The organism is Paenibacillus sp. GYB004, from assembly GCF_036577605.1.
In the GTDB taxonomy this organism is placed as follows: domain Bacteria; phylum Bacillota; class Bacilli; order Paenibacillales; family NBRC-103111; genus Paenibacillus_AB; species Paenibacillus_AB oceani.
On sequence record NZ_JARBDB010000047.1, the window covers coordinates 519043 to 565399 of the forward strand.

Here is a 46357-nt window from a genome sequence, read left to right on the forward strand (position 1 = left end):
TGGGTGGGCCGGCATGGAAGATTACGCGACGCATGTGCGGCATACCGCTCCGACAGACGCTGAAGCAAGCGCTCCCCCTGATCCGGATCAGCGATACCCTGGAGCTGCAGGATGTCGTCCGGGTCCGCTCCGAACACTTCACTAGGTTCCCAGCCGCAGCTTTCGGCCCGGCGTACGATTTGATGGCAGGCATACGACAGGTGAGAGCGCCAAGCATCGGAGGACGTTCCCGACATTTTGCCGCGCCACCAGGAAAGCGCCGTCTCCACAGAATCGGGACCCGGAGCGTCCCCTGCCGATATTCCCTTCATTCGCTCCTTGTTGGCGCCGGCTTGCGGGCCGCTGAGGGAAAGCTGTCGGCGCGGTTGATTGTCGCCGTCGTCGCTGCCGCTGTCGAAGCCGCCGTTCCTGCTGCTGCCGCGAACGGCAGGAGCTGCCCTTTTGGCCGAATGATGCGGTACATTCGGAACGTTCAGCAACAACTCGATCCGGGCGAATCCCTCCTCTTCCGGCGCTTCTTCCAGAAAAAGCCGTACAGCTCCGTTCGGACGGTCGTAACGCCATCCGCGAACAAGATTGGACTTCAGCCGCCGAGTCTGTTCGGTGCAGGGATTGCCGTCCACCGTCACCGCCACAGGTTTCGCGTTCAAGTGTACGATCAACTCGTAATTACGGTCGGCCGGCATGCCGTCGTACGATCCGTCACGTCTGGCTATTTGCAGAACGACCCGTTCCGGCGTTGCTTCGCATTCGATGCGGGTAACGGCGACCTGACCGTTCTCATAACCGAAGGACAATCCGTCGTCTTCATACATACAAAAAGAGCTGTTCCGGTGCGGGTACACCTCCAACGCGACGGTCGTCACAGGAGCTTGCCCGACGTAGTCCAGCACCGGCCACATCGGAATAATCGCTCCCGCCCGGACGAACAATAAACCGCCCGCCCGTTCGGGCGGATCGCATTCGAGCCATTGCGGTCCGCTGTATCGTTTCCCGGTCCAATAATCGATCCATTCGTCATCGGGCAAGTAGACTCGATTGCCGAACGCGACGACGAGCAAATATTCCCCAAGCATATACTGCTGCCGCAGGTTTCTGCACATCGGATCTTCGCCATAAGCGAGCGGCATCGCCCGCATGATCGGCATACCGGTGCGGTTGGCGACATGCGCGGCGGAATACAGATAAGGGATGAGCCTGTACCGCAGCCGCGCATAGATCTGCAACATGTCGAGCAGGTCGGGTTCCAGATAACTCGGATGCAGGAAATATTGGGAGCTGTGAATTCTTGCCCATGGCAGCAAAAATCCGGAGTGGATGCCTTCCTTCGAGATAAGTCTCATATTGGTCGTCGTGTTGGCATGTCCGGATAGGCCGTAATTCATCATATCGGTCATCGCGTGCGGGAGATTGTAGTACGTTCCCGACGATGTCGCGATATATTGCTGCATGCCGATGTAACCCCGCTCGACATGAATCATCGGCCGCTGCCCGGTATGCTCGCGAAATCCGCGGTACATCTGCTTGCCTGCCAACACGGCGTACAAATTGTGCAGTTGCGCGGAGTTCATTCCGTTCGCCCACTGACGGTCCGGATAGGCAGCGGCCGGACTGCAGACCGACAAGACGAATGCGGCGACGCCGTCGTCCACGAACGGTTTCAGGTGGTCGTACCACACCGGAAAATCTGCGGCCGGAATCGGAGCCGGCTCTGCTGCATTCCCGGCCGTGCGCCGTTCCTCCTCGGCCGTCACATCGTAAGTACACCTGAGGAACAGCGAGAATTTGAACCCCTTTCTGCGGAGTACGCCGAGAAACGTAACCCCGCGCACAAGATCGTGGGAGCTCATCGGAAACCGTTCCGCATGCCAGCGCTTGTGGAGGATGTGGTTGCCTTTGGATTCTACGGAATCCTCGCTTAAGCCGATCAAGTCGCAAGGGATGTTCAACTGGCGGAACTTCATCGCTTCATTTACCACTTCTTGCGCGTTCGACAGCTTCCGGCCGCTGTAGTTCAAGCCGTAAGCCCACATAGGCAGCAGCAAGGGCTTGCCGGCAACGCCGGTATACCGGTGAAGCAGCTCGGCCAGGCAACTGCCCGCAAACAGAAACAGATCCAATCCGGTTCCTTCACCCGAAATACGGAAGCGGTCTTCATCCGTGCAGCCGATATCGAACGAATGTCTCCGCGTCGTATTCATGAGCAGCGCCCATCCCCGCGTACTCATCAGGAACGGAATCGGAGCGCTCGATACAAGATGATCGTCTGCCCAGATGTCGCCCTTCCAGCCTCGGCGGTCGATCGTCCCGGAATCGATGTTGCCTAACCCGTAGCAAGATTCGCCTTCAACCAAAGCGAAGATAAGGTCGAACCTTTGTGTATTGCTGTCCAACGGCTGCTGCTGCGTGCGGAGCAGCTCCCGTCCGTTTGCCGCAACGAGGCGGAACTGTCCGTCTTCACCGTCGATGTGCAGCTCGGCCGAATCAGACGTTACGACGACCCGGCGGGAAGCGGCGGCGGGCACGGACCCCTGTTGGGGGCAGCGGATAATGTCGTAACGCACAAGGTCCGGTTCCGCAAACGTGCCATCTAGGTCGAACCGGACACGGAACGTATCCGGAGCGATCGTGTCAATCCGCATAGATCCGCCCGTCCCAAGCGTCATCTGTACCCCCGCATGTTCGTTCATCCCGTTTCCCCCTCTATTAGGACTGTTTGTATCGTGTCTAGGTAATTCCATAATGTTATCGTATCACATGAAAACTTCGTACATGGAACAAATGTTAGGAAAGAACATGAATTTGTTAGGAGGCGCCATGTTTTATTCCATGCATGTCATCTATACTGAGCTTGCAGTCCTATCCGCACACACGCTAAATGATCTGAAGGAGGAACGCCAAATGTCAACAAACAGGAAGCTCGCATCAAGCGCGCTATCCGTCGGCCTGGTATTTGCTATGTTGTTAACCGCATGTACAGGAGGAGGGGACCGGACAGACATGCCGGCAGGCGACACCGCCGGTCAAGGCGGTGAAGGGACCGGGCAGACGGCTTCCGATAAGCCGGCAGAAATCGTTTTCTATTCCTCGAACAACAATTCGAAGGAAAGTTTCGATGCGACTTACGGCGACGCTTTGCGCAAAAAGTTTCCCCACTACACGATTTCCTACATCTGGAGCGGAGCGCCCGGTAACAAGCTTCCGGAGCTGCTGGCGTCCAACACCCGCTTCGACGTGTTCATGCAGGCACCCGGCCATTATGAAGCGCAAGCATTTCCCGTCGATATCCAGTATGACATGACCGAGCTCGTGAAGAGGCATCAGGTTGACCTGAACCGGCTCGATGATACTTCGGTGGATTACGTGAAGACTAGCTCCAAAGGACAATTGTACTTTTTGCCGATCCAGCTTGACGCGATGGTGCTTTACTACAACAAATCGTTGTTCGATAAGTTCGGCGTCGAATATCCGACGGACGGGATGACCTGGGAGCAGATGATGGACAAAGCGCGTAAGCTGACGCGTACGGAAGGAGGCATACAATATTACGGATTCTCGACCGATGCGAGCACGATTCAGGGAATGAACCCGCTATCGCTTCCGCTCGCGGATCTGGCAACCGATACGCCGACGATTAACAAAGATGATCGGTGGAAACGCTTTTTTGAGCGATTTTACGATGAGCCTAGGAAGATGCCCGGTTATCTGGAAGCGATCAAGCAGGCGAAGGGAATACCGACGCTGCAACATTTCGTCAATAATCAGAATGTCGCGATGTTCGCTTATCAGTCGGGTCTGATGAACGTATGGACGGAACAATTGAAAGCGTTGAATTGGGACATCGTCTCCTTGCCGACGTTCCCTGAGCAGAGCAATACGGGCAGCATGGCCACGCCGCAATTGTTCGGGATCACGAAAATGGCCAAAGACAAAGATGCCGCGATGAACGCTCTCCATTATTTGCTCTCGGACGAGTTTCAGGCGGAGCTGGCGCGCAAGGGAATCGTGCCGGTGCTCAAAAACGGGGCGATCAAGGATCAGCTTGGCAAGCAGTCCGTATACGCGGACCGCAACTGGAAGGCGTTGTTCGTCAACAAGTTCGCTCCGCTTGCCGGCCGACCTGCCTATTACTCGCAGCTCAATTCCATCTATATCAAATACTTCAAACAAGCGGCCCTGGACGAAACCGATCTCAACAGCGCGCTGCGCCTGGCGGAGGAAGAAGCGGTCAAGGCGATTGCCGCCTTCAAAGCAGGAACCCAATAGTAAAGATGCCAACCGATCAGGAGTGACCGGATGGAAAAGAAAAGGTGTCACCGCGTTCACTTTCTTGTCGCGTTATCACCCGTCATTTGCAGCTAGTCTGGAATGAAACGAAAAGGAGCTTACCATGACGATTTCCCAGCTGGAAAACTTGCATTTCCCGTTCTACGACGTCAAAGACCAACTGAAGCGGGTTGTCTACGAGCAGTCCCGGCAAGCGTTCGCTGCCGGCGATAGGGCGCGGGACGGCATTCTTACGAAGGATCAGCTGGTTCGGCGTCAGCAGGATGTCCGCGAGACGTTTGCCGCCTCGATTGGCGGCATTCCTCATACAGACGCACCGCTGCATGCAACGAGCACAGGAATCGAGACCGAGGACTGCTATTCGATCGATAAAATCGTGTTTCAATCGCGTCCTCACGTGTATGTCACGGGGAACTTGTACGTTCCGCACAGCGTCGCCGATTCGCATGCGGCAACCGGCTCGACACATGCAGCGGTCTTATTTCTCAGCGGTCATAATCCCGAAGCGAAGCACTCGAAACGTTATCATACCGTCTGCCAATATCTTGTGCGCGCAGGGCTAATCGTGTTCGCGATGGACCCGCTTGGTCAAGGGGAACGTTTCCAGTACCGCACGGGCGAGCGCAGGCTCCTTACCGAAAGCTACGAGCACGAACATCCTGGAACCCAGTGCTGGCCGCTGGGCGAAAGCTTGGCCCGGTATTTCGTGCATGACGCGATGCGGGCAGTGGATTACATGTGCATGCGCCCCGAGATCGACCCGGAGCGCATCGGAGTGACAGGCAGCTCGGGCGGCGGAACGCAGACCGCGATGCTGATGATGGCCGATCCGCGTATCGCCGCGGCAGCGCCGGGGACGTATATAACGAGCCGCGAATCGTATCTGTATGCGGGTCAGCCGCAGGATGCGGAGCAAATATGGCCGGGCTTCTCAGCCGCCGGACTGGATCACGAAGATATGCTGCTCGCGATGGCTCCGCGCCCGGTAGCGATTTTGGCGGTCAATTACGATATTTTCCCGATCGAAGGCACACGACGCACGGTAGCTCGGACGAAACGGTTCTGGGACATGTACGGGTGTGCGGATCGGCTGGAGCTGATCGAAGACCCGCATGTGCATATGTATACCGACAAGCTGGCGCAAAGCGCCGCGCGATTTTTCACCAGTCACCTGATGCAGCGGTCTGGCGATCCCGAAGTTTCCTGTATTCGCGCGGTCCCGGCCTCGCGGCTGCTCTGCACGCCGGCCGGGCAGGTCATGCACTCGTATCCCGATGCGCGCTTCATCCACGACGAACTCGTCGCTCGATCTCAGGAGCTGGCTCGGCAGCGTGGGCGGCAGAACGACGAGGAACGCAAGGCGTCAACCCGCGAATGGCTGCTGGAGCAAATCGTGCGCGGCAGGCGGTTCTGCGACCCAAACACGCGCCACTTGTCTCATTTCCAGTTGGATGAGATGCGAGTGTTCCAACTGCTCTGGTGGTCGCAGGAGGGTATCATGAACCATGGATATTTGTTTCGCCGGCACGACCGGATGAGAGATACGCTCCCCGCAACGGTTGCGGTGTGGAGCGGCGGCACGACGGCGCTGCGTCCGCATCTCGATTGGATACGCAGCGCATGCGCGGCAGGAAGAGCCGTTTTCCTTGTCGACATGTCCGGCGTCGGACTGCTGGAACCGTACCCGTTTTATGCGGATGACGCCCGGCTGCCCTACGGAACATTATCCAAGCTGACGACTGATCTGCTCTTTTTGGGCGACAGCCTGGCCGCGATGCGGCTGCATGATTTGCGCCGGGCGATCGATGTGCTGTGCGAACTGCCGTCGATTGACGCAACCGATTTGCATCTGTACAGCTATGGCCGCTACAACGTTTATACCGAGCTAATCGGCTGGCTCGACGACCGTGTCCGGCAGATCCGGATGGACAACCCGCTTCATTCGTTGTCGCAGTTCGTGGAATCGGAATATTACGACCAGTACGATGCGATGGGGCTGCTGCTGCCCGGTTTGCTCCGTCACGCGGATTTGCCCGATATCCGCCGATGGGCGAATGTTTCATATAATTTTTCGGGACAAGAATAGGTTCGTTGTAATGGATCAAGCAAAATGAAGCCCATCACGAAAAGTGAAGGGCTCGTTTTGCCTTATCTGATTTCCACAATCCGATTGATATCCGTTCCTTCCGTATCTTTGCCCAGCAGTCTGCGGAACAAAAATTTCACCATCTTGAACTTGTTGCCGGAATCCCAATACTCGGCGGTTTCGGCTTTGACCTTGATCAGCACCAGATTCGGATCGTCATAGGTGGTTTCCAGTAATTCCTCATAGGCCGGGCTCCAAAATTGTTTGACCTTCTCGGAGCTTTCCACGAGTTCGGCTTCGCCGCGAATGGAGACGAACGATTGTCCCGCATACGCCACATTGACTTGCCGGTTCCGAAGCAATTCATGGAATTTGCCCGTATCTTTTTTGGTCAGAAACCAGAGGTCTCCGTCGAATTCGACTTCCTGGGTTTTCATAGGACGGGAAACGAGCCCCTCATCCGATACGGTCGTCAGCATCGCCGTGTCGATGCCTTTGATCAATTCCTTAACGGTTTCGATTGCTTCCTGGTTATCTGTGGCCGAATTCATCGTTTTGTTCCCCTTTCAATCCTTTTTCAGTTTTAGTATGCACACGTTACGCTTTGACAATCCTTGGGATTTTCGTAATATCGCTGCTGTACAAGTCGAGGCTGCCCAGTTAGATTTCCCTTATAATGAAGAACACGCCCCCAAAGGCCGGGAGCGCATAGCAAGCTTGCTCGTATTAAGTGACTTCGAAATTCAACTCCACCATATGCTCTCGTTCGTTATGCGGCTGGAAGCCGCTGTTCGGATACGGCGCTGTGACCGACTTCCAGAACGACTGTGCAGATATGTTATTGTCGCACGTTTGGATCGTCCAGCTGCCTTTGAACATCGTGAAAATATGGGCAGCCAATTTCTGGCCGATGCCTTGCCGTCTGTATTTCTTCAATATGCAATATTCGCCGATCGAATAGATGTTGCTGTTGTCGGACCGCCTGTCGTATACGCGTACCAAAGCGAATCCGGCCAGCTTGCCGGAAACCCGGACGAGAAACGGATAACGGTCCGAATCCGTCCAGTAGTGATCCATATATTTATATCCGTATAAGCCGTGCTCATCGACATCATACCCGTCATATTCACTGTAATCGTATTGAGCCAGCTCCATTAAATTACGCAGGATGGACTTTTCCTCATAAGTAGCCGGCTTGATTTCAATCTCCATTCACGATCCGCCCCCTCGCTTGTACTGATATCCGTATTGTAGCACGATAACAACCGCTTCTCTTATGAATCTATCGTTAAAACGGTTCTTTCCACATGAGATCCTCGCAAAGATCATCCGGTTCTCGTCACTTATGGATTGCTCTAATTTGGTGTTTATGGATGTTATCTTTCACTCCAATGACTGCTAGACTTACATCATAGTCGAATCCACTAGGAGGGATACCCATGAATGGCGTACGTTACAAGATCAGAGAAGTGTTGGACAAGGACAAGATTGAGACGTTTTTGCAGCAGGCTCGAATCGGGAATCTAGGTTTGGTTGATGGTCACCGGCCGTATGTGGTTCCACTCAATTTTGTATGGACGAACGGGAAGCTTTATTTCCATGGAGCAACCGGAGGTAGACGAAATCAGGTTATGGCAGCGAATCCGGAGGTCTGTTTCACGGTTTGCGAAGAATACGGAACGATTACCGATCCGGTGCCGGCCAAGACTGATACCGCCTACATGAGTGTGATGATTTTTGGTCAAGCCGAGCCTGTCGCCGATCTGGACGAAGCTACTCACATGCTGCAAGAAATGATTCACAAGTATGTACCCGGTTACTACAAGCGGCCGTTGCCCCAGCAGCACGTAGACAAATACCGGTCGGCCGTTTTCGGCGGTCCGGTCCAAGTATACCGGATTGATCCGTATCACATCACCGCCAAAGAAAATCCGATTGAAGCGGACAAGATGTTCGAACCGGGAAAAACCGTTTAGCGGTTCTGAAGTGCGGTTCCGACCGGCTTGTTGAAGGAGCCGGTACGGGACCCTATACAAGCGGAACAGAAGGGGGCGGGAGACATGAGCCATCTGGTGGAAGCGAATCTCCGAACCGTCAGGCGGCAGATGGAATTGGCATGCCAAGCTTCAGGGCGCCAGATCGAAGACGTGCAATTGCTGCTCGCGACCAAAACCGTACCGCTGGAAAAGTTGCAAATGGCGATCCAAGCGGGTGAGACTTTGTTTGGGGAAAACAAAGCGCAAGAACTCCGGGACAAATTTCCGCTGATGCAGCAGTATGATCAGGTGGAATGGCATTTTATCGGACATCTGCAGACAAATAAAGTGAAGGACGTTGTCAAATATGTAACGCTCATTCACTCGGTGGACCGTTTGAAACTAGGGCAGGCGCTGCACCACCAACTGGTGAAAGCGAATAAAACGATGGATATTTTGGTGCAAATCAATACGTCCTATGAAGAAAGCAAATTTGGTGCTCCTCCGGAAGCGGTACTGGAGCTGGTGGAGCAGCTGTCGCAATTCGAAACGTTAAACGTGAAAGGTTTAATGACCATCGGCAAACTGAACGCCACCAACGACGAGACCAGGCACTGCTTCCGGTTGTTGAAATCGATTCAAACTCAGATTCGCGAGAAACAGTTTCCGCGTGTAGAAATGAGCGTCCTCTCGATGGGCATGTCCGGCGATTTCCAGGTGGCCATCGAAGAAGGAGCTACGCTCATCCGCGTAGGGACAAGCGTATTCGGCCCGCGTTACTTGCCGGACAGCTATTACTGGAACGAAAACATGCGTCAGGACGAGTAGAACAAACAAGCACGGCAGGCGACTTTGCACAATCGGGAGTTCTCCGGCTGCAAGAAAGAGCAAGCCCGGGCGGGACGCTTGGCTTATCCGAGCATCCCGGCCAGCCGATAAATCCCTTCCTCGATCGCTGTCTCATCGACTTTTGCAAACCCCAATACCCAACCTTTCCGGTCGCTTTCCAAACAATACTTGCTAAGCGGATATACCCGGATTCCTTGTTCGAGCGCCAAGTTCGTCACAGCTTCTTCGTTTATCGCCTCATTTGCCTCCAGAAGCATATGCAAGCCCGTTTCTACGCCGCTTAGGGTAAAGCGTTCACTCAAACCTGTCGCGACGATGGCCTTCGTCATGGCTTCGTGTCTGCGCCGGTATACGTTTCGAACCCGTCTCATATGGCGCATGAAATGACCGTGCTCGATAAAGTGGGCCAGCGTGACTTGCTCCATAATCGGAAGATGCCGGTAGGTCAATTCCTGGACACGGGCCAGCTGACGAACGGCGTCCTGGGGACCTACTATAGTCGATATCCGGATACCGGGAGCAATCATTTTGGAAAAACTCATCATATACAACGTATTTTGCGGCCGCTGGCTGAACAAAGTGGGAAGCGGGTCGCCGCGATAGCGGAATTCGCTGTCGTAATCGTCCTCAATGATCCAGAACCGCTGCCCGGCAGCCCGGTGCAGCAATTGCTGCTTGCGAGGTTCCGCCATCACGACTCCAACCGCACACTGATGCGAGGGTGTCACATATACAAGTTTGGACTGAGGGGGGATACGGTCTACGCACAGCCCGTATCCGTCGACCGGTACGGCGGCCACATGCATACGCCGGTACTTCATCGCCATCCAGGCGGCGGGGAATCCGGGATCTTCCACCGAAACCGTGTCTCCTTCCTGCAAAAGGGCTTGAGCGATCAAATCAAGACTATGCTGCGCGCCTGAAGTTAACAGGATTTGATCGACACTCACATGAACGCCCCGTTCCAGCGACAAATAACGCTGGATCTGTTCCCGAAGCGGCAGAAATCCATAAGGGTTGCCGTAAGACCAACTGTCCAGGTCTGTTGCTGCGGAGGCTTGGATGAAGGAATGTCTCCAATTTTTTTGAAAAGGCTCGTCCAAATAAGGCTCATGCGGGCTGAAATCGATATCTATGCATTGCTTCCCTTTATCTCCGAACCAGCTGTGCAAATGGCCTACTGCAGCGTCTAATAATGGCAAATCGGGCGGATGGGGGCCTGGGGGAGCAGCCTCCTCCGCAGGACGAGCCGAATAAGTCCATTCGCTGACTCGGGTCCCGCCTCGACGAGAGGTTACGGTATATCCGCGGCTGAATAATTCCTCGTACACAATCTGTATAGTTGAACGGGAAACGCCGATTAATAGAGCAAGCTCGCGGGAGGGGAGCAGCAATTCGCCCGGCGGCCATTTTCCGGTTGTAATGTTATGGATCGCCTGGTCGAGAAGCTGCTGCCAGATGGGGCGTTCGTCGTCCCGGTTTACTTGTAACATCGTTCCGCCTCCAATGTTTATGCTGGACCTATGGATTGCACTTAACAGTGATTATAGAAGTTTAATAACAATCCATTGATCCATATCCTATCACGGCAATCGTTGCTTGGCAAAGGCGCGAGCGGCGTCCCTCGTTAATTCCCCTTAATTCTGTTCAGAAGACGAAATCGTCACGGCTTCCTAAAATGTAAAAAGTCCCAAATCTCTATTGTTAGCCCCTCACTTGTTGAGTCAGCTAGTGTTACACGCTGCTTATCGCGGCTGTTCGGCTCTTCGCACTGATGCTGGCTGGAGAAATGATGCAGGAGAACGAGGTATAGATGGCTAAAGGTACAAGAGACAACGGGCGGAGGAACCACCGAAGGATGAAAAATCCAGCAGGGTGGTTCTATGTTTCTTCCGTTTTCTGTGCCATCATTATAGCGGGGGGCGATACAGGATGTTCCAGGATTTCAAGCTCGCCGGCGGCCGTCCCGCGGCGATCCAAGTGAAAGAATACGTCAAACGTTTAATTATAAAAGGATCGCTCCAGTCCTCTCAGAAGCTGCCCTCCACGCGGGAAATGGGCGTGTTGCTCAAAGTAAGCCGCAATACGGTCATTGCGGCCTATGAAGGTCTGGAGGATGACGGATTTACGTATGCGATTGCCGGCAAAGGCAGTTACGTGGCTGAAATGGGGGGCTCACTCGCTCCGGATCAAGGAGGAGCTGACGAGTCCGCCGCCTGGCAGATCGACTGGAAAGCTAAAATGAACGAGTATGCGGTATCGGCGGTCGAGCTGGATCTGATGAAGATGGGCATTCGCGCAGGAAAGGGAACGATCTCGTTCACAAGCATCGCTCCGGATGAGCAGCTGTTCGATCTGGGAGATGTCAAGCGGGCTTTTATGGACCGGATGGCCATCGAAGGGCAGGTGCTGCTCAATTACGGGTATGCCAAGGGTTACAAGCCCTTGATCGAATATCTGATCCGTTATATGGAGAATAAGGGCGTCGATAGTAGCGGCAAGGATATGCTGATCACAAGCGGGTTTACCGAAGGTTTTGACTTGGCGCTGTCGGCGCTTCGTCCTACGGGACGCAGAGGGGCGGCCATTTGTGAAAATCCGACTCATCATACGGCGATCAAAAATTTGAAGCTGCACGGGTTCGAGATTACCGGCATTCCGATGGAGCGCGACGGTATCGATGTTGAACAGCTGGAGGCGGTCTTGCAAAAGTCAACCCGCTTCGACCTGGCTTATTTGACCCCTTCTTATCATAATCCGACAGGAATTGTCATGTCGCCCGAGAAGCGCATCGCCGTTATGAAAGTATTGACGCGTTATCGGATTCCGGTCATCGAGGACGGATTCAACGAGGAGCTGCGTTATTCGGGAGCGCATGTTGCGCCGTTACTGGCGACAGCAGGGCGAGGGAACGGAGTCGTCTATATCGGCAGCTTCTCCAAGGTGCTGTTCCCGGGCTTGCGGGTCGGCTGGGTGCTTGGAGACCGGGCGTTGATCGACCATTTGGAGAGTATGAAGCGCGCGCGCACCATTCATACCTCTACCATCGATCAATCGATCCTATATCAATATTTGCTCAATGGCAATTTCGATAAATATGTAAAAAAAGCGCGTATGGAGTATAAGCGCAAATACGAGCTGACGAAGACATGCTGCGCGGCATATCTCCCTGAAGCGCAATGCTCCGGGGACGGGGGGTTGCATTTGTTTCTCACCTTCCCACCGCACGTGGATACACGCCAGCTGCTGGAGGCTTGCACGGAACAGGGTGTCATTTTTACGCCGGGAGACAAGTTTTTTATCCGGGAAGGCGAAGGGACGAATACGTTGCGGTTAGGTTTCTCGCGGGTAACGGACGAACAGATCGAACGGGGGATTCAAATTATCGGCGAACAGGCGCAGAGATTTCTCCGGACATAGCGGTAAGAAACGAGCTGCAGTGTCGGGCAAGGTTTATGGAGAAGCCATTAGGAACAGGAACAGGAACAGGAACAGGAATGGGGAGGGTGCATCATGTTTAGCGAGACAGGTACAGGACCTTTTTTATCTTCGCGCGTACGGGAGATTCGGCCGTCGGGAATTCGCGCTTTTTTTGATCTGAATGCAGCAGGAGGGGATACGATCTCCCTTGGAGTCGGCGAGCCGGATTTCGTTACACCGGAGCAGGTTCGCGAAGCGTGCATCCGGGCATTGCGCGAAGGGCAGACGAAATATACTTCGAATGCCGGCTTGATGGAGCTGCGGGAGGAGATTTCGGCCTATTTGGCCGGCAGCTTCGCCATTTCTTACGACCCGGTACAGGAAATCATCGTGACGATGGGGAGCAGCGAAGCCGTCGACCTGGCATTGCGGGCCGTGATCGACCCGGGTGATGAGGTGCTGATCCCGGCGCCAAGTTATATTGCCTATGAACCGATCGCTCATCTGCATGGCGGCACCATCGTGGAGTTGGCGGCTTCGGCAGAGCAGCAGTTCAAGCTGACTCTGCAAGCGCTGCAAGCGGCGATCACGCCTCGATCCAAAGTGCTGATGATCAATTATCCGTGTAATCCGACCGGAACCGTGATGACCGAGCAGGACTGGCTCCCGATCGTAAAGCTCATCATTCAACATAATCTGGTTGTCATTTCGGATGAAGTGTATGCCGAACTGACTTACGGGAGAAAACACGTCAGCATCGCCGCCTTGCCGGGCATGAAGGAGCGTACGATTGTCATCAGCGGTTTCTCCAAAGCGTTCGCGATGACAGGCTGGCGGATCGGTTACGCTTGCGGGCCGCGCGAGCTGATCGCCGGCATGCTGAAAATTCACCAGTACACGGCCATGTGCGCGCCTACTCTGGCCCAGATTGCCGCACTGGAATCGCTCCGTCACGGATTGGCCGCCAAAGATGAGATGATGGCGAGCTATAATACGCGCCGCAAGCTGTTTGTAGCCGGATTGAATGCAATCGGGCTGACTTGTCACGAGCCTGAGGGAGCTTTTTATGCGTTCCCCTCCATCAGGTCTACGGGGATGTCATCCGAGCAGTTCGCTCTTCGGCTGCTGAAGGAAGCGAAGGTGGCGGTCGTGCCGGGACATGTGTTCGGAACGGGCGGAGAAGGCTTTGTCCGCTGCTCTTACGCCACCTCGCTCGATGATTTGGAGAAGGCGCTGGAGCGGATGGGGACCTTTTTGGAGGTGATGCAGCCGGTCGGATGAGCGGATAAAGATAACAGACTTCCAGACTGGGAAGATCCGGAGAACATACCGGAGACAACCTCACAAGCGGCGCACCTAAACCGATCGTGTATAAAGCAAAAAGCACCTGAAAAGGTGCTTTTTGCTTGACCATATCAGAGTGTTTGAGTCTTCGCTGCTATAGCGGAGAAGTCGTCATCTCCTTGTCGAGTAGGTAATTGGTAAGTACCGCGGGTCGTTCATCGCAGGTGGCGGTCGGATCTACATGCCAAGATTGAAGCAGGGCGGGTAGAGGAGTAGCGAATAAGAGCCGATTTGTACCTGTTATATTGACCAAAACCCGCTCGGATGGGGCCGGACGGTTTTACTCGATCATCTGCTTTTACGGGACCGCTGCTTTCGCAGCTTGGGCCATCGATGCGGCGGGACGTGCTGCAGCATCGCGAGAAACAGCTCCCCCCACTGCTGCACGCTCAAGTAACAGACGGGCCGGCTCCGGTCGACCTTTAACGTTCTCGTCAATCGCGTCAATTGCGGAGCAGTGAATACGCCGGACAGCGACTCCTCCAACAGTAAACCCGGATAACGAAGACTATAAGCGGCCAAGGCGAGAAACCGTTCCTGGTGGTGCGGAGGTACGACCGGCTCCGCAATTCTGCTGATGGTTACAACGGCTGAATCCACACGAGGCGGCGGGGAAAAGTGGTTGGGCGATACGGTTCGTACAAGCCGGATCTCGTACCACATTCTCCAGGCGAGTATACGCGGGTCGGCAATCGGAGTGGCCGTGAACCGTTTGGCCGCTCCTTTCTCCATGAGCAGCACAGCCCGCTTCAGCTTGACCGTCCTCGGCTCGCCGAGCAGCTTGGCTACGATCGGAGTAGTGATGGAATATGGAATATTAGCGACAACGCAGAACGTTTCTTTCGGGAGCGCCATTTCCAAAAAATCCATTTGATTGATTCGGACATTCGGATAATCGTTCAGTTTGCTCTTCAGCTGATCTGCGTACAGCGGATCATTCTCAACGGCCAGTACATAGGCCGCTTTCGCCGCCAGCGGGAAAGTAATCGCTCCGCGTCCCGCGCCAATCTCCAGAACGGTATCGCTGCGGGTAAGGTTAGCCAGATCGATCATCTGGCGGATAAGCGGTTGATGAATCAGCAAGTGCTGAGCGGAAAAATTGGACACCAAAAACACCCCATTCATTCGGATTGGTGAATGAAAAAGGCACAGTTCAAATAAGCCCGATCCTTTCGTTCAAAAAGTAAAGGAAAGGCTATATTTGGTCTGTACCTGTCATCTCCATATGCGAATGAATGCGATGCAAAACACGGTCAAAACCTCCTTGGTTGATCTGATCGAGAATGTATCTGTCAGAGTCACCCTGCCATTATATCAGCCTCGTCGCCTCAAGACTAAGCCAACCTTGACTAAAATCATTCTTTCCAATAATGAGCTTCTCCCGGATCGTGGAGGCAATGTGGTACACTAATCTTACGAGTCGGGCGTTACGATACATGGTATCCATTCGGCCAAAAGGGAGGAAGGTTAACCAATGAACCTGGAAATGGTGATGCAAGAGCTGGAGGCACTCGGCAAGGAACGAACGAAAAAAATCTATATGTCCAACGGCGCGCACGAACCGCTTTTCGGCGTAGCTACGGGCGAGATGAAACCGATCGCCAAAAAAATCAAAATCAATCAGCCTTTGGCTGAACAGTTATACAGCACGGGCAACTATGACGCCATGTACTTTGCCGGTGTTACTGCCGACCCCAAAGCGATGACCGAAGCGGATTATGATCGCTGGATGGACACGGCTTATTTTTATATGCTGTCCGATTATGTAGTGGCCGTCACCTTGGCGGAATCAGACATCGCCCAAGACGTTTCCGACAAATGGATCGCAAGCGGCGAGGAGCTGAGGATGTCGGGAGGCTGGAGCTGCTACTGCTGGCTGCTGGGGAATCGGCCGGACCGCGAGTTTGACGAAAGCAAGCTTGCGAACATGCTGGAACTGGTCCAAAAAACGATCCACGATGCGCCGGAACGAACGAAATACGCCATGAACAATTTCCTCTACACCGTAGCGGTATCGTACCAGCCGCTTCATGACAAGGCGGTCGAATCCGCAATGGCGGTAGGGCCGGTCGAAGTGAACAAGGATAAGAAACAAAGCAAGCTGCTGAACGCTTCTGTTAACATCCAAAAAGCTGTAGATAAAGGGCAGATTGGGTTCAAGCGCAAATACGTAAGATGTTAGGGAATTCCGATCATTGCTGCCCGTAGACGATCGCCAACTGAAACGTCTGCTAGTGGACAAGCACAAACACAAGCCCTGCAAGCGCGGAATGCCGCCTGGCAGGGCTTGTTCGTTGTACCGGGTATCCGGCTTTCAATGTGATCGGCTTCGGGCCGGCAGAACGGATTATCCGGATCGTCTCCGTGCGGCTCTCTCCTCATACATATGCATCGATTGCTTAACCAGCCAAGCTTAAAGGAAGACACCCCCCGCTGAACATGCAGCCACATAGCCGATTTTCACTTTCTTGCGCAAGGACCAGCCGTATGAAGAAAAATATATAAAACTTGATGGATTCCTGTATGTATCTATTCAAACGGGGATGATACCATGAAAATTAAGACAAGAGAATACGAAAGCGGCAAAGCCGGGAGCAGATCAAATCCGGTGCGCCCGGCGGTATTCGGAAGGGGTGATACCCATCTTTTGCGAGAACACTCTGCTGAAATAAAAGCCGTTGCTGTAACCGCACGCGGCTGCGATTTTATCGATTGTCCACACGGTTTCCTGCAGCAGCGTCCGGGCCCGGTCAAGCCGAAGCTCACTTAAATACTCGCTCGGATTGACGCCGAACATGCTGCGGAAACGGCGGCTGAACTGCACGGTGCTAAGTCCCATCTCGGACGAGAGCTGACTGAGGCTGACCGATTTGAAAGCGTTTTCTTTAATGTAGGCTTCCGCCTCTTCCATCAGCGGGTCGTCTGGAATCACTCTCGTTTCATGGAGATGCGTCTCCCATTCCCAGTCGAATTGTTCCCAGAGATCCGCAAGCAGGAAGTTTCTGCGACCGACTCCGAGCGGGTCCAGGCGTCGGGAAAGCATGGCGAGATAGCCGTAAGTGGAAGCGAAACGCTGCTTGTCCCGGATCGGATGCTTGCCGGCCGGATTTGGAAACAGCCGATTTTCGGTGCGTATTTCCTCGGCGGCGGCGAACCAGGAAAAGTTCAGCACGAGAAAAGTGGCAGGGCGCAGCATTTCCCGTTTAAGAGCGATATCCGGCGGACAGAGCAGAAGGTCTCCTTTCTCCGCGACTCCTGCAAGCTCGCCGATCTCGAAACGGAAGCTGCCGCCGTCCACGACGAACAGCACCCATTGCGGGCTGGTGTCTTCGTCTTTTTCAAACCGCTTTTTATGGTTCCATACTGTAATAAAATCGACGCGAGCCGCAAGTTCTCGGGGACGATACGTTTGCATGCACGATCACCGCCTGATTGTGAGTATGTACTTACGATAACGGAATATGCAACGAAACGAAAGTGAAGATTTTTTTCAAAACGGCTCCGTTCACCGGAACGAGATGGTCGGATTTCAGGATAGGGGAGAGATTGAAGTGAAGAACAACAAGCAGACAGACAGGCAAAAAATAACTACACAGCTGTTCGTGGCGGGAGGTGGGATGGCCGGTGTAGCGGCGGCTGTCGCTGCCGCCCGAAACGGAATGCGCACAGTTCTTTGTCAAGATCGCCCGGTGCTGGGTGGCAACGCCTCGTCGGAAGTGCGAATGAACGTGAGCGGCGCTTCCGTTCGGGGCGCCGCGCTTGAGACCGAGTCGCGGGAAAGCGGCATCGTTGAGGAAATAATGCTGGAATGCGCCGTGCGCAACCCGCAGCGCTGCGCCAATATGCTCGATTTGATTTTATACGAAACGTGTCGCGCGGAACCGAATTTGACGCTGATGCTTAATTCATGCGTGGTCGGAGTCCGCATGGACGGCGACCGGATCGCGGCGGCTTACGTCAATCGGGAAAGCACGGAACATTACTTCGAGATCGAAGCGGAGCTGTTCGCCGATTGTACCGGGGACGGCCGGCTCGGAAGCGAAGCGGAAGCGCGGTACACGACCGGGCGGGAGTCGTCTGCCGAATACGGAGAATCGTTTGCAAGGGACGATCGGGACGCGTACCGGCTTGGCTCATCTTTACTGTTCACTTCCCGGGACATGGGGCGCCCGATGCCGTTCGTCCCGCCCAAGTGGGCCCGGACTTTTTCCGAGGAGGATTTGCGGTTCCGCTCGCATCCAACATGGGAATACGGATATTGGTGGGTCGAATACGGCGGAATGCGCGATACGATCAAGGACAACGAGGAAATCCGCGACGAGCTTTTGGCCATCATGCTCGGCGTATGGGACCATATCAAGAACAGCGGACATCATCCGGAATCGGCGAACTGGGCGTTGGACTGGTTCGGTTTCCTTCCCGGGAAGCGGGAATCGCGGCGGTTCGTCGGACAGCATGTACTGACCCAGCACGATTTGGAGCAGTCGGTGGATTTCGACGACACGATCGCTTACGGGGGATGGTCGATGGACATCCATCATCCCGGCGGCATCGAGGCGGCGGACGAGAAGCCGAATATTCATCCGTACACGCCCTATATGTACGGCATTCCGCTTCGCTCGCTCGTCAGTGCCAATATCGTCAACCTATTGTTCGCAGGGCGCAATATATCGGCGACGCACGTCGCTTTCTCCAGCACGCGGGTCATGGCGACATGCGCCTTGATGGGAGAAGGGCTGGGCACGTATGCCGCCTTCGCGGTTCGAAGCGGCAAACCGCACGAAGCCTGGCGCGACCCGGAGCTTGTCCGGGAATCTCAGCAGCAACTGTTGCGGCAAGGGGCTTTCTTGCCCGGCAAGCTGCTGGAGGACCGGAATCTTGCGGCAGAAGCAGCCATCGTGGCCTCGTCGGAGCAAGCAGGCGGCGCCGCGTCCCAAGTTGCAGACAGACATACCCGCTCCGTGCATGGCAAGCGGGGCGTCAGACCGGACTTAGCCGTGCCCGGGACGCACCGCTGGATGTCCGACCCGGCGGATACAGCGCCGTGGCTGGAGCTTCGCTGGGAACGCCCGGTTCAAGTATCGCGCATCACGGTTGTGCTGGACACCGGGCTTCATCGCCATCTCGCCTTGACGCACTCGGACGGGCATCATAGCCGAATGGAGTGGGGGCCGCAGCCGGAAACGTTAAAAGACTTCCATGTTCTGGCCGGAATCGGGGGCCGTTTCGAAGAGGTTGCCCGTGTGAGGGGCAACTACCAGCGGCAGCTGCAATTCGATGTGCAGCTTGGCGAAGTCGACTGCTTGAGATGGGAGGTGATCGCGACAAACGGGCTCGACCATGCGCGGATTGTAGAAATTCGCTGCGAGTAGCGGATAGGATTGGCGGCAGGCGCGGCACGGACGGTAGTACGTAATCGATTGCTTGAACCATTCCATCGGGGGGATCGACATGAAACGAAATTATCGGTTAGTTGGCGGAGCCGCATTGATGCTGCTTGCCGCTGTCTTGGCCGCAGGATGCGGCAAGACGAAGGAACCGGACAGCCCGGCAGCGGACGGAGGAGAGGCCGGGGGGCCGCCGAAAGTGAGCGATGCGCCGGTAACGCTCAACGCCGCCGTAGACGCGGTTATTGTGGACAGCGCTCTGGAAGCTGCCATTCAGGACGGATTGAAGAAGAAGCATCCGAACATCAAGCTGAACATCATTCAATCGGGCACAGGAACAACGCTGACCGATCAGATCGCTTCCGGCAGTGCGCCCGACATCGTCTTTACGTTTAACGGCCGATTGGCGACGTATCAGGACAAAGGCATTTTATACGATATGACATCGCTGCTGCGAACGCATCAATTCGACCTGAATCGCTTCGACCCGCAGATGATTACGGACGCCAAGGTCAGTTCGACGAACGGCGAGCTGTACGGCATTCCGTACAGTCGAAATTTCCATGCCTTCTACTATAACAAGGATATTTTCGATAAGTTTGGCGTGCCGTATCCACAGGACGGGCTAACCTGGGAGCAGACGCTCGAACTTGCCAAAAAACTGACCCGTATGGAGGGCGGCACCCAGTACAGGGGCATTGACCCGGGAGCCGGTATCTCTTGGATTTACCAGCCTCTCGGCATTCAGGCAGACGATGTCACGACCGGCAAAGCGTCCGTCAACAACGAACAGTGGAAGAAGATATTCGAGCTTGTCAAAGCGATGTTCACGATCCCGGGCAACGAGCCGAACGGAACGCCGATCGATAACTTCCTGAAACAAAAAAACTTGGCGATGATCGCGTACACCAACATGTTCTCCCAGCTGGAGGAGCCGACTAAGCAAGGCTTTAACTGGGATCTCGCCCAATATCCGAGCTACCCGGAGCGGCCGAACACCTACGGCAACGCCAGCGTCAACATGATGGCGATTACGCAATCGAGCAAATACAAGGAGCAGGCGCTGCAGGTTATCGAGGTAGCCACCTCCGACGAAGTGCAGCTGGAGATCGCACGTCAGGGAATCATCTCGCCGCTAAAGAATACGGCGATCCAAGCCGAATTCGGTAAAAATCTGAACGTCCTGAAAGGTAAACGGATCGAGAGTATTTTCAAGAGCAAGCCGGTTCCGTACCCGAAAGCTTCTCCGTACCGGTCGAAGTCCGAAGGGATCGCCGTGAAATATTTCAACGAATACAAAAATGGCACGATAGACGTCAACACCGCATTAAGCAAAGCGGAGGAAGAGATCAACAAAATGCTGGAGGCGGAAAAAGCGAAGTAATAACACGACATCGAGCAGACGGCAACCCGGTTCCCGCACCCGCAGACAACACTACTGCTTGCTTCGCGAATAGCCGTATCGTCCCTATTCCGGCGATACGGCTCATGCGAATAATAATAATCAAGGAGGGACTTTACATGCAAAACTTGACGAGAAGGAAGCTGTTGGCTGCAATCGGCACGACAGGAGCGGCAGCCGTTCTTTTCAAAGCTACTGCCGGCGCGACAAACGGAATGGAACCATCTGTTTTGGGGGCGGTTTATCCTGATGGCAAACTCAAATCGAAGTTGACGAGAACGGATTTGTGCATTTCAACGTCAGTAAGCGAACTGAGAGCGGAGACAGATCCGGTGGAAGGTTTTGCGTATTATGTAACGGATGCCGGTATGGAGGGATTTTTTCAGTATGAACCGGGAGATACCTCTTCGCCCGACAATACGGGAACGATTCTCGTCTCTACATCGGGCGCACGATTTAAACGGATTATCGATCAATCGTTTGTGAATGTAAGATGGTTTGGCGCTGCGGGAGATGGGGCGACCGACGACACGGCGGCGATCAATGCGGCCATCGGCGACGGCAACAGAACGGTTTACATTCCGGAAGGAACGTACATGATCCGGGCTGACGCCACAAGCATTGGCCAATTGAGTGCGGGTATTCAGGCGAAAAACAATACGAAAATTGTCATATGCCCGCAAGCGACTTTGAAAGCGCTACCGTCTGCAACGCCCAGATATACGATCATCAACATTTTTGGCAAATCGAACGTCACGATCGAAGGCGGCGGCAAAATTATCGGGGAACGGAACGAACATCAAGGGACGACGGGGGAATGGGGTTACGGCATTTGCATCGGTGGATCGGATCGGGTACTGGTGCAGGACTTGTATATTGCGGATTGTTGGGGAGATGCATCCGTTGTCGGATACTATCTGGATAAAAGCAACGCTGCTCGCAACATCACATTCCGGAATGTGTACTGCGACAACAATCGGAGACAAGGGATCAGCGTAACCTGCGCCGAAGATGTGCGGATCGAGAGCTGCACATTTGCCAATACAAACGGAACAGCTCCTGAATATGGAGTCGATCTTGAACCGGATAGCGGTACTTCTGTCCGCCGCGTGACCATTACCAATTGTATGTTCCGTAACAATGCCGGCGGCGGTTTTACAATGAACGGTACGAATGGAACAGTCGAATATGTCCATTTTATCGGCAACACACTTGTTGGTCCCAGATCCCATATCAATGGCTTGTTGACACAAAACGTAGTGATTAAAGGCAACATCATTACCGACTCTGCCATCAGAAGCTTGTGGCTCCGGTTGTCGAGTAATTTTCTCGTAGAAGGGAACCTCATTCAAAATTGTAACAGTATCGGGATTTGGCTGGAAGAAGCAAGCTCGATCAACATTACGAATAACCATCTCTATAACGTAAAGGCAAACAGCATTCGGCTCACTGAAAATTCCAAATACTGTATAGTGGCCAACAATTTGATAGAAGAATGCGGAGAATCGTCGGCAAGCACGAATATTATGATTACAACCGGCGCAAGCTTCAACACCATTCAGAACAACGTGATTCAAAATCGGTTCAAGCACGCCGGACAGGCGAAAGGCGGAACAAGCGGTACGATCGTACTTGATGACGACGCTTCCGCGGCAAGCGGCGAGTACAACAGTATGACGATCTACATGGTCGGCGGGACTGGTGCGGGACAAAAAAGAAAAATTACGTCGTATGACGGCGCGACCAAAACTGCTGTGTGTGCGCCGGCTTGGACAGTTGCCCCGGACGCTACGTCCGAATTCGAGATTCGATATGGCTCCATAAACGGTATACGCGTACAGTATCCGCAGGAGAAATACAACATCATTCACAACAACCAGCTTCTGTTTGCTGCAACACTCTACAATTCCAACGGCATAGACGATCAGGGAACGGGCACATCAGTGGCCAATAATGTTTCATTTGAAGAAGCGATATAAAACGAATAGAATTGCAGGCCAAAGCCGTCATCGTGCGGAACTGCGGCTCTAGCCCGTTATATGCCTATAGCAGCAGGCATCCGTCTCGCTGCTGCCCTGCAGAAACCCAAAAAAGTTGGACGGAAAACGCGCCGGTTTTCCGCCCAACTTTTTTTGTGACTTACGTGACTATCTTTTCGATACGTTCAGGAATTGACCAAGATGTCCGTCTCATGCGGACGATATACGGCCAGCAGCTTGCCGCTGCGATCGGATGCAAACATGACGGTGCGCTCGCTTTCCAGCGCAAACGAATACGTAACTCCGGTAGCGGGATTCGTTACGCGGACCGCAGCGTCCTCGGCGAATTCCGATACGAAAATAAATAATTCGCCGTCGTTAAAGCTCAGCTTGCGGCCGTAAATGCCTGGCAGTTCGCCGCCTTGTTTCCAGATCAGCTCGGGAGCGACGCCTGCTTCCCGGATCGCATGCCGGTACAAGTCGGCGACCGCTTCGGGCCGGTCGTTCATCTCAACCGGCAAGCCGCACCAGAGAAGCCGACCTTTTCCGAGTTTCACGGTACGCAGCGCAGAACCCGTTTCCGCCGCCGGCTTCAGGACCGCTTCTTTCGCCAGCATGGCGATTTTGCGGCTTCCATAGGAGAGCGGTACGGATTTGCCATCGAGCATGAATCGTTCCTCGCGCCGCACGTTGCCGAGCTTGCGGGCTCCGAGCAAGTCGTCCAGACGGCTGCTTGGGTGCCAGTATTCGTCCAGCCCAGCCGGCCCGGTAAACAGAAGCGTAGTATCATGGTCAGCGACATGGTCGAGCAGCTGCTGCAGCGCCGTATCGCTGAAATTATGCGGACTCGGCACGATAATCAATCGGGCCGGCTGATCGTTCAGCGCCTCCAGCTGATACTCGCCCATCGCGCGGAACGGAGCATTGAGGTCGTAGGCAAGCACCCGCGTTGCGCGGCTTGTCGCTTCGACGGCAAAGGAACGGTTCGATAAATCGTTCGAATAAGGGAAGATCATCACGATGTCTTCCAATTGGCGCCCTGTGAATAAATCGCGGATCTGCTCCATAAACCGGCCGAAATCGTAGGAGACGTCCGCTTCCGGTTTTTCCGTGCCGTCCGCACGCAGCGCCCCGATATTCGATTCGTTGACATTGTTCATGAAGTAATTCGTATTCCACAACCATTGAACGGCGCCCGCGCTTCCGGTAGAAAACGAGTAGGCGTATTTGCGCTCCAAAATGTTGCGCAGCTCTTCCTCGCTTCGTTTAGCCCTTCCGTCCGGGGTTTCCACATACATAATGCCCGTTTCCTGGATCATATTCGGCTTGTATGGCGTTTTCGCGAAGATGCCGTCCCACACGAGCTGGTCCAGCAGCCACCAGGAATGATTCGTCGTATAATCCGCCGCTTGTTCGTAGAAAAACGGGGAGGGGCGCTGTGCGTTCAAGCCTTCGTCTTGTCCGATCGTAATGAGCTGACCCGGAGCAACAGAGCGAATCGCTTCATTTAACTCACACGCCCAGCGGTTCAGCATGTCCATGGAAAACAGCGAGTAATCCAGCCAGCGCGTTCCTTTTTTGCCGGAGTGCATATCCTGAATGTCTGCGTTAATATCGCTTGGTTCCGGCGGCGTAACGGATTCGAAATCCGGAAGAGCGTTCGGCGACATCCCCCAGCGTTCCTGAAGCACCCGGATCGAGCCGTGGCGCTGCTTCAGCCATTCCCGGTATGCCGCTTGTTCGTAAGGGTCGCGCGAGCTGCGCGGGCCTCTGGAGAAAATCTGCTTCGGATCAAACATCGACGGCTCGTTGATCAAATCCCAATGGACGTTCGACGTATGCCGGTGGCGCGAGACGATCGATACGATATACCGCTTCTGCGCTTCGACGCTCCGCGAATCGAGATAAGGATTCAGCCCTTCCCACAGCTCAGGCGTGAACGCAAAGAAGTTAAACGTGAGCTCCAGGTCGTGTTTCTTCGCCGTCATCACGAAAGCGTCGATCGCCCGCAGCACTTCCTCCGAAGGATGGCCGTCCAGCAGCATAATATTCCGGTAACCGGTCCAAATGCCGGTGCGGATATAGTTGATGCCCGCTTTTTTCATAGCAGCCATATCCCGGTCCCATACGGAGACGTTCGGCAAAAAGACGAAGTTGCGCGCCACGTCGCTGGTCATGTACGTCATACCGACGATCGGCAGCGGACGGCCGTTTTTGCGGAAATAATCGCGGTCGCACGTCAGCGGCTCGCCTTCTTGCAGCATCCGTTCATCCCTGCACCAGAAGCCTTGGCGTAATGTTCTGCGTTCCCCGGTATTGGCAACGAGGTCGGCACGCATCGTATATTGTCCTTCGCTCAGCTCGAGCGGCACGTTGATCGTGATCGATTGCAGGTTCGGGGAGGCGGTCAAGCTGTACGTTTGCGTCCACTCGGAAAGCGGCTCCCCGCCCGAATCTTTGCCGAAGGCGAGCTGCAGTGTCCATTCTTGGTTGGCGGATTCGCCGCGTTGAGCCGCATGACGTCCGAGCGTCTGCCATTGAAATATCAATTTCGCCCGGTCGCCCGGATCATAGCTGGCATAGCCGGTCTTCAGCCACATCTCGGTAACGCCGCGGGAGCAGTAGTCCGCCCAAGCCCATATCGCTTCTTCGCCTCCGGCTTCCCAGAACGACGTCCGCAGCGGCTGATTGACGAACATCCACCGGCTTCCGGCATAAACGCCGCGCACATTTTCAAGAAGCACGACCGGAGCTCCGATTTCGCGGCCGTCTTTGGAGACGGCTTTGACCAGCGGCTGAATATGAGCGTTCATCGGACCCAAAGAACCCATTTCATGCGGCAATGACGTCTCTTTGGTCACGTGCAGCACGAGGCTGTAAGTCGGTTCGAGCGTTAACCCGCTAAGATAAGGCGCGCATACGGGAAGATTAGCCGCCGCCTCCAGTCGATCGAACTTGTCGGCCTGGACCGGCATCGCTTCATGGATATGGAACAGCTGGTGGTAGGCGGCTTGCTCCACTTCGCACTTCCATTGTCCGTCCTCGCGGTATACCGGAATACGGAACGGTGCGCCGCCGATACTAAGCAGCGAGCCTCCGCGCTCCGCATAACCGGTGATGTGCCGCCAGCTGTCTTTTGGAAAGTACGGAGCGTGTAGATTGATGAAGCATCCGCCCTCCAGCCGATCGAGCGCTTGAGCGAGCGCTTCTGCCCCGACAAGCTCGGCCCGTTCTGCTAATTTCCGAACGGTTGCTTCACTTAGGCGGTCGCCGTGATAAGGAAAGGCGGGATCGTAAAAAATAACAAGGGATGTCATAACAGGTTGGCTCCTTTCGGCCGATCTTCATCTAGTCCAACACTATCATGCTCCGAAAACGAAAAATATAAAAAATACTATGGAAATGTCCAATAATCTATAGAGAAGGAATGCCGGTTCCTCTGATTGGCAACGCTGTTTTGCTTTGCAGCCATGTATGCTATATTCTGTTTCGTAAACCATGAAGAAGTTGCTGGAGGAAGACGCCATTCGTTTTCGGAAAGGAAGGAGTGCGACGATGCGGCGCGAAGGCAAGAAGCGTTTTATAAGCCTGCAATACAAAATTTTGTTTTTTACGGTCATTCTGGTGCTGATTCCGCTGCTGGCGGTCGGCATTTTGTCTTATGTCAAGTCTTCGGAAATCATTCGTCAAAAGGTCAGCGTCTCCGATTTGAACACCGTGACGCAAATCGGGCAAAATATCGAGTTCATGTTCGAATATTTCCACGATACGTCGCTGTTCGTCATGCAATCGGGCGAGGTCAGGCAATTTCTGCGAATGAACACCCAGGCCGATCCGAGCGCATATAACGGGCAAAAGGTAATAACCGAGCAGTTGCTGACGAATTTGCCGAATATGAAGGCGTTCGTGCAGTCGATTCAGCTTCAAGGCATTAACGGCAGCCGGCTGAACGTGCGCGGAGCGGTTCGTCCGCTGCAGCCGGAGCAGATCGCCGGCATCTTGGGGCGCAAGGGGGAGCCGGTGTGGTATTTGAACGAAATCGTGCTTGGCAATGGAGCGAAAAAAAACGTCATTTCCTACGAACGGGCGATCAAGGATATTAACAATATTTCCGTCACGCTCGGCGTGCTGCAGATGAACATGGATCTGGACGCGGTCCGCTCGCTCTTCGAAAGCCGGCAAACGGGAGGGACGGACCACTTTTATTTATTGGACGAGCATGACGACGTAGTCGCTTCGACGGACGGGAACCGGATCTCCGGCTCGTTATCGGAGATGATCGGCGATCGGACGGGGATCGTGCAGCAACAAGGCTACACGGAGCTGACGATCGACCGTACGCCCTACCTGCTTACCTACGACACGATCGAACCGCTCGGCTGGCGCATCCTTCACGTTGTCCCCGCCCAAGCGCTGCTTAAGGAAAATCAAGTTATTCCGCAAATCATCGTCGTAACGGCGATTATCAGTTTTTTTGTGTGCGCCGGGATGGCGTATTTGTTCTCGCGCCGGATGATTTTGCCGATCCGCAAGCTTCGCCGGCTGATGAGTCAGGTAGACGGAGAAGATTTCAACGTTCGCATTACGGTGTCGGGCAATGATGAAATCGCGCAATTGGGGCAAAGCTTCAATAATATGCTGGAACGGCTCCGGGAAATGATCCGGGAAGTGTATACGGCCCAGCTCCATAAGAAAGAGGCTGAACTGAAAGCGTTCCAGGCGCAAATCAACCCGCACTTTTTGTATAACACGCTGGATACGATCTATTGGATGAGCCGGATGGAAAAAGCGTTCGAGACGTCGGAGCTCGTGCAGGCGTTGTCGAAATTGTTCCGCCTCAGCTTGAACAGCGGGAAAGAGCTGACGACCGTACGCGCGGAGGTCGAGCATCTGCGTCATTACGTTACTATCCAGCAGAAGCGGTATGAGGACAGCATCGATTTTCAGATCGAGGTGGAGGAAGAGGCGCTCGACTGTCAGACAGTCAAGCTGGTCATTCAGCCGTTCGTGGAAAACGCCATCGTTCACGGAATCGAGAAGAAGGGCGAGTCCGGCGTGATCCGCGTCGATATTAAACGCGAGGACGAGGGACTGGTTTATTACATCAGCGATACCGGCTATGGCGCCGATTTGGAGGAGGTTTACCGTTTGATGAGGGAATCCGGGGACGATAATAAAGGATTTGCCGTGAAAAATATAAACGACCGGATTCAGCTGCATTTCGGCAAAACGTACGGTGTCGAGTTCAGCAACGGCCGCGAAGGAACGATCGTGAAAGTGATTCAGCCTTGGACGAAGGAGGAGACGGACGATGGTCAAGCTGATGATCGTAGATGACGAGTCGATAATCCGCAAAGGAATTCGCACATCGATCGATTGGTGGAAATTGGACGTGGACATTGTCGGCGAGGCCCGCAACGGGAAGGAAGCGCTGGAATTGTGCGAGCAGTTGAAGCCGGATATCGTGGTTACGGACATTCGGATGCCGCATATGGACGGGCTTGAATTGGCCCGGCAGTTGAAGGATCGGGTCCCGCAGACGAAGATCGTCATCATAAGCGGCTACGATGATTTCGACTATGCCAGACAAGCGCTGAAAATCGGGGTTCATGAATATTTGATGAAACCGGTAGGAGCGGCTGAGCTGGAAGCTCTAATTACGAAAATTTCGGATGAAATTGCCCGGGAACGCAAAAAAATCGAAGAAGAGCAAAGCAATCTCGAGTTGATCCGCGAAAATTTTCCGTTTATTCAGCGCAAATGGGTAAACCGACTGTTAAAAGGCGCGAATACGGACGCCGCAGTTCTCTTCGAGCAAGCGGGTCAACTGAATATTTCGCTGGAGGGACCGGAGTATGCGGCTCTCGTCGTCGATGTCGACGACTTTCGTTTAATTACGGAGCATGATTCCGACCGGGATAAGGAATTGACTTTGTACGCGATTGCCAACATCACGGAGGAAGTGCTGTCATCGGTGTTCGCTTGCACAGTATGCCAAAGCGATTTCGACTACATCAACCTGTTCGTTAATGCCAATATGAAAAATAAACACCGCCTGATCGAATGCTGCGAGGAAATTCAGCGCTGCGTCGCCCGGTATATGAAGCTGTCCGTCACGATCGGAGCCGGCACTTATGTGCGCGAGCTGAAGGATCTTCACAAAAGCAGCGCTCAGGCGGTATTCGCCATGCAGAGCAAAGTGTACCGCGGGAAAGGGCAAATTATCGTTTACGGAGAGACGGAGACCGGGAATGAAAACGTGCGGAAGCTTCTGCCGCCCTCCGAGAACGATAAGGAATTGCTGCAAAACCTCAGCGTTATGGATAAAACGAAAATCGACGCGCTGCTCGACGAGCGTTTCCTTCAGTTTGCCCGCTCGCATGTTCCTTATGAACACATTAAAGCGTTATGCCTCAAATGGGTCATTTTGGCGATGGCGCACCTGGAGCAGATGGGCGTTAATCTGGGCGAGAGCAAGCTCGCGGCCTTGAACCCGTACGAGGAAATTGAGAAATACGAGACGACGGAAGATATCCGGCGATGGCTCGGCGATTTATTCGCCGCGTTTATCGAATCGATCGCCGCGTATAAAAATGTACGGTTCAAACATATCGTAACCGCCGCGATCAAATATATTCAGGAGCATTATGCGGAGGATATCCGGCTGGAGGATGTTTCGTCCCAAGTTTATGTGACGCCGAATTATTTCAGCCGCGTCTTCAAGGAGGAGACGGGGCAGCATTTTACGGAGTGGCTGAATACATATCGCGTAGACAAAGCAAAGGTGCTGCTGAAAGATGTCGGCGCGAAAATATATGAAGTGGCCGAGCGGGTTGGCTATAACGACTACAAATATTTCACCCATGTTTTCAAAAAATATACAGGTTTTACTCCAAAAGAGTATCGAAACCGGTTGTAAATCGCAACAGGACACATTTATGGATAATTTCATAGATATGTCTACTTTTTTGTCCGCTCAACTTTTATATACTCACCTTATCAGGCAAAAGTACCTACTACATGAACAAAGGGGAGTTGTACGGTGAAAAAAGCAAACAAAGGGTTAACTGCGACGCTGCTAGTTACAAGCTTGGCGTTGGTTGCTGCGGGCTGCAGCTCGAATAGCGGTTCGGAATCGGCGGACGGCGCGAAGGATAAGGCAAAAGCCAAAATCAAATTTATGCATATGTATGATAAAAATTCGGCGCAGCCGAGTCATCAGGCTGACTTGATCGAGCAGTTCAAGAAGGATCATCCCGATGTAACGTTCGATGAAGAAGTGCAATCCCATGACAGCTACGAAACGAAAATTAAAACATTGGCAGCGGCGAACGAGCTGCCGGATGTGTTCCTCGTCAAGCCGTCCATGGTCTCGACTTTCGTAGAGAACGGACTGCTTCGTCCGCTTAACGATCAATTGGATAAAAATTCGGCATGGAAGGACGGCTTCACCGAAGGCGTGCTCGACCCGTACTCGATCGACGGTAAAACGTACGGCGTCCAAATGACCGGCGGACCTACGCACGTCATCTATTACAACAAGGACTTGGTGGCCAAAGCCGGGTTCCCGGAATTCCCGAAAACGTGGAGCGAGTTCGAAACGCTGATCAAGGAATTGAAAAATCAGAACATCACCCCGATCGCCCTCGGCAATAAAGCGAAATGGGTCGTGAACTCCTCCTACATGAGCACGCTTGGAACCCGTTATACCGGAACCGAGTGGTTTAACAACCTGATTGAAGGCAAAAACGCGAAATTTACGGACCCCGAGTTCGTCCAAGCCTTGACCGCTCTGAAAGGTCTGGTGGATATGGGGGCGTTCAATAAGGATATGAACAGCATCGATAACAATCAGCAAAGAACGTTGTATTACAACGGCAACGCGGCCATGTTCATCGAAGGCTCCTGGGCGGCCAACGCGATCGAAACGGGCGGACCGAAAGAGATCGTAGAAAAGACGGAGCTTGCGGTATTCCCGGCGATCGAAGGAGCCAAGGGCGAGCAAAACACCGTATCCGGCGGAGGCGGCTGGGCTTATGCGGTCAATGCGAAGATCGATCCGGCGAAACTTGACGATATCCAAAAGCTGATCCAAAGCCTGACCGATTCCGAAGCTGCGAAACTCGTTCTGAAATACGGCGATATTCCTTCCAGCAAGGTGGACAATATCGAAAGCATCGAAATGCCTGCGCTTAGCAAAAAGCTGGTGAAACTCGTCGAAACGACCAAATATTCGCCTATTTACGACACTCGCTTGTCCCCGGGCTTGACGGAGTCGATGAATACGACGATGCAGGAGCTGATGATCGGCAAATATACGCCGCAGCAAGCGGCCGAAGCGATGCAGAAAGAGTACGAAAGCGAAATGAAGCAATGATTCCAAGTTGGAATACGCAATTCTGCCGGGCGTCAAGCCCGGCAGAATATGATGTTTCTAGCTTGAAGGAGGGAGCCTGATGAATGGTTCGACAGCCATCCGCCCGAAACGGATTACGTTCCTCATCTATTTGCTGCCGAGCGTAATCCTTTTTTCCTTCATGGTCCTTATTCCTGTCGTTTTAGCTGTGCGATACAGCTTCTTCAAATGGTCGGGCGGCCCCAAGATGGATTTTATCGGGCTGGATAATTACCGGAACCTGCTGGTGGACAGTAATTTCTGGCATGCGTTTCTGAACAATCTGCTGATCGTCGCATTCAGTGTGGTCGGTCAGATTGGCATCGCGTTTATCATCAGTATTTTCCTGATGTCGAAGCTGGCGAAGTGGAAAGGATTCCATCGTACGGTTATTTTCATTCCCGTAGTGCTGTCGTCCGTCGTCATCGGCTTTTTATGGGGAATGATCTATAACCAGGATGCCGGGATGCTGAACTGGCTGCTGCGAAGCGTCGGATTGGAGTCGTGGATCAAGCCGTGGCTGGACGACCCGGATATCGTCATGTACTCCGTTACAGTACCGATCGTGTGGCAGTATATCGGTTTTTACTTGATCATCTTTTTGGCGGCGATGCAAAGCATCAATAGCGAAGTGTACGAGATGGCCGAGTTGGACGGGGCGACGGGGTTCAAAAAAATGCTGCACATAACGCTTCCCCTGTTGAATCCGACGATCAAAATCGCGGTTATGCTCTGTATTGCCGGGAATATGAAAGCGTTCGACAGCATATTCGTCATGACGGGCGGCGGACCGGGCAGCAGCTCGACCGTTATGGCCCAGTATGCATACGATACGTCGTTTAAAGCGTACAAGCTTGGTTACGGAAGCGCGATTTCTGTAGGTATTATGATTTTGAGCGTCGCTTTGATCATGATCAGCCGTCTGATTGGAGGGAAAAACCGTGACTAAAACCATCGGCAAGATCGCGATTAACATCTTTTTGATCGCCATTTCGCTGTCGTGTATTTTCCCTTTGATATGGATGATCTACTCCTCGTTGAAGACGTCGCAAGAATTCAACATGAACATCATGTCTTTGCCTACCAGCCCGCAATTTCAAAACTATATCGATGCCTTTCGGATCGGCAGGATGGGCACTTATTTTTGGAACAGCGCGTTTGTTAGTGTGTTTACTGTAATTTTTACGATATTATTCGGTTTTTTTACCGCTTATATATTGGCACGATTCAAGTTCCCGTTTCGCAATACGATTTATTTCATGTTTTTGACGGGCATGCTGATTCCGATCCATGGCTTGCTGATTCCGATTTTCGTCGAATTTAAGGTCCTCGGCTTGCTGGATAAGCGGATCACGCTTATTTTTCCGTACGTAGCCTTTAATTTGTCGATGGCCGTGTTCCTGTTCGAAAACTTCATCAAGTCAGTGCCGCTCGATATCGAAGAGGCCGCTTGCATCGACGGAAGCAGCTCCACCAGCACCGTATTGCGCATCGTGATGCCGTTATGCATGCCGGTTATTTCGACCTCGGTCATCTTGTTTTTCCTCGGCGCCTGGAACGAGTTTCCGTTCGCTCTCGTCTTGCTTAAGAGTCCGGCTCTGCATACGCTGCCGATCGGGCTGACCAATTTCAACGGGCAGTATACGGCCAACTATACGCAGATGATGGCCGCTATGGTGATCGTGATTATGCCGGTGCTGCTCGTATATCTGGCATTCTCCAAAAAAGTGATGCAAGGGATGACGGCCGGAGCCGTCAAAGGATAAGGAGGAGGACTCGGGATGGAACAATTCAGGCTGCCGAAAATCGATTTGGGTTCGTTTGCCGTTCCGCCAAGCGTGAAGCGGGTGCTGCAGACAGCGGAGAGCAAGCTGGCGCATCGGCCGAAGCTGCTGGCGCTGTTCAATAATTGTTTTCCCAATACGCTCGAAACGACCACGAAGCGGATGGAGGACGGCACGACCTTTGTGATTACCGGCGATATTCCGGCCATGTGGCTGCGCGATTCGGTGGAGCAGGTGCGCCATTATGTGCCGCTGGCCAGGGAAGATGCGGAATTGCGGAGCATCATCGGCGGCTTGATCCGGCGCCAGATGTTTTATATTTTGAAGGACCCGTACGCCAATGCGTTTAATGAAGGGCCGAACGACTGGCATTGGGATGCGAATGACGAAACGGACATGTCGCCTTGGGTATGGGAGCGGAAATTCGAGCTCGATTCGATCTGTTTTTCGATGCAGCTTTCTTATCTGTACTGGCAGGAGACCGGGCATACCGACATCTTCGACGAGAATTTCAGCAAAGCGATGCGTACGGCGGTCGATCTCTGGAAGGTAGAGCAGCGTCATGGCGAGCTTTCATCATATACGTTCATGCGCCGGAATTGTCCGGCGATCGATACGCTTCGCAACGAAGGCAAGGGCATGCCGGTCAATTATACCGGGATGATCTGGTCCGGATTCCGCGCCAGCGACGATGCCTGCGACTTTCATTACAACATTCCTTCGAATATGTTCGTCGTCGCCGTATTGCGGCAAATGCAGGAGATTGCCCGCTATGTGTTCCGCGACGTTCGTTTTGCCGAGGAAATGGAGAAGCTGGAGGAAGAAATCGAGCACGGCATCCGGCTGTACGGGATTTACCATCACGCGAAGTATGGGCCGATTTATGCTTTCGAAACGGACGGCTTCGGCAATTATTGCCTGATGGACGATGCGGGCACGCCGTCGCTGATGTCGATTCCGTATATCGGCTATGCTTCCGCAGATGATCCGATTTACCGCAACACGCGGTCGTTCATTCTTAGCAAGGACAATCCGTATTATTTCGAAGGCCAAGCGGCCAAAGGCATCGGCAGCCCGCATACGCCTCCGGACTATGTGTGGCATTTGGCGCTATCCATGCAGGGGCTGACCGCTTCCGGCAATGCAGAAATGATGGAGATGATCGATCTGCTGGAAGCGACCGATGCGGATACCGGCTTTATGCACGAAGGGTTTCATGCCGACGATCCGGCGACCTTTACGCGACCTTGGTTTGCCTGGTCGAACAGCATGTTTGCGATGCTGGTGTATCGAGCGATGGAACGCGGATTGTTCGAGCGGGACTTGAAGTAGCGGTTAACGAAGGGTGACCGTGCTGCTTAGAGAGTCACGAATAGGTGGCCTTTCGAAGGCGCTGTCCCAAAAACGTTGACATGACATAGGAACGTCTCCATTTTCGAACGAAGGGACCTCAATTTCCACAGTAAAGTGGGGGTTGAGGTCTTTTTCTCCATGAGTACCGGTTGGAAGCGGGGCTCCAAAAATCGCCACATGATTATAGGGACACCCCCTTGTCGTTACATATACGTAAGTGGTAAAGTTTCAGCGCGTTGCTTCTCGTGACTGTGACCGCACTGCACGGGGTTTGCCTGCTTGCTATAAGCGGGAAGCGTAGCCGAATAGGAGCTTTTTGTATCCTTTATTTTGTCCAAAACTCGCTCCGAGAGGGTGAAATAAGAGCGGTTTGAGGTGGCTATAATCGGCGAAAAGGGCACAGACGCGATCTGTTGGTAGAAATAAGGGGTGCATACCGCCTCTATTTGGTTCGTTTTTGGGAAAAGGCCGAAAATAGAGGATGTCAAAGCCTCTTATTGGTTCAGAGCCCGTGCGCACACGTTCTGGAGAGGGCCCAAAGGAGTCGCTCCTTCGCAGGAGCGGCGAAGCTTGAATGTGACTCCGGCTGCCGTAACCTGATTCATTTACGCAAATGGGCTAGTTCGTCTTTGAGCAGTTGAATCATTTCTTGCTGACTGCGTACTAGATCCTCCATTTTCGTTAAAGTACGTTTATGAAAGCGCATAGCAGAAAATAAAAAGAAGACTAGCAGCGGGTATAAAAATAAAATAAAATAATCTAGCATAGTTGCCTCCATTTCCAAATAAAGGATTGTTTTATGTTTGATACTAGTGGAAGGCTTCTGTGAAGTCAATACGATGCGAGCTCAATAATAGGGAGAGGAGCTGTTCCCTAATCGATAAGATCCAGACACAAAACGAACCCTTATTCATACAAAGAGCGTTAATTGTACGCGAACCCTATGCAAGTATGATCGTAACCGGAACTAAAATCTGGGAAATTCGAGGATCGAATACGAAGATTCGAGGAACCGTTGGAATCATTGCAGCAGGTACTGGAACGGTCATCGGAAGGTGTGACTTGTTGATGTAAGGGGCCCTTTATCGCTGGAAGAATATAAGAATTCTTATAAACAACGAGGGTTATCCGCTCTTCACGACAGTTCCAGTCTCTCATATAACCAAACCTATGCCTGGGTAATCGAAAATGCCAGGACATTCGATGAACCGGTTCCTTATCCGCATCCGATTGGTGCTGTTATCTGGGTGAAGGTGTTTTTTCCGATTCGATCCGACAGAGGTAGTCCGGAAGAATCAATTTCCTAGGACGATATCTAATTGCAATGTCATAATATGGTACAATGAATACGATAAATTTCATTGAATGCTGGGGATTTCTTCCGCCCGATAATAAGAAAGGAATGGAGGAGAGTGAAGATGCCCTATATCAATCTGCAAATTACTAAGGGTGCCACCCGTGAGCAAAAAGCTCAAATCGTAATGGAATTTACGGAGACGCTTGTCAAGGTTCTTGGCAAAAAGCCGGAGCATACCCATATCGTGATCCAGGAAATGGATGAGGAGAACTGGGGGTTTGCTGGTGTTCTGACCGACGACTATCGGAAGAGTCACGGATAGCCGAATATAGGGTATCGGTACGGGTAGCAGGAAGGCAGACGGATCTAGGAGGAATCGCGTTGCAGCAGATCTTTAACGACTTGATCAAGCAGGACGTAAAGCCGTTCCTTTCCAAGCACGGCTTCGCCAAAAAAAGCTTGAATTTCTACAAGGCATCCGAAAGTCTTGTCTATATGTTCAACTTTCAAAAATCGGGCGGCAACTCAGCAGATAAAGTAATGTTTTATGTGAATTGCGGCATTTACTCGGCAGAGCTAGCGCGGATTCAATCGAAACAGTTTACAACGGCGCCCCATGAAGCGGAGTGTCATTTCAGAGCAAGACTTGGGGAACTAACGGAATCCGTTCCGGACCGATTTGCCGTCACTTCGGATACGAATATGAAGGAATTAACGAAAACGCTGCTGGATGGATTGGAAGAAGCTATTCATTTCTATGATACGATGACCGGCGCCAGATCCGTTGTCGATTATTATACTTCCGGCCCCTATTTGCATCTGGGCGAAGAGAGCTTTCATTTGTTGTTGCAATCCAAGGATAGTGCCGCGGCCAATCAGTATTTGAGAGCTTTGCAGCAGAAGCACGGAGCGGAAAATCGATGGAGAATCTTCGAAACGAAATACGAGGCGATCTTTAATCAATACGGAGTGGAATTTCATAGGTTGTAAGCTATGAAGCCGCTGGGGGAGCCGGTCGCAGCTAGGGAACGGGGAACGAAGCTGCCAAGTAAAACGACTTGAGAAATTCGACCCTCGCTTCGAGTGTCCACGTCAAGAAAAAAGCATCCTTGGGCGGCTGGCCGAAGGATGCTCTTTTTGTTTTCGTCATGTCACGGACCGATCCGTGGAAGGGAGTCCGGTTTGCCTGTTCGGCGTTACTCCGAGCAAACGGGAAAGGATCATTTTCAGCAAAGGCGACACGACTAAGAATATAAATAAAATGCGGAACAGCTGGTAGCCCGACACGACGAAAAGGTTGGCATTCACCTCATGCGCCATAATGCTCATCTGGTCCATTCCGCCGGGAGCCATGCTGAGCAGCGAGGTCGCCGCCGAGTGGGAAAGCAGCAGCATCAAAATATAGCTTAGTCCGACCGATCCGGAAACGAGCAGCAGATTGCTAAGCAAGGCAAGCGCGATCGTCTGGTTTTTGCGCTGGAGCTGCTGCGGCTTCAACATCAGCCCCACGTAACTGCCGATCCTTCGTTAATCGGCCATCCGGGAGAAAGCAGGAATACGGGCAATTGTCTTGAATACAATAGACAAAATTCATGAATATACGATAGCGGCATCCTTGCTCTTCCCGAATTTGCAACTATATACAAACCGGCCGGTGTCCAAGGAATGGAGGGTGCATGATTGAGACAACTACTCCTTACCCATTTCCCTTTTTTGTACAAAGTGCGCGTTGCCCAGCTGACGCTAAAGCGGCATCTGCTCAATACACTTTCTTTCACTAAATTTGCAAAACAAAGATCGGAAGAAGCGCTGCCGTATACGTGCAAAAAACATCAATCCCTGCTTCGCCGAAAATTGGGTTCCACCGATCCCGTGCTTCAGGAAAACAAAATTACAAATTTACGCCTTAGCCTTCGTTATATAGACGGGATTGTGATCCGTCCGGGGGAGACTTTCTCTTTCTGGAGAACTGTCGGAAAAACGACTGCCGCCAAAGGGTATATCGAAGGGCTCCTGCTGTCTAACGGAGATGTCAAAACCGGTATCGGAGGCGGCATATGCCAGCTTGCCAATCTTTTGTTCTGGCTGGCTCTTCATACCCCGCTTACGATCAGGGAGAGGCACCACCATAGCTTTGACCCGTTCCCGGACGATCAGCGCGCATTGCCGTTCGGCAGCGGGGCGAGCGTGTTTTACAATTATATCGATCTGCGGTTTCACAACCGGACCGATCAAGCGATCCAGTTCAAGGTTTGGCTGACAAACGACCATCTCAAAGGGTCTGTCCATATCGCGGAAGAATGGCCCTATTCTTATCATGTATTTGAAAAAAACCATGCTTTTTTGCGTGCGGGAGGCAAAAACTATCGGCAAAATGAGATTTGGCGAGACGTCATCGACAAAAAAACCGGGAATACGATTCAACAGGAACGACTGATCAGTAACTATTCCGAGGTCCGGTATGAGCTCCCGATGACAGATCTTCATTCCTGCGACTTGAGTACATAATCTTCAAAACATGGTGAGAACATTCGGAACATATCGAGATTTCTATAGGTAGCGATACGAATCATATAAAGAAAGGCGTGGAAAAAGTGAATCATAACGAGGAAGATCAGCAAAATCAGCAAAAAGGGTGCATCCCCCACCGGTTGCTTGGAATAAGAGGTACAAACCGTATGTGCGTACCATTATTGTTCGATGATTAGTTCAATCTTTCATCGTACATCAACTGGATTTGAATACCGAACGGGTCTTCGACAATACCGTATGCTTTGCTGAACACATTGCTGGATAAGGGAGCGATGATTCTCACTCTCTCATCTGTCGTCAAGCTTTTGTAAAAATGCTCAATTTCCTCTAAGTTCGCACTTTGAATGCATAAGGAGGTGTTGTTGCCAACCGTATATTTTTCTTTGGCATCCATGGTATCTTCCGCCATCATCACCTTTGTTTTTCCGATGGATAAGACGGAGTGGGTAATGTAATGTTTGTTTTCATCCGTAAGCTTCAGGGAGCTGTCGCGTTTTGCCATGTCTTCATAGGTAACCACTAATAGCTCCTCTGCTTGAAAATGCTTTTTGTAAAATTCGATAGCCTCTCTCGCCTTTCCGTTCATGGATAAGAATATTGCGACTTCCAGTGTTTCAATCATTGGACGGGTCTCCTTTTAGATCGAATGTGAGGTAACTTGCACTATACCTTGAGCTTATTATAGTATTTAAAGGTATCAAACAATGACACCTTTACTCAGGAGTAACGATGAAGAAACCAGAGCGATTAAATGACATGATCCGATACTTGAACGGTCGAGAATTTTTTAATTTGCAAGACCTGATGGATACATACAAGATTTCGAAAAGCACGGCATTACGCGATATCGGATCATTGGAACAATTGGGCATGCCCATTTTTGCGGAGCATGGCAGACACGGACGATACGGGATTTTGAAAAACCGGTTGTTATCGCCGATTACTTTTACGATGGATGAAGTGTACGCGCTGTACTTTGCCATGTTAACGCTGGAAGCGTATCAGTCTACCCCGTTTCATTTAAGCGTTACGCAGCTGAATGAAAAGTTTGAAAACTGCCTTTCCAAAAAGCAAATCGAGCAAATTCACAAAATGAAAAAAGTGCTGCAGTTTGAGATGTCCCCGCATCCGAATGTCAGTCGCTTTTTAGATAAAATCTTGAAAAGCATCCTTAACGGGAACGGCTGCAAGATTCAATATGCATCAAAAAATCAAGAAAAAAGCTATTCGGTTCAATTTTTCAAAATATCCGCCAAGTTTGGTCAATGGTATGCGGCTGGAATAGAGATCCCTACGAACCGGTACAAAGTGTTCCGATGTGATCGAATCGCCTACGTAGAGGAAGAAGGCGTGAAATCCCCATTCTCTGTGGATGAACTCGTCAGTCGTTCACTGGACATGTACCGTTCCATGAACAGTATTGACTTTGAGATAGAGATTGTAGAACAGGCCCAAGATATTTTTTATAAAGAGCATTATCCTTCTATGACCATCAATCCCGGTGCTCGAACGCTAATCAGGGGGTTCTATAATGAGGGTGAAGAGGCGTTTATAGCGGATTACTTTATGAAATACGGTAATTCCGTTATTGCAGTGAGGCCTGAATCTTTGAAACGATTGATTCAGGATCGGATAGAGAGTCTATTAAAATATTATCAAACGTTATAAAGCCGAATCCGCACTGATTTTAGATAACGGATTTTTATGGACGATAACACGAGCTCGCCGCGATCCTCCTCTATGAACGGGGAGGCTTTTTCTGGTGCATATTTTTCGTCGTGATTCATAAGAATTACATGATTTGTGGTTGATTAATAAATGTTTGACACAATATAACCGTTGATATATAAATAATTTGTAAAAGATATGAAATAATTTGAATATGTGATTCATAAAATTTATGAACCAGTAAAACGGAATAGAATTGCAGATAAATCAGGACGGTTCACTCGTCCGGGACGATCGGCAAGGAGGTGTAAGCGCGATGAGAAACAGACCGACAAACGAACAGTTTCTTCAGCAGCTTCGCGACATGGTCGATGGGCTGCGTGAAAGCATCAGGGGAGGAGCCTTTCCGGACGGCGAGTATCTGCCATCGGAGAAGGAGCTGGCTGCAAAGTTCGGCCTGAGCAACAACTCGGTACGCAAAGGGCTGGAGCAGCTCGTCGAGGAAGGGTGGATCGAGAAGGTTCCGCGTGTCGGCAACCGGGTCCGCGCAAATTCGGTCGAACGCCGGCCGGTCACGTTAACGCTGAACTGCAACCAGGCTTCATTTCGCAACCTGGAGCTCGCCGCGCTGCTGGACGATTTTCACCGGCGGCATCCGTGGATTACCGTAAAGACGAAAGCTTACGGCGGGACGCTTGAGGACGAACACGGGGACGGGGAAGCGGCCGACCTGATTATGCTCGACAACTATCAGTTCCAGCGCATCGCCGAGGAAGGGCGTGCCTTGTATTTTAAAGCGCTCCCTTCCAAAGAAGGCATATACCCGGCGCTATCGAAGCTGTTCGTGTTCGAGGAGGCTTGCCGAATGCAGCCGATTATCTTCTCGCCTATCGTACTTTGCTACAACAAGGCGCATTTCCGCGAATGCGGATTGGAGGAACCGGACGGCTCCTGGACTTGGGACGATCTGATGGGCTGCGCCGAACGGCTTTCCAACGGCAAAGGCAGATACGGATTCGGCGCCCATGTCCAGGATATGAACAGATGGCCGATTTTTTTGCTGCAAAGCGGCGAGCGGTTCGAGCGGGAAAACGGTCGGCTGAAAGACTTGCGCGGATCAAGGCTGCTGCAAAGCATGCGGATAGCCAAAAGCCTCATTCATAACCGGAAGGCGTCCCCGTTGTTTTTGTCGGAAAGCAACAACGATACGATAAAGCTGTTCATGGAAGGCAAGCTGTCGATGATCCTTAACAGTTATATGGGCTTAAACGTATGGAAGCAGTCCGATCTGGACTATGATCTATCGCCGGTCCCGTTTATCCATGAGCCTCGGACGTTGATGATATGTCTCGGGCTGGGCGTGAATGCGCGCAGCGGCCATATGAAGGAGGCGATGCTGCTCGCCGACTATCTGGGTTCATCCCGGGCCAGCCGCCTGATCGCGAGCCGCACGCTTAGCATACCCGCTCTGCGCCCTTTGCCCGCCTTGGCCGCGGATTCCAGCATCCGCCGGCCGGAACGGTACGGGTTATACCGGGACATTCTGTTCTCGTGCCGGACACATGGCGATTTGAACATCCCGCTCTCAGCTTTCCCGGCGATCTTCCAGCCGCTGAAAGAGTACTGGGCGGATATGATCGGCGAAGACGAGTTGTGCGAACGGATCGGCAGCGTGCTGGCCGATAACGAGGCGGAAACTGTTGTCGCGGACGGCGTAGATTAACCTGTTCGACATCCGGAGGCAACGGACGTCGCGTTGAAGGCCCGGCGGAAGCTGGCTCAGGAAAGGGAGGGGAAGAGGATGCGGTGCGGAGCGTGCGAGATTGTCATTACGCCACCTCTCGGCAGCGAAATACCGGGCCAGTTTGCGGACCGGAGAATATCGGAGGTGAAAGACGAGCTCTATGTGAAGGCGGTTGCAATTGAGTCCGGCGGCGAAACGCTGCTGCTCGTAGTTGTCGATGCTTTATTCGTTCTTGCGACGGAGACGGAGCGGATTCGCCAACGGATCCATACGTTTACGGAGGTTGCCCCGGAGCGGGTCATGGTATCCGCCACCCATACGCATACGGGGCCGCCGATCTGGCCCGGGCAGGACGAGGCGTATTTGGCGGAGCTGGTGCGCAAGTCGGCCGATGCGGCAATCCTTGCTTACCGGCGTCTCCGTCCGGCGCGGATCGGCTTCGGAGCCGGACGTGAAGCGGACATCGCGTTTAACCGCCGGTTCCGGATGAAGGACGGCACGGTGCAGACGAATCCGGGATACGGAAATCCGTTACTGCTAAAGCCGGAGGGGCCGGCCGACCCCGAAGTGCTGGTCGCGCGAATTGACGATGAGGAGGGACGGCCGCTTGCGGTCATCACCAACTTCGCCTGTCATCCGGATACGGTCGGCGGTACGGAGGCGTGCGGCGATTATCCGGGCAGTCTGAGCCGTTGTCTGAAGCTCGCGCTCGGCGCGCAGACGGTCAGTTTGTTTGTGCAGGGCGCATCAGGCAATGTGAACCACCGCGACTTTTTGCGGCCTTGCCCGGTCGCCGCCGATCACTATGACAAGATGGGGAAGATTTTGGCCGGTGAAGTGCTCCGCGTTCGCGAGAAAATAACGATGCCGGGAGACGGGCAGCCGCTGCCGCTTGGCGCCGCCCGAAGCCGGTTCCCGCTCGTATATCGTCAGGCGACGGAGGATGAAGCGGCAGAAGCGCGGCAGACGCTGCAATCGCCGGACGCCCGGCCGATCGAGCGGATTTTGGCAGAACGGCTGCTGCAAACGATGGAGAACCCGGTACGTGAAGCGGAGATGGAGATCCAGGCGTTTCGCATCGGCGAGCTGGCCGTGGCGGGCTTGCCGGGAGAGCTGTTCGCCGAGCTGGGTTTACGGCTTAAGGCGGGGGCACCCTATGCCGGGCTGATCGTCAACACGATTTGCAACGGCACGAATACGGGTTATGTAGGGACGCGCGAGGCCTATGCAAACGGGGGCTACGAGATGCGTCTGCGCAATTTCAGCCGCAACGCGCCCGGAACCGGCGAGCTGTTCGTGGACAAGGCGCTGGAGCTGCTTCGTCAGCTACGCCAGACAAGGGATTCTAACAATGAAACAAAGGGGTGTGACAAACATGACAACAGCCGGACATGAACCGGATTACGAGGTAATCGTCGTCGGCGGCGGAAGCGCCGGCATAGCGGCTGCGGCCGGGGCGGCGCGCAACGGGGCGCGAACGCTGTTAATCGACGCGGGACCGGCACTCGGCGGCGAACTGCTGAGCGGCATGACGATCGACGGCGCGATCAACGCGCGCGGCGAATGGATTGTCGGCGGCGTACTGGGCGAGCTGATCGATGAGCTGAAAAAACTGGATGGTTACGTCGGAGCGTTTAACGACTGGCGGTTGATCCGCTACCTATGTGTCGATCCGGTCGCGATGCAGATTGCGGTGATGAACGTGCTGCGCAAATATGGCGTCGATGTGCTGCTGCATACGACGGTAGAGGATGTCGTGATGGACGGGGAACGGATGACCGGCGTCGTAATCCGCAACAAGAGCGGCCGTTCCGTCCTGGGCGCCGGCGCGTTCGTCGATTGTTCGGGAGACGGGGATGTGTGCGCGATGGCGGGGGCGCCGTACGAGATCGGATCGCCGAGCGGCGAGCTGCAGCCGGTTTCGATGATCTTCCGGCTGGCCGGCGTGGAAACGGAGCCGCTGCTTGACTTCGTGCGCGAGCATCCCGAGCATGTGGCGGTCGGCGAAAGCGAGGAGATACGCGGCGGACGCACCGACCGGGAGCTGGTCGAGGAGTTGTACCGCCAAGGGCAGCCGACGGTGTTTTTCAAAGGCAACGGACCGCTGCTGGCGGAGGCGATCGAAAGCGGAGAGTTGTTCCCGACCGCGCTTATTATGATCCAGCCGACCTCGGTTCCGCGCAAGGAGGTATGCGTGAATGCGACGCGGGTCGCCCATCTCAATGCGCTGAATACGAAGCAGCTTAGCGGCACGATGGGCGAGCTGTTCGATCAGATCGGTATTTGTATCCGCTTTCTCAAAAACCGCGTGCCGGGGTTTGAGCAGGCGCACTTGTCGGGGATCGCGCCGCGCATCGGGATCCGGGAGACGAGACGGATCATCGGCGACTATGTGCTCACCGGGGAGGATGTCGGGCAGGGGCGAAAGTTTGCCGACGGCGTCGCCAAAGGCTGCCATCATATCGATATTCATCAGGAAGGCAGCAAGCAGGTGCGCATCCCGATCGCGAACGGCGGCTCCTACGACATCCCGTTCCGTTCGCTGCTGCCGCAGAAGCTGAGCAATGTGCTCGTCGCCGGTCGCTGCCTGTCGGCGGACCGGCAGGCGCAAGGCACGGCCCGCGTGATGGGCGGCTGTCTGGCGATGGGGCAAGCGGCGGGGACGGCGGCGGCTCTGTTTGGTTCCGAGCGCATAAGCAATATGCGTCATCTCGATGTGGGCGGTTTACGGGAACGATTGAAACAGCAAGGAGCGGTGCTGGAAGGCACCTGGTAAATGCCGGGACGGATGCAGTTATGTGTGTAGTTATGTACCAGCTTTACAGGTATCCGGCATATCGGCTTGTAGCCTCCGGGGAATGGGGGATTTTGTATAGGCGGCAAGCTCGAAGCGTGGCAACCTATATTTGGTGCCGGCCTTTACTTGGCGGGAGACGGCGGCGTTCGATACGTACAATCCGTCGGTCCAGTACAAGCAAGTTTTGTTCGAGACCGGGCCTTTGCCGGAAGGGGCGCACATCCTGCGCGTCGAAGCCGCATGGACACGCGCTCCCGCTTCGACCAGCTATTTGTCAGCTTGATGCATTGGAAAAGGAGGATTGACCGATGCGTTTTTTGATCGGGCAACTGATGCATGAGACGAATACGTTTTCAAATGTAACTACGACCGAGGACGCTTTTCGGCAGCGGGAATGGGCATACGGAGAAGCGTTCAGGGAGAACCACCGGGAGGTAAGCAGCTTTGTCGGCGGCATGCTGGACGAAGCCGCGCGGCTCGCAATCGAGGCGGTTCCCGTATTTGGCGCGGCGGCCGTGCCGTCCGGCATTATCGCCCGGGCCGCTTATGAGCGGATGAAGCGGGAACTGCTCCTGGGGATTGAAGCGGCGGGCGCCTGCGACGCCGTCTGTCTCGCGCTGCACGGCGCGGGTGTGGCCGAAGGCGTGGACGATATCGAAGGGGATCTGCTCCGGGCCGTTCGCGAACGGATCGGCAGCGAGGTTCCGCTTGTCGTGACGCTCGATCTTCATGCGAATCTGACCCCGCTTATGGTGGAGCACGCCGACCTGCTGATCGGCAACCGCGAATATCCGCATATCGATTCGTACGAAAGGGGTCAGGAAGCTGTCGGGCTGGCAAGACAGGTGGCGGCGGGGGAGCTGCGTCCCGTCATGCATCTGGCGAAGCCGCCGCTGCTTATTCCGACAATCGGGACGGATTTCGAGCCGATCCGTTCGATTAATGCGGATTGCCGGGAAGCGGAACTGTCGTCTGTGAACGTGCTAAACTGTACATTTTACCACGGCTTTCCTTATGCAGATGTGGACGAGGCGGGCGTCGCGGTTCTGGTGATCGCGAACGGCGACCGGTCGCTGGCCGAAAGGACGGCCGAGACGTTGGCTTCACGAGTGATCGGGTATAAGCCACAATTTTACCCCAAGCCTCCTTCACCGGAAGAAGGCATCGAACTGGCGCTTCGCTCGGAGGCAAGGCCGATTGTGCTGAACGAAACTTCGGACAATCCGGGTGCGGGAACGCCGGGTGACGGCACGTATCTGCTGCGCGCGATGCTGGGGCGGAAGCTTCCGGAAGCGTGCTTTGCCTTCATCTATGATCCGCAGACGGCGGAGCAGGCCCATGCAGCGGGGGTAGGCGCGACCATCGACATCCGGCTAGGCGGGAAAACCGATGAGCTGCACGGCGCGCCGCTCGAACTGCGGGCCTATGTCAAAGCATTGACGGACGGACGATTCGTCACGACTTCGCCGATGGGGAGAGGGGCGAGGTCCGATCTTGGAAAATCCGTCCGGTTTCAGGCGGAAGGACTCGATTTCATCGTATGCTCGGTGCGGAACCAGGTGTTCGACGAGCAAATCTTTTTGCTGCACGGGATAGACATACGGACGAAGAAAATCGTCGGGCTAAAATCAAGCCACCATTTCCGCGCTGCGTTCGAGCCGCTTTGCGAGCGGATCATCACCGTCGATAGCCCGGGGTTGTCGATGTTCGATTTCACCGGATTTCGTTACGAGCGCGTAAAACGTCCGATTTTTCCGCTGGACCGGGATGTGGAATGATATAAGGAACAAGGCTGCCGATGCGGATCGGCAGCCTTGTCTTTTTTTTTGACTTATTGACATTTATCCAATAAATCGTTGCGCTTTTTTTATTGTTTCCCCTTTTTGCGCCAGCAATATTGATGAAGATAATGATAATCATTTACATTTAAAAAGGAGCCATTCCTGTAATGAAGTAATTTGAGCTTTGAACGAAGAAAGCGCCTCTAGTATACTGGGAAACGTTCCGGCAAGAACAATCCCACTATGAAAAGAGGCACTCACTCATGAAGCATAAGT

At 53.3% G+C, this 46357-nt stretch carries 35 protein-coding genes (1 of these 35 cut by a window edge); 26 read left to right on the forward strand and 9 right to left on the reverse strand.

From position 1 onward, the window contains the following. On the reverse strand, positions 1-2690 hold the 5' portion of the coding sequence (locus tag PV433_RS20815) for a TIM-barrel domain-containing protein (protein ID WP_332073975.1). 319 nt of this gene lie to the left of the window's left edge; the window shows 2690 of its 3009 coding nt (coding positions 1-2690); the start codon lies at positions 2688-2690; its stop codon lies beyond the left edge, outside the window. A 211-nt stretch (positions 2691-2901) separates the two neighbouring features. Here PV433_RS20815 and PV433_RS20820 point away from each other — a divergent pair, with 211 nt between their 5' ends. After that, entirely contained in the window at positions 2902-4266 is a 1365-nt protein-coding gene (locus tag PV433_RS20820) for an ABC transporter substrate-binding protein (RefSeq protein ID WP_332073976.1), read from the forward strand. Positions 4267-4390: 124 nt separating this feature from the next. Further along, positions 4391-6373 carry an acetylxylan esterase gene (locus PV433_RS20825; RefSeq protein ID WP_332073977.1) on the forward strand — a complete coding sequence of 661 codons (1983 nt, stop codon included), beginning with the start codon at positions 4391-4393 and terminating at the stop codon, positions 6371-6373. 62 nt (positions 6374-6435) lie between these two features. Here PV433_RS20825 and PV433_RS20830 read toward each other — a convergent pair whose 3' ends face one another. Together PV433_RS20830 and PV433_RS20835 are read right to left on the reverse strand one after the other, a co-directional pair. After that, entirely contained in the window at positions 6436-6924 is a 489-nt protein-coding gene (locus tag PV433_RS20830; RefSeq protein WP_332073978.1) for a pyridoxamine 5'-phosphate oxidase family protein, read from the reverse strand. A gap of 175 nt (positions 6925-7099) precedes the next feature. Continuing rightward, the gene (locus PV433_RS20835) at positions 7100-7585 is read right to left on the reverse strand and encodes a GNAT family N-acetyltransferase (RefSeq protein WP_332073979.1); all 486 of its coding nucleotides are present in this window, start codon (positions 7583-7585) and stop codon (positions 7100-7102) included. Positions 7586-7812: 227 nt separating this feature from the next. On the opposite strand from PV433_RS20835, the gene PV433_RS20840 reads away from it, so the two are divergent. Then, the gene (locus tag PV433_RS20840) at positions 7813-8349 is read left to right on the forward strand and encodes a pyridoxamine 5'-phosphate oxidase family protein (RefSeq protein WP_332073981.1); all 537 of its coding nucleotides are present in this window, start codon (positions 7813-7815) and stop codon (positions 8347-8349) included. 84 nt (positions 8350-8433) lie between these two features. Continuing rightward, a complete protein-coding gene (locus PV433_RS20845) occupies positions 8434-9177 on the forward strand; it encodes a YggS family pyridoxal phosphate-dependent enzyme (protein WP_332073982.1) in 744 nt (247 codons plus the stop codon). Between the two features lie 83 nt (positions 9178-9260). Here PV433_RS20845 and pdxR read toward each other — a convergent pair whose 3' ends face one another. Continuing rightward, positions 9261-10691: a MocR-like pyridoxine biosynthesis transcription factor PdxR gene (gene pdxR, locus PV433_RS20850; RefSeq protein WP_332073983.1), complete on the reverse strand. Its 1431-nt coding sequence runs from the start codon at positions 10689-10691 to the stop codon at positions 9261-9263. Between the two features lie 439 nt (positions 10692-11130). Here pdxR and PV433_RS20855 point away from each other — a divergent pair, with 439 nt between their 5' ends. Both PV433_RS20855 and PV433_RS20860 read left to right on the forward strand, forming a co-directional pair. Next, complete coding sequence (locus PV433_RS20855; RefSeq protein WP_332073984.1) at positions 11131-12618, forward strand: aminotransferase-like domain-containing protein; 1488 nt, start codon at positions 11131-11133, stop codon at positions 12616-12618. A 93-nt stretch (positions 12619-12711) separates the two neighbouring features. After that, complete coding sequence (locus PV433_RS20860; protein WP_332073985.1) at positions 12712-13899, forward strand: aminotransferase class I/II-fold pyridoxal phosphate-dependent enzyme; 1188 nt, start codon at positions 12712-12714, stop codon at positions 13897-13899. A gap of 351 nt (positions 13900-14250) precedes the next feature. Here PV433_RS20860 and erm read toward each other — a convergent pair whose 3' ends face one another. Continuing rightward, complete coding sequence (erm, locus tag PV433_RS20865; RefSeq protein WP_332073986.1) at positions 14251-15069, reverse strand: 23S ribosomal RNA methyltransferase Erm; 819 nt, start codon at positions 15067-15069, stop codon at positions 14251-14253. A gap of 367 nt (positions 15070-15436) precedes the next feature. On the opposite strand from erm, the gene PV433_RS20870 reads away from it, so the two are divergent. Continuing rightward, entirely contained in the window at positions 15437-16144 is a 708-nt protein-coding gene (locus PV433_RS20870) for a DNA alkylation repair protein (RefSeq protein WP_332073987.1), read from the forward strand. 417 nt (positions 16145-16561) lie between these two features. On the opposite strand, the gene PV433_RS20875 is transcribed toward PV433_RS20870, so the two are convergent. Next, entirely contained in the window at positions 16562-17377 is an 816-nt protein-coding gene (locus tag PV433_RS20875) for an AraC family transcriptional regulator (protein WP_332073988.1), read from the reverse strand. 46 nt (positions 17378-17423) lie between these two features. Here PV433_RS20875 and PV433_RS20880 point away from each other — a divergent pair, with 46 nt between their 5' ends. From PV433_RS20880 to PV433_RS20890, 3 genes are all read left to right on the forward strand, one after another. Further along, positions 17424-19334, forward strand: coding sequence for an FAD-dependent oxidoreductase (locus PV433_RS20880; RefSeq protein WP_332073989.1), 1911 nt, complete (start codon positions 17424-17426; stop codon positions 19332-19334). 79 nt (positions 19335-19413) lie between these two features. Continuing rightward, entirely contained in the window at positions 19414-20733 is a 1320-nt protein-coding gene (locus PV433_RS20885; protein WP_332073990.1) for an ABC transporter substrate-binding protein, read from the forward strand. Between the two features lie 137 nt (positions 20734-20870). Next, positions 20871-22730 carry a right-handed parallel beta-helix repeat-containing protein gene (locus tag PV433_RS20890; RefSeq protein WP_332073991.1) on the forward strand — a complete coding sequence of 620 codons (1860 nt, stop codon included), beginning with the start codon at positions 20871-20873 and terminating at the stop codon, positions 22728-22730. 185 nt (positions 22731-22915) lie between these two features. Here PV433_RS20890 and PV433_RS20895 read toward each other — a convergent pair whose 3' ends face one another. Further along, positions 22916-26047 (reverse strand): beta-galactosidase, encoded by a 3132-nt coding sequence (locus PV433_RS20895; protein WP_332073992.1) that lies wholly within the window; start codon positions 26045-26047, stop codon positions 22916-22918. Positions 26048-26285: 238 nt separating this feature from the next. On the opposite strand from PV433_RS20895, the gene PV433_RS20900 reads away from it, so the two are divergent. The 9 genes from PV433_RS20900 to PV433_RS20935 all read left to right on the forward strand — a co-directional run bounded on the left by PV433_RS20900 (position 26286) and on the right by PV433_RS20935 (position 36549). After that, complete coding sequence (locus tag PV433_RS20900) at positions 26286-28067, forward strand: sensor histidine kinase (protein ID WP_332073993.1); 1782 nt, start codon at positions 26286-26288, stop codon at positions 28065-28067. Then, complete coding sequence (locus tag PV433_RS20905; protein ID WP_332073994.1) at positions 28042-29649, forward strand: response regulator transcription factor; 1608 nt, start codon at positions 28042-28044, stop codon at positions 29647-29649. Before PV433_RS20900 ends, PV433_RS20905 begins: the two co-directional genes overlap by 26 nt. Positions 29650-29772: 123 nt before the next feature. Further along, positions 29773-31107 carry an extracellular solute-binding protein gene (locus PV433_RS20910; RefSeq protein ID WP_332073995.1) on the forward strand — a complete coding sequence of 445 codons (1335 nt, stop codon included), beginning with the start codon at positions 29773-29775 and terminating at the stop codon, positions 31105-31107. 79 nt (positions 31108-31186) lie between these two features. Further along, positions 31187-32074: a carbohydrate ABC transporter permease gene (locus tag PV433_RS20915; RefSeq protein WP_332073996.1), complete on the forward strand. Its 888-nt coding sequence runs from the start codon at positions 31187-31189 to the stop codon at positions 32072-32074. Then, the gene (locus PV433_RS20920; protein WP_332073997.1) at positions 32067-32891 is read left to right on the forward strand and encodes a carbohydrate ABC transporter permease; all 825 of its coding nucleotides are present in this window, start codon (positions 32067-32069) and stop codon (positions 32889-32891) included. Before PV433_RS20915 ends, PV433_RS20920 begins: the two co-directional genes overlap by 8 nt. Positions 32892-32906: 15 nt before the next feature. Further along, positions 32907-34241 (forward strand): glycoside hydrolase family 125 protein, encoded by a 1335-nt coding sequence (locus tag PV433_RS20925; RefSeq protein WP_332073998.1) that lies wholly within the window; start codon positions 32907-32909, stop codon positions 34239-34241. A gap of 846 nt (positions 34242-35087) precedes the next feature. Continuing rightward, positions 35088-35336 carry an ASCH domain-containing protein gene (locus PV433_RS34185; protein WP_442951553.1) on the forward strand — a complete coding sequence of 83 codons (249 nt, stop codon included), beginning with the start codon at positions 35088-35090 and terminating at the stop codon, positions 35334-35336. Between the two features lie 344 nt (positions 35337-35680). Then, the gene (locus tag PV433_RS20930) at positions 35681-35881 is read left to right on the forward strand and encodes a tautomerase family protein (protein WP_332073999.1); all 201 of its coding nucleotides are present in this window, start codon (positions 35681-35683) and stop codon (positions 35879-35881) included. A 59-nt stretch (positions 35882-35940) separates the two neighbouring features. Beyond that, the gene (locus PV433_RS20935; protein WP_332074000.1) at positions 35941-36549 is read left to right on the forward strand and encodes a DUF4304 domain-containing protein; all 609 of its coding nucleotides are present in this window, start codon (positions 35941-35943) and stop codon (positions 36547-36549) included. A 156-nt stretch (positions 36550-36705) separates the two neighbouring features. On the opposite strand, the gene PV433_RS20940 is transcribed toward PV433_RS20935, so the two are convergent. Then, positions 36706-37068 (reverse strand): AbrB family transcriptional regulator, encoded by a 363-nt coding sequence (locus PV433_RS20940; RefSeq protein WP_332074001.1) that lies wholly within the window; start codon positions 37066-37068, stop codon positions 36706-36708. Positions 37069-37239: 171 nt separating this feature from the next. Here PV433_RS20940 and PV433_RS20945 point away from each other — a divergent pair, with 171 nt between their 5' ends. After that, positions 37240-38067, forward strand: coding sequence for a VanW family protein (locus PV433_RS20945; protein ID WP_332074002.1), 828 nt, complete (start codon positions 37240-37242; stop codon positions 38065-38067). A gap of 196 nt (positions 38068-38263) precedes the next feature. Here the strand turns inward: PV433_RS20945 and PV433_RS20950 are convergent, their stop codons facing one another. Next, positions 38264-38713: a VOC family protein gene (locus PV433_RS20950; protein WP_332074003.1), complete on the reverse strand. Its 450-nt coding sequence runs from the start codon at positions 38711-38713 to the stop codon at positions 38264-38266. A gap of 107 nt (positions 38714-38820) precedes the next feature. On the opposite strand from PV433_RS20950, the gene PV433_RS20955 reads away from it, so the two are divergent. From PV433_RS20955 to PV433_RS20980, 6 genes are all read left to right on the forward strand, one after another. After that, positions 38821-39759, forward strand: a complete 939-nt coding sequence (locus PV433_RS20955; RefSeq protein ID WP_332074004.1) for a helix-turn-helix transcriptional regulator — start codon at positions 38821-38823, stop codon at positions 39757-39759. A 316-nt stretch (positions 39760-40075) separates the two neighbouring features. Beyond that, positions 40076-41482 carry an extracellular solute-binding protein gene (locus tag PV433_RS20960; protein ID WP_332074005.1) on the forward strand — a complete coding sequence of 469 codons (1407 nt, stop codon included), beginning with the start codon at positions 40076-40078 and terminating at the stop codon, positions 41480-41482. Positions 41483-41560: 78 nt separating this feature from the next. Beyond that, positions 41561-42898: a hypothetical protein gene (locus PV433_RS20965; RefSeq protein WP_332074006.1), complete on the forward strand. Its 1338-nt coding sequence runs from the start codon at positions 41561-41563 to the stop codon at positions 42896-42898. Further along, positions 42879-44279 carry an FAD-dependent oxidoreductase gene (locus PV433_RS20970; protein ID WP_332074007.1) on the forward strand — a complete coding sequence of 467 codons (1401 nt, stop codon included), beginning with the start codon at positions 42879-42881 and terminating at the stop codon, positions 44277-44279. Before PV433_RS20965 ends, PV433_RS20970 begins: the two co-directional genes overlap by 20 nt. A gap of 130 nt (positions 44280-44409) precedes the next feature. Beyond that, positions 44410-44583: a hypothetical protein gene (locus PV433_RS20975; RefSeq protein WP_332074008.1), complete on the forward strand. Its 174-nt coding sequence runs from the start codon at positions 44410-44412 to the stop codon at positions 44581-44583. Positions 44584-44608: 25 nt separating this feature from the next. Further along, on the forward strand, positions 44609-46078 hold the full coding sequence (locus tag PV433_RS20980; protein WP_332074009.1) for a M81 family metallopeptidase: 1470 nt from the start codon (positions 44609-44611) through the stop codon (positions 46076-46078). The last annotated feature ends 279 nt before the right edge of the window (positions 46079-46357 follow it).

Bases quoted from the DNA above. Each gene is read 5' to 3' on its own strand.
- PV433_RS20820 (WP_332073976.1), top strand. From the start codon at position 2,902: ATGTCAACAAACAGGAAGCTCGCATCAAGCGCGCTATCCGTCGGCCTG.
- PV433_RS20825 (WP_332073977.1), top strand. From the start codon at position 4,391: ATGACGATTTCCCAGCTGGAAAACTTGCATTTCCCGTTCTACGACGTC.
- PV433_RS20830 (WP_332073978.1), bottom strand. From the start codon at position 6,924: ATGAATTCGGCCACAGATAACCAGGAAGCAATCGAAACCGTTAAGGAA.
- PV433_RS20835 (WP_332073979.1), bottom strand. From the start codon at position 7,585: ATGGAGATTGAAATCAAGCCGGCTACTTATGAGGAAAAGTCCATCCTG.
- PV433_RS20840 (WP_332073981.1), top strand. From the start codon at position 7,813: ATGAATGGCGTACGTTACAAGATCAGAGAAGTGTTGGACAAGGACAAG.
- PV433_RS20845 (WP_332073982.1), top strand. From the start codon at position 8,434: ATGAGCCATCTGGTGGAAGCGAATCTCCGAACCGTCAGGCGGCAGATG.
- pdxR (WP_332073983.1), bottom strand. From the start codon at position 10,691: ATGTTACAAGTAAACCGGGACGACGAACGCCCCATCTGGCAGCAGCTT.
- PV433_RS20855 (WP_332073984.1), top strand. From the start codon at position 11,131: ATGTTCCAGGATTTCAAGCTCGCCGGCGGCCGTCCCGCGGCGATCCAA.
- PV433_RS20860 (WP_332073985.1), top strand. From the start codon at position 12,712: ATGTTTAGCGAGACAGGTACAGGACCTTTTTTATCTTCGCGCGTACGG.
- PV433_RS20870 (WP_332073987.1), top strand. From the start codon at position 15,437: ATGAACCTGGAAATGGTGATGCAAGAGCTGGAGGCACTCGGCAAGGAA.
- PV433_RS20875 (WP_332073988.1), bottom strand. From the start codon at position 17,377: ATGCAAACGTATCGTCCCCGAGAACTTGCGGCTCGCGTCGATTTTATT.
- PV433_RS20880 (WP_332073989.1), top strand. From the start codon at position 17,424: ATGCAACGAAACGAAAGTGAAGATTTTTTTCAAAACGGCTCCGTTCAC.
- PV433_RS20885 (WP_332073990.1), top strand. From the start codon at position 19,414: ATGAAACGAAATTATCGGTTAGTTGGCGGAGCCGCATTGATGCTGCTT.
- PV433_RS20890 (WP_332073991.1), top strand. From the start codon at position 20,871: ATGCAAAACTTGACGAGAAGGAAGCTGTTGGCTGCAATCGGCACGACA.
- PV433_RS20895 (WP_332073992.1), bottom strand. From the start codon at position 26,047: ATGACATCCCTTGTTATTTTTTACGATCCCGCCTTTCCTTATCACGGC.
- PV433_RS20900 (WP_332073993.1), top strand. From the start codon at position 26,286: ATGCGGCGCGAAGGCAAGAAGCGTTTTATAAGCCTGCAATACAAAATT.
- PV433_RS20905 (WP_332073994.1), top strand. From the start codon at position 28,042: ATGGTCAAGCTGATGATCGTAGATGACGAGTCGATAATCCGCAAAGGA.
- PV433_RS20915 (WP_332073996.1), top strand. From the start codon at position 31,187: ATGAATGGTTCGACAGCCATCCGCCCGAAACGGATTACGTTCCTCATC.
- PV433_RS20925 (WP_332073998.1), top strand. From the start codon at position 32,907: ATGGAACAATTCAGGCTGCCGAAAATCGATTTGGGTTCGTTTGCCGTT.
- PV433_RS20930 (WP_332073999.1), top strand. From the start codon at position 35,681: ATGCCCTATATCAATCTGCAAATTACTAAGGGTGCCACCCGTGAGCAA.
- PV433_RS20950 (WP_332074003.1), bottom strand. From the start codon at position 38,713: ATGATTGAAACACTGGAAGTCGCAATATTCTTATCCATGAACGGAAAG.
- PV433_RS20955 (WP_332074004.1), top strand. From the start codon at position 38,821: ATGAAGAAACCAGAGCGATTAAATGACATGATCCGATACTTGAACGGT.
- PV433_RS20960 (WP_332074005.1), top strand. From the start codon at position 40,076: ATGAGAAACAGACCGACAAACGAACAGTTTCTTCAGCAGCTTCGCGAC.
- PV433_RS20965 (WP_332074006.1), top strand. From the start codon at position 41,561: ATGCGGTGCGGAGCGTGCGAGATTGTCATTACGCCACCTCTCGGCAGC.
- PV433_RS20970 (WP_332074007.1), top strand. From the start codon at position 42,879: ATGACAACAGCCGGACATGAACCGGATTACGAGGTAATCGTCGTCGGC.
- PV433_RS20980 (WP_332074009.1), top strand. From the start codon at position 44,609: ATGCGTTTTTTGATCGGGCAACTGATGCATGAGACGAATACGTTTTCA.